A 57671-nucleotide genomic window follows, 5' to 3' on the forward strand; every position below is an offset into this window, starting at 1 on the left:
GTGGTCGTGGTGGATACCGCCGACGCGTTGCTGGTGACCACCAAGGAGCATGCGCAGAAGGTCAAGCAGACCGTGGAGGCCTTGAAGGCCGACGGTGCTACCGAGGTGCTCTAGCACAGCAGGATTGCGAACGGGGCGAGCTGGCCGGCAATAGGTCGGCGCGCCCCGTTTCCCTTGCCTGATGTTGCGCAATGCGCCCGAACATTACGGAAAACTGTCATTTTCTGCACCGTGCCGAGTATCTTCAAAAGGTGTCCACCGTGAATGAAAATGGCAATCCGGCTTCCGTCAGCGACTTCACCGAGCCGCTGATCGACCAGCTGATCGGCTTCCGCAGGGAACTGCATCGCAACCCGGAGCTGTCCTTTGCTGAGCACCAAACCACCGAGCGGATTCTCGAGACCCTGCGTGCTGCCGGGCTGGCTCCGCAGAAAATGGCCGACACCGGCGCCTTCGTGGACATTGGCGAAGGGCCCATCCGCATCGCCTTCCGTGCCGACATCGACGCGCTGCCGGTGGTGGAGGAAACCAACCTGGACTTCGCCTCGATGACCCAGGGCGTGGCGCACGCCTGCGGCCACGACATCCACACCACCGTGATGATTGGCGTGGCCTTGGCCCTGGGCAGGATCCATGCCGCCGGCAAGCTCGATGGCTGCGTGCGGGTGATCTTCCAGCCCGCCGAGGAGAAGCTTCCCGGCGGGGCGCTGTCGGTGATCGAGCAGGGCTTGCTCGATGGCGTGCCGCGGGTGCTCGCGCTGCATTGCGACCCGCGGATCGACGCCGGGCATATCGGCACCCGCATCGGCGCGATCACCTCGGCCAGCGACACCATCCGCATCGAGGTCAACGGCCGGGGCGGGCACACCTCGCGCCCGCACCTGACCGAAGACATCGTTTTCGCGATGAGCCAGATCGCCACCCAGGTCCCGGCCGTGCTCGGACGCAAGGTCGATGTGCGCTCGGCCGTCTCGGTGGTCTGGGGCCAGATCCATGCCGGCAGCGTGCCGAACGCGATCCCCGCCACCGGATACCTGGCCGGAACCATGCGCTGCCTGGACGGCGATGTCTGGTACGAGGCCGGTGAGCTGCTGGACCAGGCCGTGCGCCAGATCGCCGCTCCCTACGGAGTGGAAATCAAGCTGCAGCACACCCGTGGAGTGCCTCCGGTGGTCAACGCTCCGGCGGAGACCGCATTGATCGAGGACGCCGCGCGCCGCGAGTTCGGGGCCGAGGCCATCGAGCTGACTCCGCAGTCCATGGGCGGGGAGGACTTCGCGTGGATGACGCAGAAGGTTTCCGGTGCGATGCTGCGGCTGGGAACCCGCACCCCGGGTGGCAAAACCTATGACCTGCACCGCGGGGACTATATCCCGGACGAATCGTGCATTGGCGTGGGGGTTCGCATCATGGCGGCCGCCGCCATGCAGGCTGTGCGCGAGGCGAACGCCAAATAGGGCGTTGGCCACATCAAACCCGAAAGTTTTTAACATTTCTTTGACGCTTTAACAATTCGGTCAGTGACTTGGGCATTGGCGTTAAGCGCTTGCCGTTTTGCGGCCCGTAAGTTATCTGTTTGTAATCTTTATCGTCTTTACCTGTGACATATCTCCGATAGGCTATGGAAACGATGGGAATGCTATGACTTTTGGTGTGCTCGAGTAAGGCCTAGGCAATGAAGCCTTGCACGAGGGTCAGGTGTCTTGCCTCCCGCATTATCTCGCAAGATTCTTTGGAGGAACAGATGCGCTTCGTATCGCGCAAGACCGGTATGGCTGCAGCCATGCTCGGCATCTCGGCATTAGCTTTGAGCGCCTGCGGCGCTGCACCGGAAGAGACCAGCTCGGCTGGCCAGTTCCCGGACTACGTTGGCTGCATTGTGTCCGACTCCGGTGGATTCGACGACCAGTCCTTCAACGAATCTTCCTTCCGCGGCTTGAAGAACGCCGAGAAGGACCTGGGCATCCAGACCAAGGATGCAGAATCCAAGTCGAACGCCGACTTCGCGACCAACCTCAACGGCATGGTCAACGCAGGCTGCGACCTGACCGTCACCATCGGCTTCCTGCTGGGCGACGCAACCGCTGAGGCTGCCGCGGCCAACCCGGATAAGAACTTCGCCATCGTCGACTTCCAGTACGAGAAGCCGATCGAAAACGTCAAGCCGATCATCTACGACACGGCCCAGGCTGCCTACCTGGCAGGCTACGCAGCAGCTGCCGCTTCGAAGACCGGCACCGTTGCCACCTTCGGCGGCATCAAGATCCCTACCGTCACCATCTTCATGGACGGCTTCGCTGACGGCGTTGCCAAGTTCAACGAAGACAAGGGCAAGGACGTCAAGCTGCTGGGCTGGGACAAGAAGAAGCAGGACGGCACCTTCTCCGGCGACTTCGAGAAGCAGGATAAGGGCAAGCAGATCACCAAGAACTTCATCGCCTCCGGCGCTGACGTTGTCATGCCTGTCGCCGGCCCAGTGGGCAAGGGCGCTGGCGCTGCAGTGGTCGAGGCCAACGACGGCGGCAAGGAAGCCAAGCTCGTGTGGGTCGACTCCGACGGCTTCCTGACCGCTCCCGACTACAAGGACGTCATGCTGACCTCGGTCGTGAAGACCATGGACACCGCAGTCGAAGATGTCATCCGCACCGACGCCGAGGGCAAGTTCGACTCGACCCCGTACGTGGGCACCTTGGAGAACGAGGGCGTTGCACTGGCACCGTTCCACAACTTCGATGAGGAAATCGGCGAAGACACCAAGAAGGAGATCGATGCCCTGAAGCAGCAGATCATCTCCGGTGAGCTGGAGATCGAATCGGCCTCCAGCCCCAAGTAGGTCTAGGCAAACCAGCCATGGAGCGCGTCACCGCTCGCCGCAATACAGCGGTGGGCAGGTGACGCGCTTTATGCCTGCCTAAGGGCCAAAACAACCTGCAAGCAAGAACCTCGCTAAACGAACAATGAAGATGGTGGAATCGTGAAACTCGAACTACGAGGAATCTCGAAAGCCTTCGGTTCTTTCTACGCCAACAAAGATATCGACCTGACGGTCGATGACGCCCAGATTCACTGTCTGCTCGGCGAAAACGGTGCTGGAAAGTCCACGCTTATGAACGTGCTCTACGGGCTGTACCAGCCGACCGAGGGCCAAATTTTGCTGGACGGGAAGCCCGTCGAGTTCTCCGGACCGGGCGACGCCATGGCCTCGGGCATCGGCATGGTGCACCAGCACTTCATGCTGGTCCCGGTCTTCACCGTGGCAGAGAATATTGCCCTCGGCGCAGAAACCACCAAGGCTGGCGGCGTGCTTGACCTGCAGGTCACCCGCAAGAAGATCCGCGAGATCTCCGACCGCTACGGCTTCGACGTGGAACCGGACGCGGTCGTCGAAGACCTGCCCGTTGGCGTGCAGCAGCGTGTCGAGATCATCAAGGCCCTGGTGCGCGAGGCCAAGATCCTGATCCTCGATGAGCCGACCGCGGTGCTGACCCCGCAGGAAACCGACGAGCTGCTGGACATCATGCGCCAGCTCAAGGCCAACGGCACCTCCATCGTCTTCATCTCGCACAAGCTGCGCGAAGTGCGCGCCGTCTCCGATGTGATCACCGTGATCCGCCGCGGCCAGGTCATCGATTCGGTCTCCCCGGAATCCTCCACCACCGAGCTGGCCAACCTCATGGTCGGCCGCGCCGTGGAACTGAACCTGAACAAGGCGGCAGCCACTCCCGGGCAGGCGGTACTGCAGGTCAAGGACCTGACGGTCGTCGACCCGGCGGGCACCACCACGCTGGACTCGGTCACCTTGGATATCCATGCAGGCGAGATCCTGGCGATCGCCGGCGTGCAGGGCAACGGCCAGACCGAACTGACCGAAGCGATCCTGGGCACCCAGCCGGTGACGGGCGGCTCGGTCAAGCTCGCCGGCCAAGAGCTGGTTGGCAAGTCGGTCAAGCAGATCCTGCGCTCGGGCCTCGGCTTCGTTCCCGAAGACCGTTCGGTGCACGGCCTGGTCACCCAGTTCTCCATTGAGGAGAACCTGGTGCTGGACCTCTACGACCGCCCGCCCTTCGGCAAGGGCATCTCGATGAACCTGGAGGCGATCAAGAAGAACGCCGCGCAGCAGATCCAGGGCTTCGACGTGCGTACCGACAACCCGCTGAACCCTGCCTCCAGCCTCTCGGGCGGCAACCAGCAGAAGGTCGTCATGGCCCGCGAGTTGAGCCGCGATTTGAAGCTGTTCATCGCTTCGCAGCCGACCCGCGGCGTGGATGTGGGCTCCATCGAGTTCCTGCACCGCCGCATCGTGGCCGAACGCGACAAGGGCACCCCGGTGATGATCGTTTCCACCGAGCTGGACGAGGTCATGGAATTGGCCGACCGCATTGCCGTGCTCTACAAGGGCAGGATCAACGGCATCGTGCCGGGCGACACCTCCCGCGAGGTGCTGGGCTTGATGATGGCCGGCGTTTCGCAGGAAGAAGCCCTGGCCCAGGCCGAATTCGCGAAGGCGGAGAACGAGCCGGTTGAAGCCCAGCCAGCTAGCGAGCATGACAACCAGGAAGGAGAAGCGCAGTGAGCGAGAAAGCACCTGTGGTTCCCGGCTCCGGCAAGCCGGGCAATGACCTCTTGCGCCAAATCACCCAGGGACCAGGCCTGGTCTCGGTCCTCGGCGTCATCGTCGCACTGGTCATCGGCGGCCTGCTGATTGCGGTCACCGATGAGAAGGTGGGCGAAACGGCCGGCTACCTCTTCGCCCAGCCTTCGGCCTTCTTCGGCGAATTCTGGCGTGCGGCCACCGAAAGCTATGTGGCGCTGTTCAACGGCTCGATCTACAACTCCTCGCAGGGGTTCAAGCCGTTCCTGGAGACCCTGACCGTCTCCACCCCGCTGATCTGCGCCGGCTTGGGCGTGGCCGTGGCCTTCCGCGCCGGCCTGTTCAACATCGGTGCCCAGGGCCAGATCATCATCGGTTCGGTGCTGGCCGCCTACATCGGCTTCGCCTGGCACCTGCCAATCGGCCTGCATCTGCTGCTGGTGATCGTCTTCGGCCTGCTCGGCGGCGCAATCTGGGGCGGCCTGGTCGGCCTGCTCAAGGCCAAGACCGGCGCCCACGAAGTGATCCTCACGATCATGTTCAACTACGTGGCCGTGTACCTGATCGACTTCCTGATGAACACCCAGGCCTTCCGCCGTCCCGGCGAGACGAACCCGATCTCGCCCATCCTGGACAGCTCGGCCATCTTCCCGGCGATCCCCGGATCGCGTTTGCACCTGGGCTTCGTGATGGCGGTGCTGCTGGTGCTGGCCGTGTCCTGGATGTTCAAGCGCTCCACCGTGGGCTTCGAATTCCGCGCCGTGGGCCACAACCCGGAGGCCGCGCAGACCGCCGGCATCAACGTGGCCCGCACCACCATCATCGCGATGGCGCTGGCTGGCGCGTTGGCCGGTGCCGCAGGCGTGGCACAGGTGGCAGGCACCGAAAAGGTGCTCACCGGCGGCATCGCCGGTTCGCTGGGCTTCGACGCGATCACCGTGGCGTTGCTGGGCCGCTCCACCCCGTGGGGCACCTTCTTCGCCGGCCTGCTCTTCGGAGCGTTCCAGGCCGGTGCGGTGAACATGCAGATCACCACCGGCACCCCGATCGACATCGTTTCGGTGGTGCAGTCGCTGATCGTGCTGTTCATCGCCGCTCCGCCGCTGGTCAAGGCCATCTTCGGCATGAACCGCAAGAAGAAGCGCAGCTCCAAGCTCGAACCTACTAAGGCAGGTGCCAAGTGACCTCTTCCACCTTGCAGCCGGCAATCAACGTCCTGCCGAGCAAGAAGACCCCGATCATCCTCTCGGTGATCGCAGCGATCGTCTTCTTCAGCTTCGGCCTGCTGGGCAACGACCAAGCCGCCCACTTCACGCTGAACAGCGCCGGCGATGCCTTCGAGCTGCCCGAACTGGTCTTCCCGGGCCGCATCACCAACATCGTGTTCGGCGTGCTGCTGCTGGCCATTGCCGCCTACGCGTGGATGCAGCGCAAGCAGGGCAGGATCCTGGCCACCTGGATGGTCGCCATCGCGGCGGTCCTGTTCGTGCTGGGCTTCCTGATCTGGGTGGTTTCCGGCGCCAACATCAACAGCATTTCGCTGGCCAGCCTGCTGGCCGGTGGCGTGGTGCTGGCCGTGCCGCTGGTCTTCGGTTCGCTTTCGGGCGTGCTGTGCGAGCGTGCCGGCGTGGTCAACATCGCCATCGAGGGCCAGCTGCTGGGCGGTGCTTTCACCGCGGCACTGGTCGCCTCGCTGACCCAGAGCGCCTTCGCGGGCCTGGTTGCCGCCGGCCTGGCCGGCGCCATGGTCTCGCTGGTCCTGGCGGTCTTCTCCATCAAGTACGTGGTCAACCAGATCATCGTCGGCGTGGTCCTGAACGTGCTGGTTTCGGGCATCACCGGCTTCCTGTTCACCACCGTGATGCAGGAGGACCCGGAGCGCTTCAACTCGCCAGCGCACCTGCCGGTCATTGAAATCCCGCTGCTCTCCTCGATCCCGGTCATCGGCCCGATCCTGTTCAAGCAGTCGGTGATCGGCTACCTGATGTACCTGGCCGTCTTCCTGGTCTGGTTCGGCCTGTTCAAGACCAAGTGGGGCCTGCGCGTGCGCGCCGTGGGCGAGCATCCGAAGGCAGCCGATACCCTGGGCATCAAGGTCAACGCGATCCGCTTCTGGAATGTCACCCTCGGCGGCATCGTGGCCGGCATCGGCGGTTCCTTCTTCACCCTGGTGGCCATCGACTCCTTCACCAAGGAAATCTCCGGCGGCCGCGGCTTCATCGCGCTGGCCGCAGTCATCTTCGGCCGGTGGAACCCGATCGGCGCTTTCCTGGCCGCCCTGCTCTTCGGCTTCGCCGATAACTTGCAGGTGATCCTGACGATCATCGGCACCCCGGTACCGAGCCAGTTCATGGCCATGATGCCTTACCTGGTGACCATCTTCGCGGTGGCCGGATTGGTGGGGCGTTCGCGCGGACCGGCAGCTGCGGGCGAACCTTACGTGAAGGAATAGCGATTTCCCATGAATAGCAACAACGCGCCGTGGCCGCAGCTCGAAGCTGCGGCTGCGGCCGCGCTGTCCCAGGCCTACGCGCCCTACTCCGAGTTCCGGGTGGGTGCGGCGGCACTGACCAGCGACGGCCGCCTGATTTCCGGGTGCAACATCGAGAACGCCGCCTACGGGGTCACCCTGTGCGCTGAATGCGCCATGGTGGGCCAGCTCTTCGCCACCGGCGGGGGCACCATGGAATACTTCCTGTGCTTCGGCCAGCTGCGCGAGGGCGAGCTCGAACTGATCACCCCGTGCGGCCGGTGCCGCCAGCTGCTTTTCGAGCACCGCGGGGCGCAGCTGCTGATCAAGACAGCCCGTGGAATCGTGGGAATCGACGACCTCTTGCCTGACGCGTTCGGGCCCCAGAATCTCAACTTCTAGCGCCGGAGCACACCGGCCAACAGCAGAATGGAAGGTGCCTGATATGGCTACCGAGCAATTCAGTGCCGTCGAAGTCATCCGCGCCAAGCGCGATGGCGGCGAACTGAGCAACGAGATGATCGACTGGACCATCGACGCCTACACCCGCGGGGCCATCGCCGAAGAGCAGATGTCCGCGCTGAACATGGCCATCTACTTCCAGGGCATGAACCGCAACGAGATCTCGCGCTGGACCACCGCGATGATCAACTCCGGGGAACGCATGGACTTCTCTGCCCTCACCGACCCGTCGGGCAAGAAGCTGGCCACCACCGACAAGCACTCCACCGGCGGCGTGGGGGACAAGATCACCTTGCCGCTGGCTCCGCTGGTCGCCAGCTTCGGCGTGGCCGTCCCGCAGCTCTCGGGCCGCGGGCTGGGCCACACCGGCGGCACCCTGGACAAGCTCGAAGCCATTCCGGGCTGGAAGGCGGACCTGTCCAACGAGGCGCTGTTCTCCCAGCTGTCCAACGTCGGCGCGGTTATCTGCGCCGCCGGCACCGGACTGGCTCCAGCGGACAAGAAGCTCTACGCCCTGCGCGATGTCACCGCCACGGTGGAAGCCATCCCGCTGATCGCGTCCTCGATCATGAGCAAGAAGATCGCCGAAGGCACCGGCACCCTGGTGCTGGATGTGAAGGTCGGCTCCGGCGCGTTCATGAAGGATGAGGCCATGGCCCGCGAACTGGCCGAGACGATGGTGAACCTGGGCACCGATGCGTCGGTGAACACCGTGGCGCTGCTGACCAACATGGAAACCCCGCTGGGCCTGACCGCCGGCAACGCCATCGAGGTCGAGGAATCTGTTGAGGTCCTGGCCGGCGGCGGACCAGAGGACGTCGTGGAGCTGACCGTGGCCCTGGCCATCGAGATGCTTGCCGGGGCAGGCATCAAGGATGTGGATGTCGCCGGTGCGCTGAAGAACGGCAAGGCCATGGACATCTGGCGAAAGATGATCGTGGCCCAGGGCGGAGATCCGGATGCCAAGCTGCCGGTAGCCAAGGAATCGCACACCGTGGTGGCGCCCGCCGAGGGCGTGCTGATCAAGCTCGACGCGATGGACATCGGCCTGGCCGCCTGGACCCTGGGCGCAGGACGTGCCCGCAAGGAAGACAGCGTCCACGCCGGCGCCGGCGTGCGCATGCACGTGAAGCCAGGTGCCTTGGTTCGCCGTGGCGAGCCGATTGCCACCTTGCTGACCGACACCCCGGCCAAGATGGAGCGTGCCATCGAGCTGGTCCAGCGCGCCATCATGATCGGTTCGGCCGATGACCGTCCGGACACCCGCCTGATCCTGGACCGCATCGCTGCCAAGTAGCCGAATCCGGATGGGCGCTCAAGGAGCCGGGAAACACGTTGCCGTGTTTCCCGGCTCTTTCGCTTGCCGGCGACCGATCCGCTGGCAATCAGTGCCCCGCTCCAGAAACATCGGGAGCCTGGTCGCCCTGCGAGTGCTCTTCCCCGGCCTCGCTGCCTGCAGCAGCTGGGCTTTTCTTTTCCGGAGGGCTCTGCAGGTCCGTTCGTCTTCGAAGTCGCGGTAGCTATTACCTGGAATCCTTGTGGTTCCCAGGCCAGCTGCCGCAGTGGAAGTTCCCAGAAAGTTCCCGGGAACAATAACGGCGTAGTCAAACGTTAGTCAGTTAACTCCTACCTGGGTAGCAGATGGGAATTGTCCACAACGCAACGTAAGCAGGATGCGCGCAGGTGAGTTCTCGAGCGAAAATGGAGAGACATTCAGCGCATGGAGCGCCTTGGGAAAGTAGATGTAGGCACGCATGGAATTAGTCAATGAGGCAATCACGCAGGCCGCTAGCGCATGGTGGATCCTGCCGTTATTGTTTCTGTTCTGCATGATCGATGCGATTTTCCCCCTCGTCCCGAGTGAATCCTTTTTGGTTTCGCTGGCCGCGGTCGGCGTCCACACCGGTGTTCCCAACCTTGTCTTGATTGGCTTGCTCGGTGCCGGCGGTGCCTTGCTCGGCGACCAGATCACGTACGCCATCGGACGCAAGATCGGATCCAGGGGCTTCAAGTGGATGCGCGGGCAACGCGCGCAGCGGGTGCTGAACTATGCCGAGAAGAAACTTGAAACCTCGGGCGCTCTGCTGATTTTCACGGCCCGATACATCCCGATTGGCCGAGTGGCCGTGAACCTGACCGCGGGCGCCACCGGATTCAGCCACAAGCGCTTCACCCTCTTCGACACCATCGGCGTACTGACCTGGGCTGCCTACTCCGTCAGCATCGGTGCGCTGGCCGGCAACTGGATGCACGACAACAAGCTGCTGGGCATTGCAGTTTCCATTGTCATCGCCGTAGTGCTCGGATTCGTCATCGACCGGATCGTCAGCTGGGTGCTGGATCGCCTGCATCGGCGCGCGGCGAAGCGCGAAGGGCACCCGGTGCAACCAGCCAGGCAGACCGTCCCGCCAACCCCTGACGAGGGTTAACCTCCCGTATTGATCAGGGTCACATAGTGGCTCGCAGATCTTTACCCGTTGGAGCTGTCAGTTCCGCGAAAATGCGACTAGGCTCAGTGGTGTGACTGAAGAAATGATTCATACTGACTACGATCCCGAATTCGATTTCCGGGATCTGCCTAAAGTTTCGCTCCATGACCACCTCGACGGTGGTTTGCGCCCTCAGACGATCATCGAGCTGGCCGCCGAGATTGGACACGAGCTGCCAGAGACCGAAGCAGAAGCTTTGGGCGAATGGTTCCGTGAATCAGCCGACTCCGGCTCGCTGCCACGCTACCTGGAAACCTTCGAGCACACCGTCGCGGTCATGCAGACCCGAGATGCGCTGATCCGCGTTGCCCGCGAATTCGTAGAGGACCTCGCTGAAGACGGTGTCATCTACGGCGAAGTCCGCTATGCACCAGAGCAGCACCGCCGCGAAGGCTTGAGCCTGGACGACGTCGTCGACGCCATCCAGGAAGGCCTGGACCAGGCCTGCGAGCAGCTCAACGCCGAGGGCCATCCGATGCAGATCGGCCAGATCGTTACCGCCATGCGCCACAGCGACCAAGGCGTGGAAATCGCCAAGCTGGCCCTGCGCCACCGTGGTCGTGGCGTCGTCGGTTTCGATATCGCCGGTGCTGAAGATGGCTTCCCGCCCTCAGTGATGAAGGAAGCTTTCGACCTGCTGGCCGAGAACCTCTTCCCAACCACCGTGCACGCTGGCGAAGCAGCCGGCCTGGATTCCATCAAGGAAGCCATCCTGATCGGCCGCGCCCAGCGCCTGGGCCACGGAGTCCGCGTAGCCGAGGACATCGAGATCGAGTTCGGAGCTATCGACGAGAACGGCGAAGAACTCAGCGACGATACCGGCCTGGTATCGCTGGGCCCGGTAGCGAACTGGGTCCGCGAACGCGGCATCCCGCTGGAAGTCTGCCCGTCCTCGAACCTGCAGACCGGTGCTACCTCCAAATTCGGCGAAGGCATCGGGAACCACCCGATCGACCTGCTGGTCCAGACCGGTTTCAATGTCACCATCTCGCCGGATAACCGCCTGATGTCCGGCACCACCTTGTCCGATGAGTTCGAATTGCTGGTAGAAGCCTTCGACTACGACTTGGAAGATCTGCTGGATCTGACGCTGAACGCCGCCGAAGCTGCTTTCGTCCCGCTGGAAATGCGCGAGCTGCTCGTTGAGTACATCAACGACTACTACGACAATCTGCTGGATGACGAGGACTACGAGGAAGACGAATACGAAAACGTCGCCGAATAGTTCCAGGACCCAGCCGCCAGGCAACCAGCGAAGCCGCCCCTTGCTCAAGCAAGGGGCGGCTTCGCTGGTTCCAAGGGCAGGTGGTTCCTAGAACGGGTACTGCTTCTTGGTGGACTGCACGCCGACCCAGTGATCGGTGGTGAATTCCTCGATAGCCCACTCGCCGTTGAAACGGCCCAGACCCGAATTCTTCTCGCCGCCGAACATCACATGCGGTTCATCATTGACGGTGATGTCATTGACGTGAGTCATCCCGGCCTTGATGCCGCGGGCAAAGGCGACGCCCTTCTCCAGGTTTTGCGTGAAAACGGCCGAGGACAAGCCGAATTCGGTGTCGTTGGCCAGTTCCAGCGCATGCTCTTCGGAGTCGGCCTTGGCGATGCCCACGACCGGGCCGAAGATCTCCTCGCGGAACAGTTCCATGCCGCTGGTGACATCTGCGAAGACGTGGGGAGAGACCACCCGGCCTGTGATCGAACCTGCCAGGACTTCGCGGGCGCCCTGGCCACGTGCGGTCTTGATCTTGCCGCTCACCGACGCCAACTGCGCATCATTGATGATCGGTCCCACGAGGTTGGCTGGATCGGCGGCATCGCCATAGCCGAGCTTGCCGACCTGCTCGATGAACTTCTCGATGAAGGCCTTGTAGACCGGAGCTTGGACGATGATGCGGTTGATGGCCATGCAGATCTGCCCCTGGTGCAAGAACTTGCCCAGGGTCGCGGCCTTGGCTGCTTCGTCAAGATCAGCGTCTTCGAGCACGACGAATGGCGCGTTGCCGCCAAGCTCCAGTGCCACGCGTTTCATGTGCTCGCCGCTGACCGCGATTTTCCCGACGTTCTTGCCCACCGGAGTCGAACCGGTGAACGAAACCAGCGACGGGGTCCTATGCGCCACGAAGTAATCGCCGATTTCCGAACCGGAACCAACTACTGCGTTCAGCACGCCATCTGGCAGGCCAGCCTCGGCGAAAGCCTTGGCCAGGACCAAGGCTCCCACCAGCGGGGTATCCGAGGCGGGTTTGAGCACCACCGCATTGCCCAGGGCCAGGGCGGGCGCTACGGACCGGGCCGACAGCAGCAGCGGGAAGTTCCACGGGCTGATGACGCCCACCACGCCGACCGGTTCGCGGTAGACCCGGTTCTCCTTGCCCTCGGCATTGGAGGGCAGGATCTTGCCGTGCACGCGCGTGGGGAAGGTGGCTGCTTCGCGGATGGCAGCGATGGTGCCGCCCAGTTCGATGTTCGCCTTCAACTGCGTGGAACCGGACTCGGCGGTCAACAGCGCCAGGATGCCCGCGAAGTTCGACTGCAGGTAGTCGGCGGCCTGGTTCAGGACCTTCGAGCGCTTGCCGGGGGAGAGCGCCGCCCAGCCAGGCTGCGCAGCGGCGGCAGCGCCATAGGCGTCGTCGACGTCGTCGGTCGAGGCCTGGCGGATCTCGGCCAGGAGCGAGTCGTCGAAAGGGTTGGCAGTGCGCAGGATGCGCTCGGAGCGCCCCTCAACCCACTGGCCGCCGATGAAGAGTTTGGCTGGAAGCTGATCCAGGAATTCCAGCTGGGCGGTGTCTTGGACGGTCATTGGCAATCCTTCGCGTCGTCGGGATGAACTACGGCCATGCTAGCCCGAATGGGCAGCAATGGGGAGCTCCTTGGCCGCAGGCTGAAAGCCCGCTTCGATAGCATGTTCCTATGCCGGAGAACAGAACGCAGCTAGACCAGCTCAACGCCACCGTACGGACCCTTCGCAGCAGATGCGCCTGGACTGGCGCGCTGACTCACGAGTCGCTGCGCACCTACCTCATCGAGGAAAGCTATGAAGTGCTGGACGCTATCGCTGAACGGAACCCGGATCTGTTGAAGGAGGAGCTGGGGGACTTGTTCTTCCAGATCCTGCTGCAATCGCTGATCGCCGAGGAGCAAGACCATTTCGGCCTGGAAGATGTCGCCGAAACGCTGAATGCGAAGCTATTGCGCCGCAACCGGCATATTTTCGACGAGCAGGGCCAGGTCCGCCAGGACGTCATCACGGATGTGGATGAGATTATCCGCGTGTGGGATGCGGCGAAGCAGGCCGAACGCGCCGGCCAGCCGAAGAAGCGGAAGAACGCGGGACTGCCGGCTGGGCTGCCGTCCCTGGCGCTCGCGCAGAAATTGCTTGATCGCCATGCCAGAGCAGGATCGGCACAGCCCGCGGCCGGGCTAGTCACCGAGCAGGTTCGTGAGCGAATCGTCGACGAGTTCTCCCTGGCCAAGGAATTAATGGCCCTGTCAGCGAGGGCCGAGGAGCTGGGCCTGGATGCCGAATCGGTGCTGCGCGCGGCCCTGGGCCAGCAATACGGCGCGGAAACTGGCGCAACAACATCGCCCAAATCACCTTCGAAGCGCTAGGCTAGAGACAGGCAATGGCGCCGACGGTCTTATCAGCGACCGCTGGTTGACCTGCCCCAAGACCACCCCTTTTCTACAAGGAGTCCATACTCATGGCATTGATTGACGCCATTCACGCGCGCGAAATCCTTGATTCCCGCGGCAATCCGACCGTCGAGGTCGAGGTCCTGCTATCCGACGGCTCGCATGGCCGTGCTGCTGTTCCTTCCGGTGCATCCACCGGCGCTTTCGAAGCAGCTGAGCGTCGCGACGGCGACAAAGACCGGTATCTCGGCAAGGGCGTACTGGGTGCTGTAGAGTCCGTCATCGACGAAATCGCCGACGAGCTGGAGGGCCTTGACGCCACCGACCAGCGCGCCATCGATGCCACCATGATTGAACTGGACGGCACTGCCAACAAGTCCAAGCTGGGTGCAAACGCCATCCTCGGCGTCTCCCTGGCAGTGGCCAACGCCGCTGCAGTGAGCGCCAACCTGCCACTGTTCAAGTACCTGGGCGGCCCTAACGCGCACGTACTGCCAGTGCCACTGATGAACATCCTCAACGGCGGCTCCCACGCCGACTCCGACGTGGACATCCAGGAATTCATGATCGCCCCGCTCGGCGCGCCGACCTTCTCCGAGGGCCTGCGCTGGGGCGTCGAGGTCTACCACAACCTCAAGTCCGTGCTGAAGGAGAAGAACCTCTCCACCGGCCTGGGCGACGAGGGCGGCTTCGCTCCGAACCTGCCAAGCAACCGCGCGGCTCTGGAACTGATCACCGAAGCGATCAAGCGCGCTGGCTACACCCCGGGCGAAGACATCGCCCTGGCGCTGGATGTCGCTTCCTCCGAGTTCTACGAGAACGGCGCTTACCAGTTCGAGGGCAAGGCGCTTTCTGCCCAGGAAATGAGCGACTACTACGCTGGCCTGGTTGCCGACTTCCCATTGGTTTCGATCGAGGATCCACTGGATGAAGACGACTGGGATGGCTGGAAGACCCTGACCGACGCCATTGGCGACAAGGTGCAGCTGGTAGGCGACGACCTGTTCGTCACCAACCCGCAGCGCCTGGCCGACGGCATCGCCAAGGGCACCGCCAACTCGCTGCTGGTGAAGGTCAACCAGATTGGCACCCTGACCGAAACCATTGATGCAGTGACCATGGCGCAGCGTGCCGGGTACACCACCATCACCTCGCACCGTTCGGGTGAAACCGAAGATGTCACCATCGCTGACATCTGCGTGGCAACCAACGCCGGGCAGATCAAGACCGGTGCACCAGCTCGCTCCGAGCGCGTAGCCAAGTACAACCAGCTGCTGCGCATCGAAGAAGACCTGGGCGCCTCGGCGGTCTACGCTGGCCGTAGCGCGTTCCCGCGTTTCAACAGCTAATTTTCAGTAATAGCGAATAAGCTCGTCGGTAGTGGATACCGGCGGGCTTTTCGTTATTTAATGGAATTATCTTGCCTAGTCCACGGCAACACCGCACGAAAAGCACCACGGGAATTGGGGGAGTATGGCTCAGCGACCACCGCGAATGCCTCGCCGTAATACTCCGGATCCGGCCGAAGAAGCCGTAATAACCCCGGTTGACCAGACGAAACATGACGGCGCAGGTTCCGAAGCTGAACCGCCTACCGACGCTCTGCGCATCGTCAAGCCACAAGCGCAGGCCAGGCAAACTCCTGCAACGCCGCGCCCACCGAAGGCCGCTCCCGCTGCGCAGAAGCCCAGAAGCGTTGCAGCACAGCCGAAATCGACGGCACGCCCAGCGTCAGATGCGTCACGTGAGCCGAAAAAATTTGCAGGAAATTACGCGCCGAAGCCGAAGGTGCCGCTGCGCGAACGTGCCAAGGAAAAGCAGAACGAACGCCGACGCGATGACCGGGTGAAGTTCTCTGCTGCCGTACGCCGCAAGCCGGGGCAGAAGCCGTCTGGCCAGAACCACGTCCCCGAGGGCGAACCCGTTGCTGCGCACCGGTTTTCCGGCCGTATCGCCGCCTTGATCGTGGTCCTGGCCTTCTTCGCAGTGATGCTCGTTCCCACGGTGAATTTCTACCGCACGCAGATGGCGGAGCTGAATGAGCTGAATGCCTCGATCGAAGCGCTGGAGACGCAGCGCGATGACCTCAAGGCAGAGATCGCGCGCTGGGATGACCCGCTGTACATCAAGCAGCAAGCACGCGAGCGGATAAACTTGGTAATGCCTGGTGAAAAGCTCTACATGGTGGTGGGTGAACGCCCTAAGGATGAAGAGACGCCCGCCGACGGCAACGGAAGCACCTTCGAGGTGCGCCAGGAACTTCCATGGGTTGATGCTCTGCTCGACTCCGTTCGACGTTCTGCCACTGACTAACCACTTTAAACACGAAGAGACTTATAACCGTGACTGAACAGCCAATCCGCGAAGCCCTTGACGCCGCCGGACGAGTACCCAGCGAAGCTGACCTCGACACCCTGTCCCGCCAGCTGAACCGCCCGGTGCGCGATGTGGTGGAGATCGGTGCGCGCTGCGTTTGCGGAAACCCTCTGGTAGCCACCACGGCACCGCGCCTTTCCTCGGGTATTCCCTTCCCCACCACCTACTACCTGGCGCACCCGGTGATCACTGCGGCAGTTTCGCGGTTGGAAGCTGCCGGGTTGATGAACGAGATGAATGACCGCCTGGGTGAGGACGCGCAGCTGGCGCAGGCTTATGTAGCTGCTCACGAGTCGTACCTGGCGAACCGCGATGCGATTGGCCAGCGCTCGGGAACCGGGGCCGTTCCGGAAATCGCTGGGGTCTCCGCTGGCGGCATGCCGACCCGCGTCAAGTGCTTGCACGTGCTGGTAGGGCACTCGCTGGCTGCCGGCGAGGGCGTGAACCCGCTGGGTGATGAAGCGCTGGCTGGGATTGCCCAGTGGTGGACCAAGGACAAGTGCTACTGCGTGGGTGCTTGGGATACCGAATCCGAGGCCCCGAGCCGTGACCGCTCGCGCCACGTGAAGACCCAGGAACAGCAGGACCCAGCGGCCAAGCGCGCAGAACGCGCACGGAAGCGTGCCGTGCGTGAATCCGCACAGGGCGCTGACCAGGATGATGCCTAATGCGCGTGGCCGGTATTGACTGCGGAACCAACTCCATCCGTCTGCTGATCGCGGACATCGGGGCCGATGGCCAGCTGATCGACGTGCTGCGCACCATGCGCATCGTGCGCTTGGGCCAGGGCGTTGACGCTACCGGCGCTTTCGCTCCCGAGGCCTTGGAGCGCACCTTTGAAGCTGCTCGCGAGTACAAGAAGCTGTGCGATGAGCATGGGGTGGAAGCCATCCGTTTCGCAGCGACCTCGGCGGCCCGCGATGCATCGAATCGCGAGGTCTTCACCGAGCGGATCACCAAGATCCTGGGCGTCGCCCCGGAAGTGATCAGCGGTGAAGAAGAAGCCTCCCTGTCCTTTGCCGGTGCGGCTTCAGTTCGGGACGGGCAAAGCGGCAAGAGCCTGGTGATCGACCTCGGTGGTGGATCCACTGAATTCGTTCTCGGTGATGCCACCGGCCCGTTGGCAGCCAAGAGCCTGGACATGGGTTGTGTGCGCGTTACCGAACGGTTCCACCAAGCGGGATTGCGTTCGGACCAGGCCTTGGAATTCATGGACAGCACCTTGGAATCCTTGGCCGGATCGGTTGACGTTGCGCAGGTCGACGCGGTGATCATGGTTGCAGGCACTTTCACGACGCTCACCGCCCAGGCCCTGGGATTGAAGCAGTACGAGTCGGAAAAGATCCATGGTGCGCAGCTGAGCTTCGCCCAGATGCGCCAAGCCACCGCCAGCATGCTTTCCTACAGCCGGGAAGAGCGCGCGGCACTGGGCTTCATGCATCCGGGACGAGTTGATGTGATCCAAGCTGGCGCAGCCATTGTGCAACGCATCCTTCATTACCTTGAAAAGGCCAGTGGGAACCGCGAAATGGTTCTGATTGCTTCCGAACACGATATTCTCGACGGAATCGCGGCTTCAGCTGCCGCCGCCTGAACCTGTCACCCAGTCACCGACCCAAGGAGATGTCTTGAGCTCAGCTTTGCGTGCCAGGAAAAGAATGGGCTTCCTCAAGCTCGGCTCTCTGCTTGTCGCAGCGCTGTTGGCCTTCACCCTGCTCAGCCTGGGCGTACCTGCCCGCGCTGACAACATGCGTGAGTCCGAATACTGGCTCAAGTCGTTGGGCGTGGCCGAAGCGCACAAGACGACAAAGGGCGAAGGCGTCAAAGTCGCGATCATTGATACCGGCATTGATACCGCGCATCCAGACTTGAAGGGTGCCGTGGTTGGCGGTGCTGATATGTCCGGCTCAGGCGGAGACAAGGGCAACAAGCCCATAGGCGTCATGAGCGAGCACGGCACCTTGGTGGCTACCTTGCTCGGCGGGCGCGGCAACAACAAGGGCGAAATCAAGCGGGTTAAATCCGAGAACGAGCGCTTGAAGGCCGCGTGGGAAAAGGCCAAGAAGACCGCCGAAGACGAAGACGAGGACATTCCCCAGGAACCTGAGTACGAAAAGGTGCCAAAGCTGAAGAGCGGCAAGGACGGCGTGCTCGGCGTCGCTCCGGCAGCAGACCTGCTGTCTGTGTCGCTGTGGATGGGCGAAGGCAACCCGGCGAAGATTCCAGTGGAAACCCAGATCCCCCGTGCCGTGAAATGGGCCGTGGATTCCGGGGCCAAGGTCATCAACATGTCTCTCGGTTCAACCAGCCCGGCATGGCCGGAAAGCTGGGATGACGCCTTCAAGTACGCAGAAGACCATGACGTGGTTATTGTTGCCGCTGCAGGCAACCGTTCGGGCGGCATGAGCCAGGTGGGCGCCCCGGCCACCATTCCGGGAGTGCTGACCGTGGCCGGCGTTGATGCCAGCGGCAAGGCTTCGCAGGATTCCTCGACCGAAGGCATTTCCATCGGCGTTGCAGCCCCTGCCGAGCAGTTGGTCGGCGGCTTGCCAGATGACGGCTACGCGCGCTGGTCCGGTACCTCCGGCGCGGCTCCTTTGGTGGCGGGCGTGGCCGCATTGATTCGTTCGGAATACCCGAACATGAAAGCTCCTGAGGTCATCAACCGCATCCTGAAGACCGCCAAGGACACCGGCACAGCCGGCGTGGACAACCTCTACGGCTACGGAATCATCGATGCGCAGGCGGCAGTGACGGCGAGCGTCCCCTCGGTATCCGAGAACCCGCTGGGCACGATCAGCGAGTGGATTCGCGTGCACCGCCGCGACACCCAGAAGACTGCTGATACCCCAGCTCCGGGCGTCTCGATGGAGAAATCGGACCTCAAGCAGGTCGCGGCGCCAGATCCGGTTCTTCCCGATGACTCGGCACCGGCGCTTCAGCCGTTGCTGATCGTCGGCGGGGGAGTGCTCTTGCTGCTGGTGATCATTGCAGGCATCGCCCAGACCCTGGTGCGTCGTCGACGCGAGAAGGCTGCGGCGCGGCTTGGTTCGGCTTCCTTGAGTTCATTGAAAGTCCCGGATCAAGCTGGCGGCCGGGATCTGTTCGACGAGATTCCCGAAGAAGAGAAGTAAATAGCGGACAAAGCGGGGTGGAAACTGAAGATCCACCCCGCTTTTTCGCGCCTTCCGATGCTTAATTCGACAGGTTGGTGCGAACCTCGGCAGTCGGAAACGCCCATGCCTGGCGACGACGTGACACACCGAACGGAAATAGTTAGTGAATGTTTTCACTAACTCGAAAAATCCGCGTAGAATCAACAGTATGTCGATCATCGAAACCTCCCAGAAGCGTCCGCGCATTCTTATCGTCGGCGGTGGCTACGTAGGCCTGTACGTCGCGATGAAGTTGCAGAAGAAGGTCAAGGCACACGGCGGCATCGTCACCGTTGTCGACCCGAACCCGTACATGACTTACCAGCCATTCCTGCCAGAAGTTGCCGGTGGCCAGATTGAACCACGCCACGTTGTGGTCTCGCACCGTCAGCACCTGAAGCACTCCGAGCTGGTCAACGGCCGCGTGCTGAGCATCGACCATGCCAACAAGAAGGCTGTCATTGCTCCGGTCAACGGCGAGCAGTTCGAGCTGGAATACACCGATGTCGTGATGTCCGCTGGTGCGGTCACCCGTACCTTCCCCATCGCTGGCCTGGCTGAAACCGGCATTGGCCTGAAGACCATCGAAGAGGCCGTCGCCCTGCGCAACAAGGTTGCCGAGCGCATCGAGTCCGCTTCGAACATGACTGATCCAGTTGCACGCAAGCGCGCCCTGACCTTCGTGGTTGTCGGCGGCGGCTTCGCCGGCATCGAGACCATCGCCGAGCTGGAAGACATGGCCCGTCACTTGATCGGCCTCAACGACCGCATCGATGCGAAGGAAGCACGCTTCGTCCTGATCGAGGCCATGGGCCGCATCATGCCAGAAGTCACCGCCGAGCAGGCGGAGTGGGTTGTCGATCACCTGCGCAGCCGCGGCATCGAGGTCTTGCTGAACACTTCGCTGAACAATGCCGAAGAAGGCAACCTGGAACTGATCAACATGGCCGACAAGTCCCCAGCGGGCGAGTTCGGTTCCGACACCTTGATCTGGACTGCTGGCGTCATGGCCAACCCGATGGTTCGCTCCACCGATTTCCCAATCGAGCAGCGCGGCCGCATCGAGACCCGCACGGACCTTCGTATCAAGGATGCCAACGGCGAACCTCTGGAAGGCGCCTGGGCAGCCGGCGATATCTCGGCAGTCAAGGACGTCACCGGCGGCCTGCCGGACGGCACCTGCGTTCCCAACGCACAGCACGCAGTGCGCCAGGCCAAGCTCTTGGCCAAGAACCTGTACGCTGCGCGCTACGGTGTTGGCACCATCAAGGAATACAAGCACTCCAACCTGGGCGCAGTTGCCGGCTTCGGCCGCAACAAGGGCGTTGCCAAGGTTGTTGGCATCAAGCTCAAGGGCTGGCCAGCATGGATGGCACACCGCGGCTACCACGGCATGGCCATGCCGACCTTCGAGCGCAAGTTCCGCGTCGTTGGCGACTGGCTGGTTGCACTGGTCTTCAAGCGCGACGCCCTGCAGCTGAACAACCTCGAAGCACCACGCACTGCTTTCGAAGAGTCGGCCAAGCCGAAGAAGTAGGCTTGAGCCGTAGTTGATCGACGATGATGCGAGGGGCCAAGCAATTGGCCCCTCGCGTACGTCAGCAAAGAAGGATTTTCTATTTGCTTTGCCGATCACGTAAAATTTGAGAGTCTTGCCCCTATGGTGGAATTGGCATACACGGCTGACTTAAAATCAGCTGCCGAAAGGCTTGTGGGTTCGAGTCCCACTGGGGGTACAGAATAAGGCCGTTGCTGTTCCGGTTTTTCCGGTCAGCAGCGGCCTTTTCTTTTGCCAAAAGTGGGAGCGCATCCATCGTTCAACCTCAGGCATCGTGCATTCCACCAAAATCGGCTGCCAAGGCAACCTTGATGGTAGAACTTTCAAGAATATCGCTGACAGAGTAGTTTTTCTTCGGAAAAATGCCCTATATCATCCTTCCGACTGAGTGATTTCACAGCAATGCTCAATAGGATTAAGCAAAAGATCTTCAGCTAGCCACGTGCCGGCGCAATCGCAATCTATGGGGGAATGACATTGGGCAATCCAATTTTTGGTTCCAGCAGCCGCTCTGATGCTTGGGGAACCAAGCCTGGAAGTGCTGTTGGATTCCGTGACACCGCAAATATGAGCGCAGACCAGCTGCAGCAGATGTACCAGCAGCCTGCTGCAACCAGCGCCGACACCGGCCGCATGACCATCGGAACCACGATCAACAAGACCGTGCTCTGCCTGGCCTTGGTTGTTGTTGGCGCCGCGATTGGCTGGGGCATGCCGGCCCTCATGTTGCCAGGTGCCTTGGTTGGCTTTGTCCTCGGTCTGGTTAACGCTTTCAAGAAGCGCCCATCGCCTGTGCTCATCCTGCTGTATGCCGCGGCCCAGGGCCTGTTCCTTGGTGGTCTCTCCGGCTTCCTTGAAAGCCGGCCGGGCCTTGAGGGAATCGCTATCCAGGCTGTGCTGGCTACCCTGTGTGTTGCCGGCGTAACCTTGGCGCTGTACCGCTCGGGCAAGTACCGCATGACTCCCAAGCTGAACAAGATGTTCATGATCGGCATGGTCGGCCTGATCGTCTTCTCGCTGCTCAACATGGTTCTGATGCTCACCGGCGTCATCGATGGCATGTTCGGCATGCGCGGCGGAGTGCTCGGCTTGGTTATCGGTGTAGTTGCCGTTCTGCTGGCAACCTACGCACTGGTTGCCGACTTCACCATGATCGAGGAATTGTCCGACCAGGGTGCTCCAGCCATCATGGCATGGCGCGGCGCCTTCGGCCTGACCATGACCCTGATCTGGCTGTACACCGAGATCCTGCGTATTCTAGCGATCCTGCGTGGCGACGACTAGCCGCAATAGCATAGCTCGCAAGGACCAGTGCCCATTTCGGGCACTGGTCCTTGTGCGTTAATTGCCTGTCCAAATATGAATTTTTATGATCGGCTGCACCGCGGTTGCCGTGGAAAATGACAGCTGATTGGGCAGTCATGCGAAACTTTGGTTAGATTCTCCTGTAGCGATTCAGTTACTCAACTCACAACAAGTTTGGCAGGAAGAACGCAATGAGAGTCGATCAAACATCAGGAAAGCCGCCGGGCTTGGTGAAATCCCTGGGCAACTTGGATGCCCTGGCCCTAGGGTTCGGTGCCATGATCGGCTTCGGCTGGGTAGTGCTCACCGGTGGGTGGCTGGATAACGCGGGCACCATGGGGGCGGTCCTGGCCATGCTCGTTGGTGGTGGCATCATGGCCGTCGTTGGCCTGACCTATGCCGAACTGACCGCGGCCATGCCAAAAGCCGGTGGCGAGCACAACTTCATCCTGCGCGCCTTGGGAGCCCGGCCTTCGTTTATTGGATCCTGGGCAATTACCGGCGGCTATGTGACTATCGTGGCTTTCGAAGCGGTCGCTTTGCCGCGGACCGTGGAATACATCTTCCCGGGCATGAGCCAGATTCCCCTGTGGACTGTTGCCGGTTTTGAAGTAAACCTGACCTGGGCGTTGGTAGGCGTGCTTTCAGCGGTGGTGATCACCTGGATCAACATCCGCGGCGTGAAGCAAGCTGGCGTATTGCAGACCTTCGTGGTGCTCTTCCTGATGGTTATCGGCGCCCTGATGATTGCCGGCGCCTTTGCCGGCGGCGAAGCCAAGAACATGGAACCGTTCTTCACCCCAGGAACCAGCGGCTTCTTCGCCGTGCTGGTGGCGGTGCCATTCCTGTTCATCGGTTTCGACGTGATTCCGCAGTCCGCGGAAGAAGTGAATATTCCGGCCAAGCAAATTGGCAAGCTCGTAGTCGTCTCCGTAGTCTTGGCCACCATTTGGTACGTCATGGTTGTCCTGACCACATCGTCGGCCATGCCATCTGCTCAACTGGCCGGAGCTGACATTGCAACGGCGGATGCCTTCGGGGCCATGTTCGGTTCGGAGCTGATGGCCAAGGTGCTGATTGCTGGTGGCATCGCCGGCATCTTGACCTCATGGAACTCTCTATTGCTGGGAGCTTCGCGATTGGTCTACTCGCTGGCTCGAAGCGGCATGCTTCCTTCCTGGTTTGGCACATTGCATCCCAAATACCGCACTCCAGCCAACGCCCTGGTCTTCATCGGCGGAATCTCCATGCTGGCCCCATTCTTCGGCGCTGAAATGCTGGGGTGGCTCGTGGATTCGGGAGCGCCAAGCATCATCGTGGCATACTTCCTGGTCTCGGTCACCTTCCTCGTGCTGCGCAAGCGCGAACCCATGATGGATCGGCCGCTGCGCGTTGGCGGCAACGGAATTGCTGGGACTATCATCGGCTGGACTTCAGTCCTTCTCACCGCTGCGCTCTTCAGCCTCTACATGCCCGGCATGCCGGCCTCGCTGAGCTGGGAACCGTGGGCCATCTTCGCCATTTGGTGGGCACTGGGGGCAATTTTCTTCTTCAAGGTACCCGCGGGCATCAAGCCCGGTGAAGACGCTGAGGAGAGGGTCCTTGAAGCGGTCATGCGCCGCCGGAGATAGCATGTGCGAAGCGCCTGATGAGCCGTGTTTTCAAGTTGGCGTGAGCAATAAGAGGCAGCCTGTGCAATCTGGTTACCCTCGGCAAGGGCAAATAAACATATTGAATTAGATTTCTAGGACCAGTGCCCATATCGGGCACTGGTCCTTGGTTTTTGTCACAATTGAGACATGGATCAAGAAGCTGTCTGGCAAACGCGATAGCGTGGTTCCATGAAGAAGAGCCGGTTGGAACGTCTACGCCGTTTTCGTGTTTCACTTCCGAGTCAGCCGGCGGAAACTCCTGCCACACCAGGGCCAGATCTGACGGATTTCAAAAGCGCCGAGGATATGCCGTATGCCATGCGCATGGCAGCAGCGTGGGCTTGGCGTTTCCTGATCATCGTCGTAGCCTTGGGCGTGCTGGTGTGGGCGCTGTCAAAAGTCTCCTTGCTGGTCATCCCGGTTTTCATCGCAGCGCTGCTAGCAGGGCTGCTCTCACCGGTTGTGAATACGATGAACTCCAAGCTTGCTGTACCTCGCGGGTTGGCCGTCGGCATTACTCTCATCGGCTTCCTTGCGCTGGTCACCGCAGGGCTATCGGTAGCAGGGCAAAAACTTTCGGCCGGTTTTACCGCCCTGTGGACCCAAGCGCTTTCGGGTATCGAGCAGGTCCAGGACTGGCTGTTCAATGGCCCGCTCAAGCTGACCAACGACGACCTGCAGAAGGTGCTGGACGATACCCTCGTCCAGCTTCGCGGCAATGCCACCAACATCCTAAGTGAAGCAATCAGCTGGACTTCCGCGATCGGGCAGATCCTGACAGGCACATTGCTGGCCGTCTTCGCCTTGATTTTCCTGCTGCTTGACGGGCGCAAGATCGGTTTGTTCCTGGTGAACCTCTTGCCGCGCCGCGCCCGCCCGGCGATGGACGGCGCCTTGACCCGGGGCTGGGCCTCGCTGGTCACCTACGTGCGAGTCCAGATGATCGTTGCGCTGATCGACGCCATCGGCATCGGATTCGGTGCATTCTTCCTGGGCGTGCCACTTGCCATGCCACTGGGCGTCCTGGTCTTCATCGGCTCCTTCATCCCGATCGTCGGTGCACTGTTTACCGGTGCCCTGGCAGTTTTGCTCGCGTTGGTAGCCAATGGCTGGGTCAACGCATTGATCATGCTGGCCGTAGTGCTGCTGGTCCAGCAGGCGGAGTCCAACATCCTGCAGCCACTGATTATGGGCAAGGCAGTGAGCCTGCACCCGCTGGCAGTGGTCTTGTCAGTAGCCGGCGGCACCATGCTTGCAGGCATTCCGGGTGCGCTATTCGCCGTACCGCTGCTGGCGGTGGTCAACGCGGTCGTGAAATACCTGTCGGGCCGAACCTGGGAAACCGACCAATTCGTGATTGAGCACTACGGAAACCAAGTAGTGGCGCAGAGCCCTAAGGCGAGCGACCCAGCGAAGGCCGACCCGCCGGCTGCAGCTGCAGGACCTGCCGCCGCACCAACAGCTTCGCCGGAAACCCGGCACCCTGAGTCCACAGCAGATGAGGAATAATCCATGAGCACCGAACCTACTTTGCCGGTTACGCTGGCTGATATCGAAGCCGCCGCTGAAGTACTCAAACCGGTTATTGCCCGCACCCCGGTGGAGCATTCCCGTGTTTTGTCCCAGCATGTTGGCGCCGAAGTTTTCCTCAAATGCGAGAATATGCAGCGCGCTGGATCCTTCAAGGTCCGCGGTGCCTATGTACGCATGTCCAAGCTCAGCGACGACGAGAAGGCCCGAGGCGTGGTCGCCGCGTCGGCAGGCAACCACGCGCAGGGCGTTGCCCAGGCCGCCAGCCACCTCGGAATCAAGGCGCGCATCTACATGCCCCGGGGCGTCGCCTTGCCGAAACTGACCGCGACGCGTGATCATGGTGCAGAAGTCGTGCTTTTCGGTGACACCGTGGATGAAGCGCTGGCCGAGGCGCAGCGTTTTGCCGACGAGTCCGGGGCAGTCTTCGTGCATCCTTTCGACCACCCGGACATCATTGCCGGCCAAGGCACCATCGGCTTGGAACTGCTCGAACAGCTTCCTGAGGTGGACACCGTGCTGATGGGTGTTGGCGGCGGTGGACTGCTGGCCGGCGTCGCCATCGCGCTGAAGGCCAAAGCCCGCGAACTGGGCCGCGAGATCAAGGTGGTGGGTGTCCAGGCGGAGAACGCCGCGGCCTACCCGCCATCCCTGGCCGCTGACGCGTTGGTCCCGCTGGATAACGTGCACACCATTGCCGACGGCATCGCTGTAGGCAAGCCAGGGCAGCTGCCTTTCGCGATCATCAAGGAATTAGTTGATGACGTGGTGACGGTATCGGAAGATACGCTCGCACGAGCTCTGGTGGTGCTCCTGGAGCGCAACAAGCTCGTGGTGGAACCAGCCGGTGCGGTGGGCGTCGCGGCACTGCTGGAGAACAAGCTGGAAGCGCACGGGATCAATCCGGCAACCACCGCGGTAATCCTTTCTGGCGGCAACATCGATCCGCTGCTGATGCTCAAGGTGATCCAGCGTGGCCTGTCAGCGGCCGGCCGCTTCTTGACCATACGCATGATGCTCCCAGACCGCCCCGGCTCGCTCGCGCAGATCTCCAACATCATCGCCGAATCGGATGCGAATGTCACCCGTCTGGACCACACCCGTATCGGTGGTTCGCTGTCCATGGGCGATGTCGCGATCACCATCGACCTGGAAACCAAGGGCCATGAGCATTCCAAGACGGTGCTCAATAACCTGCGCGCCGAAGGCTTCGACCCGCAGATCACCAATACTGCCGGCGGTTCAGTCGCCTAGCGCATAAGCAGCAAAGTCCGAAGGCCGCCAACCCAGATGGGTTGGCGGCCTTCGGACTTTGCATTGCAGCCTAGTTGCTAGGACTGGTAAGGCTTTGCAGAGATGATCTCAACCTTGATGTCGCGGCCGTTTGGAGCCAAGTACGACAGCTTGTCGCCGACCTTTGCGCCGTGCACGGCAACGCCAATAGGGGACTGCTCGGAGTAGACCTCGAGGTCGGTGTCGCCGGCAACTTCGCGGGAGCCGAACAGGAAGGTGGTCTCGTCGCCAGCGATATTGGCGACAACCAGCATGCCTGGCTCAACAACACCGTCATCGGCAGGAGCATCGCCTACATCGGCGCGGCGCAGCAGATCCTTCAGGTAGAGGATGCGCGCTTCGGCCTTGCCCTGCTCTTCACGGGCGGCGTGGTAACCGCCGTTCTCCTTCAGGTCACCTTCCGAACGTGCCTGCTCGATACGGGCAACGATCTCGGCACGTCCCGGGCCTGAGAGGAAAGTCAGTTCGTCCTGGAGCCGATCGTAGGCTTCCTGAGTCAGCCAAACGACAGGTTCGTTGCTGTTGGTGCTCACGTTGTACTTCCTTTGGTCAGTTAGGACTTCGCTTGTCCTTGGGACCGATAAGTGGTCCTAAAGCCGAAAGCCACCGAAACGGTGGCGTCGACGAAGTCGGATTCGGTACGGATCTGAGGGCTCACACGTTATGGGCGATGCAAGCAAAGACCCCGCCAGGCTCATGTCCTAGTACTCAGCTAGAACCATGCGCCGATGCGGGGCGAAACGTATCTTTTCAACGATAGTAGTCGCCAAAACGATTTAAGCCCAATAGATTCAGCTATTAGGGGATGAAGAAGCTGAAATATTAACCCTTGTATTCCTGCGGAACCTCGTAGCAGGACTCCACGCCAGCGGTGGTCGCCAGGTTGTCGGTGTGCAGGTCAATCTCCAGGCGTTGGGTGATGTGCCCGGTAGCTTCTCCAGGATCAAGCAAAATGGTGTCGTATCCGACGATGGCCTTGGATTCGTTCATCGCACGAATATCGCACTGCACGCGGTGCTTGGTGTTGTATTCGACTGCGACAATGGCCTTGGCCTTCGTTGCGGAAATGACCTCGAACTCGATGTCCTGCGCGCTGATGGCGCTGTAGTTGTTGAAGCCGACATAGGCGGCCCCCGCAATGCCGACGGAGAGCGCGGCAGCAATTAGCCAGTTACGCGTTTTCCTGGGAAGACTGCGTTTCTTGGGGTTGTTGTAGCGAGCCGTTAAGCTTGGATCAGACATTATTTGCCTTGCACCACTCTCTTGCCTGGCGGCATTTGAACTGGGAATGCCGTACGTTGGTTCCTTACTCAAGTTTACCGTCTTTCAGCATGGGGGAATAACCGGTGGTCGGCTGTGAGTTGTTATGGATGACGGACAGATTCGAAGCTTCGGGCCGTCCAAAAACGTGGCATAAGGAAAGAAGATAAGTGGAGATTCACGACGTGAAGAAAATTGCTCCTTCGCAGGGTCTGCGGCTCATGGCTATTCACGCGCACCCGGACGACGAATCTTCAAAGGGTGCTGCAACGATGGCTGCCTATGTTGATGCTGGCGCCGAAGTGATGGTCGTTTCCTGCACCGGCGGTGAGCGCGGGGATATTCTCAACGCCGCCGCTGGCGAACTCGCCCATGCGCACCGCGACCTGGCAGGCGTCCGGCGGACCGAGATGGCCGAGGCCGCTGCAGTGCTGGGCGTCAAGCACCGCTGGCTGGGCTATGTTGACTCCGGCTTGCCGGAAGGGGATCCGCTGCCGGAGCTGCCCTTTGGCGCCTTCGCCTTGCAGCCAGTAGAAATCGCTGCTGCCGGCATCATCAAGCTGATCCGTGAATTCCGTCCCCACGTCATCACGACCTATGACGAAAACGGCGGGTACCCCCACCCGGACCACATCCACTGCCATAAGGTTTCAACCTTTGCCTTTGAGCACGCGGCTAATCCGCAGATGTACCCGGAACTGGGTGCGCCGTGGTCGGTGAGCAAGTTGTACTACGACCGTGCTTTCGCACCGGATCGTTTCCGCACCTTGCACTACGCGATGCTGGAAGCAGGTTACGAGTCCCCCTACACCGAGCGCGTTGCGCTGTGGGAAGCGGACGAGGAAAACCAGATGTTCAAGTGGGTTTCCCCACACACCACGACCACCCAGATCAACTGCGCGGATTTCTTCTCGCAGCGCGATCAGGCGTTGCTGGCCCACAGAACCCAGATCGACCCGGAAGGTTTCTTCTTCGCCGTACCGGAACACGTCTACGCGGAGCACTGGCCGTGGGAAGACTACACGCTGATTTCCTCCAAGGTAGCTACCGAGTTGCCCGAGACCGACCTGTTTGCCGGACTAAGATAGTACTAAGCGCTTTCCAGTACTAGAAAAGAGTTGTCTTTACATCGTGAATACGATCTTCGAATCCCTGGCTCTGACTTCCTCGACCCTCGGTGTCGGTACGGAGACCAGCAGCGAATACGGTCCAGGATTCCTTGGGTTCATTTTCACCGCAGCCTTGGTGGTTGCCGTGATCTTCCTGATTCGCGACATGGTCCGTCGAGTGCGCCGCGTGCGCTACACCTCGGAAGCCGAGGCAAAGCAGCAGGAAATGGTGGCCAAGGGGGAAGAACGCAAGCTTCAGGAATCCGAAGAGCCGCACGACCCGAAGACCGACGAACAGCAGTAGGCGCTTTGTGAGCTGCGCGATAGCATGATTGCGTGGCTCAACGACTCGCTGGCTCATCCAGCCAATACCTCAGACAGCATTCGCACCAACTTGTCGACTGGTTCCCCTATGGGGACGAAGCCTTCGAACAGGCCCGGTTGCGCGACGTACCGGTCATGCTTTCCATCGGCTACGCTGCCTGCCATTGGTGCCACGTGATGAGCCACGAGTCTTTCGACGATCCTGAAATCGCGGCGCTGCTGAACGAAAACCTCGTAGCTATCAAAGTGGACCGCGAAGAGCATCCGCTCGTGGACGACACCTACATGCTGGCTACCCAGGCGCTCACCGGTGCCGGTGGTTGGCCGATGACGATTTTTGCCCTTCCTGACGGGCGTACCGTGCATGCCGGCACGTACTATCCGAAGACGCCCCGTGGCAAGACTCCGAGCTTCCGCCAAGTGCTCAACGCCGTCCACGAGGCCTGGGAAACCAAGCGCGATTCGCTGGAAGAGCAGGCCCAGATGCTCGCCGCGCATTTGGCAGAACTCGGAAGCCGCCAGAGCTCGCTGTTGTCGCTGCAGTCGCAGCAGCCAGCAGAGCAGGCCTTCGGCGCAGCACTTGATCGATGGGTTGCCGCCACCAAACCAGAAGGCGGCTTCACCCCGGCGCCTAAATTCCCGCCGACCTGGGCTCTGAAGACACTGTGGCGTGCAGTGGTCACCACCCCGAACCGCGCCACCGAGGCCTTCGCCGCAGCGGCCACCCATCTCGAAGCGATGTTCCTTGGCGGCCTGCAGGATCATATTGATGGCGGTTTCGCCCGTTACTGCGTTGATGAGTACTGGTCGGTCCCGCACTTCGAGAAGATGCTCTACGACAATGCCGGCCTGCTTTCACTGGCGGCTCGCACCAGTGTCCTGGCGGCGGAATTCGCCCGCAAGTCCGAAGGGGAGATAGCCCAGCGCGCGCAGAATCTCGCCGGGCTCGCCCAGCGCAGCGCCCAAGGCATTATCGACTTCCTCAGCGAGGAACTGCTCACCGCATCTTCGGCCGCTCCAGCTTTCGCGGCTTCCCTTGATGCCGATTCATCCCGTGATGGCCAGCAGATCGAGGGCGCGTACTACACCTTTAGCCGCGAGGAAATCGCACTGGTCACCGACCCTTTGATTCAGCGGCTGCCCAAGGGGCTGTTGCGTTTCGCGCCGGTGGCCGAGGACCCGCAGAACTTCTGCTTCTCGCTGTTGAGGGTTCCTGAAACGAACGAAATCGGTGTTCTCCATGAACTGCGGGATGCAATGCGCACGCTGCGCCGCTCGCGAATTATGCCGGTCCGCGATGAGAAGGTGATCGCCGGTTGGAACGGGCTGGCCATCGAAGCCTTGTCTGAAGCCGCGCTGCTCCTGGACCAGCCAGAAGCCTTGGCGCTCGCCGAGAAGGCAGCAACCTCGGTGTGGACGATGCAGTGGGACGAAAAAGCCGGACGGCTGGCCCGCGTGAGCTTCGCCAATCATGCTGAGCACGGCAATGAAGGCACCTTGCAGGACTATGCCGCCCTGGCCCTGGGATTCTTGGCGTTGGGCCAGGCCACCGGGCACAAGCAGTGGGCCGAGCGTGCCAGCGACTTGCTGGGACGCGCTGCCGACTTCGTAGACCCGGAAACCGGGGTGCCGCGTGACGCGGTCCAAGCCGATGCGCGCATCGCAACCCAGCGCAGCAACATTGCTGCCGTCACGGTGCTTGATGATGCGCTGCCGGCCTCGGGTGCGCTCTACGCCAAGGCGCTGGCGATGCATGCCCTGCAGTCCATGGCGGCGGGAGACTACACCGAAGCAGATGCGGCGGACTTGGAAAGCGCCCGCGTACTTTCTGCCCACGCCCTGGCTTTGGCCAGCGACGCGCCAACACAGGTAGCGACCGCCTTGGAAGTGCAGTGCATAGTTTCCAGCCCGGTCCAGTATCTTGCGCTGTCGCAGTGGGATTCGGCAGAAGCCAAGCGCGTGCGTTCGGTGGCGATGAGCCTCGGATTGAATGTGCGCCACGATCCGTCGCTACCTGGTGCGGCCCAGACCGTCCAGATCCAGCCTTGCCGCGAAGAGCTTTGCCAGATGCCTGTAGCCGGGATGGACGGATTGTTCTCGCTGTTCGCTTCCGGAAAGGGTGCCTGAGCCCGGGAGAATGTGTCCATCGTGGACGCGGTGAAGCGGGCAGATACCCATGCTGGGCGATAAATAGCGGTAGATTTAGAACCTAGAGTTTTTGGAATCTATCGAAAGGCAGGGACAAGGTGCAGCTTCCGAACCTTGCGTACCGTTACTACGAACGGCGCTTGGCGAAGTCCCTCCCTGCCGACAAGCTTCCGCACCATATTGGCGTGATGGTCGATGGCAACCGCCGGTGGGCCAAGCTGGCCGGCACCCCGACCATGGCAGGCCACCAGGCCGGTGCGGACAAGATCCTGGAGTTCCTCGATTGGTGCGAGGACCTGGACATCCAGATGGTTACCTTGTACATGCTCTCCACCGACAACCTCAATCGAGAAGCCAGCGAGTTGCGCGACCTCTTGGAAGTTATCGGCACGACCCTGGACCGTCTGGGAGAGACCAACCGGGTCAAGGTCCAGCAGGTGGGAGCCAAGGACCTGCTGCCTGAAGACCTGGGGCAGAAGCTTGCCGCGCTGGAAACCGTTACCGCCAACCGCACCGGCGTTCATGTGAATGTGGCCATCGGCTACGGCGGACGCCGTGAAATCCTTGATGCTTTCAAGTCACTGCTTTGCAAGGCCGCCGAGGATGGACGCACGGTCGAGGAACTTGCCGCCGGACTGTCCACTGAAGACATCGAATCGGCACTGTACACCAAGGGCCAGCCAGACCCGGATTTGGTGATCCGCACCAGCGGGGAACAGCGTCTCTCCGGCTTCTTGACCTGGCAAAGCGCCTACTCGGAGTTCTACTTCTGCGAGGCATTGTGGCCGGATTTCCGCCGCGTGGATTTCCTGCGTGCGTTGCGCGACTTTGCTGATCGCCAGCGCCGCTTCGGCACCTGAGCCCCGAATCGTGCACCCGGCTCAGCTGTTCAGCTAATCGTTACCTGAACGTAGTCCCCCGGTAGCGCTTCAAGGTCTATGGTGATCATAAGGCCGGGGCAACAAGACCCAGCTGATCGAAGGGTTCCTCACTAGATGACCAAATGCAGCGCCAGCCGGAGCAATTGCCGGAATCGCCTTGGACATCCGGTGTCGGGATTCCCCACTTACGCGTGGGGAGAGTCCCCACGCCGGATTCGAGAATGGGTGCGCTGCCATGACACGAACAGCCGAACAGGGTGTACGAACCTACGTCATTGATACTTCGGTTTTGCTTTCTGACCCGAAAGCCATGTTCCACTTCGATGAGCACCATGTCGTGATCCCGCTGACTGTCGTCACCGAGCTGGAACATAAGCGCAAGGATCCTGATCTGGGCTTCTTCGCACGCCATGCCTTGCGTGTGCTGGACGAGCTGATTGCCAGCCATGGGGGATTAGCCCAAGCGGTGCCCGTGTCCAAAACTGGTGGAACGCTGCGCATTGAACTGAACAACATCGCCCCGGAAGTCCTGCCGGTGGGCATGCGCTCAGGCGATAACGATTCACGCATCCTGGCTGTCGCCAAGCACCTGCTGGATGCTGGCCTCGACGTTGCGCTGGTCACCAAGGACCTGCCGATGCGCATCAAGGCCTCTGCCATGGGCATCCATGCCGAGGTGTACCGCAATGAGCTGATCGCCTCGACCGGGTGGACCGGCATACAGCAGCTGGAACTGGGCGAAGAGACCATGGCCAAGCTCTACGAACATGAACAGCTTCTGAACCACCCTGCGGTCGCCGATGAACCGATCAACACCGGGTTCGTCATCACATCCCCGCGCGGAAGCGCCCTGGGCCGCAAGGTTGATGCGAACACCTTGAAGCTGGTGCGCGGCGACCAGCAGGCCTTCGGATTGCATGGACGCAGTGCAGAGCAGCGCATCGCCTTGGACCTGCTGATGGATCCATCCGTGGGCATCGTCTCCCTGGGCGGCAACGCCGGAACCGGTAAATCGGCGTTGGCCCTGTGCGCCGGAATGGAAGCAGTGCTTGAACGCAGGGAACACCGCAAGATCACCGTGTTCCGTCCGCTCTATGCCGTTGGCGGCCAGGAACTAGGCTACCTGCCGGGCTCCGAGGGCGAAAAGATGGGACCTTGGGCCCAAGCGGTCTTCGATACCCTCGGCTCGATCGTGTCGAAGAATGCCATTGATGAAGTGGTCGAACGCGGGATGCTTGAAGTCCTGCCGCTGACCCACATCCGCGGGCGTTCGCTGCATGATTCCTTCGTCATTGTTGATGAAGCCCAGTCGCTGGAACGCAATGTTCTGCTCACGGTGCTATCGCGCATCGGGCAGAATTCCAAGGTGGTGCTCACCCATGACGTGGCACAGCGCGATAACTTGCATGTAGGCCGCTACGACGGTGTCGCCGCGGTCGTGGAACAGCTCAAGGGACATGCCCTCTTCGGGCATGTGACCCTGACCCGTTCCGAGCGCTCTGCTATCGCCGCGCTAGTCACCAACCTGCTTGATTCGCCCACCTTGTCCTAGGATTGGCGCTCGCTGCGCAGCTCCCACGGAATCGGCGCCCGCACGTCGGTAAGCGTGGGAGCTGGGGCGGTGAACAAGGAATCGATGTAGTACTCGTTCTGGGCCAGGACCTGAAGCGACAGCTCCGGGGCCACAGGCATCCCGGCCTGGGCGGAGAGCACCCGGCGGCTCAGGCAGACGCCTGTTGCCAGATCCAGTACCACGAGGGTTCGTGTCCCGGCGGGAACGAGAGGACAGTTGGCCAGTGCGGGCTGGTAGTTGTGTCCCGCAGTGAGAACGGCGGCTAGAGCAGGCCGGTTGCCATGGGTGATCTCTGCGAGCTCGTGAATGTAGGTGGGGTGGTCGAAAGCGAGATCATGGGCGGCAGGCTCGGTGCCGGCAAGTTCCACCGGATCGAGCATTGGTTCCCAATGCTCCAAGGGCAGCAACCCATTGAAGCCAGAAATTTGTGGACGGCGCAAGATCAGGTGGTCTGAGGTATAAACCGGGGAGGTCAGCGAGGCCGGCAGCTTCCATGAGGAATTGGTGGCTGCGACGTAGCCTCGGCTCCGATCTGCGGTGAACTTCTCCTTTTGGTACACCAGTTGCCCCTCGGCCGAGCGCACGGCTATGGCTTCTCGCTGGCGGAGGATGGCGGTCAGCTGGCCTTCCAGGCCTTCGCCCGGTTGGGCGTAATGCTCCGGGACCTGGACCTGGAACTGCAAGGAGGTGCTCAGCCATGGGGCGGACCGGGCCAAGGCACGGAAACGACGACGGGCCGCCGACTCAGGGGCGGAGTGCCCGGGGAAAAGAACTGGAACTGCTGGAACGTCCATACTCCAATTGTAGAAGCGGCTGAATTATTCACAAGAGGAAGACCCCTCTGCCGAAGATCCAATGAGGTGCCTATGCTCTATGCATGTCAGAAATTTGGAACGTGGCACAGGAAAGCCCGACCGCCGCAGCACTGGTTCTCCTCCAGCTAGCCTGCTTTCTTGGTTTCGGGTTCCTCCTGTCCAAGGAAGACATGGCGACGCATCGTTTGCCCAACCGGCTACTGGCTTACTGGTTGGCGGCCAGCATCGTGGTGATCGCGCTGCTGGGGATCTTCCGTTCTGATGGGCATGGGCTGCTGATGAGCCTTTTGGGGTTGCTGCTGCTTGGCGGAGGCTATCTGCTCCTCGCGCTGATTTCCGCTGGGGCAATGGGCATGGGCGATGTGAAGCTGGCCGGCGTGCTGGGCATGAATCTCGGATACTATTCCTTGCCCAGCTTGTTCTTCGCGACCTTGCTTGCCTTCCTGCTGGCCACCGGCTGGGTTATCGGGGGCGTGGCCGTGCGGAAATTGACGCTGAAATCAGCGGTCCCTTTCGGCCCCTTCATGCTCATTGGGTCTTTAGCAGTGCTGCTTATGGCACGATGAAATCATGGCAACTCCAGAATTCGTAACCCATCTTCGAGAACGCATCGGTCATGAACTGCTATGGCTCTCCGGGGTGAAAATAGTTGTCCTCCACGACAGCCGGGTGCTGTTGGTGCGACGTGCCGACAATGGCAAATGGACCCTGCCAGCAGGAATTATTGATCCAGGCGAAGAGCCTTCGCATACAGCACACCGCGAAGTGCTGGAAGAAACCGGCGTTGAATGCGAAATCACGGACCTGTTGGGGGTCGGGGTGACAGCTCCCACGGTGTATCCCAATGGGGATCACGCGCAGTACCTGGATGTAGTTTTCAAGGCTCGGCACCTTTCCGGCACCGCGAAGGTCAACGATGACGAGAATTTGGAAGTGGGGTACTTCGAACTGGCTGACCGGCCAGAACTCCCGCCGCTGCACGAACGGGCGCTGCAATGGGCGATGGACCCTCGGCCCGGTGGCTATTTCGCCAGTTGACGCTTCCTGCCTTCAACTCCGCGGTGGCATGCGTGAATGCCACCGGCATGAGCTTAGACTTGCTCCATGACCGGGATTGGACTGATTGAACCTTCTGCCGCACTGCATGCTTCCTTCATGCGGAGCACAACCGAATGGGCGGGGGCGGAGCAGGACGGGGCCTCGGTCTTCTACGCTGCCAAATACGGTTGGGATCTGCGCAATGCAGAAGACTTCGCGCAGTGGGTCCAGCTGCTCAAGGATCTGGAAAAGCCGCACTTCACGCCACCGGAAGGCTTCGTTGCGCAAAGCACCCTGTGGCTAGCGCACGACGATGAGTACTTGGGCGCGGTCAGCTTGCGTCACGAGCTGGGCAATGATTTCCTTCGCGAAGTCGGCGGGCACATCGGCTACGGCATACGCCCGAGCGCCCGTGGCAATCGCCTGGCCAGAACCGCGCTCGCCGGATCCCTCGAACAAGCCCGCAGCCTTGGCCTGCCGCGGGTCCTGCTTACCTGCAACGACTCCAATACTGCTTCGGCGCGAACCATCGAAGCTTGCGGCGGAGTCCTCGAACGCGTCGTTTCGGTCGCCGAAATCGGGCCCCGCTTCGGCTCCACCGAGGACCTGCGACGCTATTGGATTGAACTGAGCTAGTTCGCTGGAAGCACCTCGCGGAATACGCGCAACGTATTTCCGCCCATGATGGCCGCGATTTCCGTATCCGAATAGCCGCGATTCATCAGTTCCTGGGTGATGACAGCAATCTGGCTGGCATCCCATGCGACGGTAGTTGCTCCGTCGAAGTCGCTGCCCAAACCGACGTGTTCGATTCCTGCGACCTTGATGACGTGCTCCATCGCGTCCACCACCGAATCCACATCCAGGGTGCAGACCGCAGCGTCCCAGTAGCCAATTCCGATAACGCCGCCGGTCCGGCTATGGCCTGGATCTGATCGTCAGTGAGGTTCCGGTTCACATCGCAGGTGGCTTGGACACCGCCGTGGCTGAATACCACGGGTTCAGTAGCCAGGGAGAGGACTTCATTGAAAGCCGCGTCGCTGGAATGCGCCAGGTCGACGATGACCCCCAGCTCTTCCATGCGCTTGAGTGCAGCACGGCCAAGGTCGGTGAGCCCTGATTTCTCGACCCCGTGTTTGGAGCCGGCCACCGAGTTGTCGAAGAAGTGCGTGAACCCGGCCATGCGCATGCCATCGTTGAACAGGACATCAACGTTCCTGACGTCGCCCTCAAGATTATGCAGGCCCTCTACCGAGAAGAGGCCTCCGGTGACCTGCTGGCCGCTCTTGCGGTCCTTGAACAGCTGGTCGAGCTCGGCGGTGGTGGTGATGGTGCGCAGGGTGCCTTGAGAGTCGGCGGCGTCGTCGCGCAGTTTCTTGGCCTGGTAGCGCGAACGCTCCAGGAGCGAGAACCAGGTCTGAGGCGGTTGCAGCTGGACAATGCCCAGCAGCGTGATGTTATCCGATTCGGCGCTGGTGGAGTCGTAATTCTGTCCGACGGGCGACTTGGAAACCGATGAGAAGACCTGCAGGGCGACATTGCCTTCTTCCATGCGCGGCAGGTCGACATGGCCGCGGTCCGAGCGCTTGAGCAGCGAACGGTCCCACATCAGGGTGTCGGCATGCATGTCGGCAATCTGCAAGCGCGAATGCAGTTCCGAGGCGTCGTCGCCGACCGCTGGCAGATCCGCGGCCTCGATCTTATTGCGGGTGTTTTCCACGATGCCGGGAGCAAAAGCGAAGAATGCGGCCAAGAGGACTACGAGCGTGCCGGAAATCCAGAGGCCAAGACGTTTAAAAGTGCGAGATGTGGTGCGGGTCAGAAGTGGAGGCTAGCGGATGTTACCGGTAAGTAGGAGTCTGTTTTTCCGGGTTAAAGTACGCTACCGCGACCCGATGCCGAGCATCGAGCCGCGGTAGCAGCAGGGGGGAGCGCCAGGGGATTAGTGCTTGCCCACCATGGTGGAAACATCCAGAAGCTGGTCGAGCTGTTCCTCAGTGACTTCACCGCGTTCAACGAAGCCCAAAGCGATGGTTGCTTCGCGTACGGTCAACCCCTCGGCGACAGCCTTCTTGGCGATCTTGGCTGCGTTTTCATAGCCGATCAGCTTATTCAGCGGGGTGACAATCGATGGGGAAGCCTCGGCCAGGAAGCGCGCGCGTTCCACATTGGCCTTGATGCCGTCGATCATCTTTTCGGCCATCACCGTTGAGGTGCTGGACAGCAGGCGAATGGATTCGAGCAGGTTGGAGGCCATGACCGGGATGCCCACGTTCAGCTCGAAGGCGCCGTTGGTTCCGGCCCAAGCGATGGCGGTGTCGTTGCCGATGACCTGGGCTGCTACCTGGATGGTTGCCTCCGAAATGACCGGGTTGACCTTGCCGGGCATGATGGAGGATCCTGGCTGCAGATCAGGGATCGCAATTTCTCCCAAGCCGGTGTTGGGGCCGGAGCCCATCCACCGTAGGTCATTGGCGATCTTTATCAACGAGATAGCGATGGTGCGCAAAGCTGCGGAGGCCTCGACCAGTCCGTCGCGGTTGGCCTGTGCTTCGAAATGGTTGCGCGCCTCGGTGATGGGCAGGCCGGTGTCTTCGCGCAGGAACTCGATGACCTGCTGCGGGAAGCCGTCTGGGGTGTTGATGCCGGTGCCTACCGCGGTGCCGCCCAGGGGAACTTCGGCAACGCGTGGCAGGGCCGCTTCGATGCGTTCAATGCCGTAGCGTACCTGTGCTGCGTAGCCGCCAAATTCCTGGCCAAGGGTGACTGGGGTGGCATCCATCAGGTGGGTGCGGCCGGATTTGACCACATCCTTGAACTCGGCGGACTTCGCCTCCAGCGAGGAAGCCAAGGTTCCGAGGGCCGGGACCAGGTCATTGAGCAGAGCTCCGGTGGCGGCAACATGCACGGACGTCGGGAAGACGTCGTTGGAAGATTGCGAGGCGTTCACGTGGTCGTTCGGGTGGACCTCGGTGCCGCTGTCCCGGGCCTTCAAGGCACGGGTGGCCAATTCGGCGAGAACTTCGTTGGTGTTCATATTCGAGCTGGTTCCGGAACCGGTCTGGAATACGTCGATGGGGAAGTGCTCGTCGTATTGCCCGGTAGCGACCTGATCGGCTGCGGCCACAATGGCCTCAGCGCGTTCTTCGTCGAGAACGCCGAGCGCCAGGTTGGCTCGTGCGGCGGCCTTCTTGACCTGGGCCAGGGCCTTGATATGCGAGGATTCCAAGGTCTTGCCCGAGATCGGGAAATTATCGACGGCACGCTGGGTTTGCGCGCGGTACAGGGCCTGAGCCGGAACTCGGACTTCGCCCATGGTGTCATGTTCGATACGGAAATCGTCACTGTTAGTCATGAGCCCAGAGTACGCCCGAACCGTCATCGAATGACAGGTCTCTGACGTAAACATCACAACCAACAGTGACGCTTCACCGAATTGGGAATAAAAGCCGTTTTACAAGGCTTTTCCTGAAGCTTGGAGCTTCTAGTCGAGGCCCAGGCTGGAGACCAGCTGGGCACGGCCATCGTGCAGGTGGTAGGCAACGCCGGCGACCGCGGTGCGGCCCTCTTCGATGGCCAGCGCGATGATGCTGGACAGGTCGACGAGGCGGTCGGTGGTCTGCTTGACGTGCTCGACAACGGTGCCGTTCACGTCGGTGATGCCCTTGCGTTCGGCGGCATGGACTGAAGGGGTGATGTGCTCGACCAGGTCGCGAACGAAGCCCTTGGGCATGTTGCCAGTTTCCTTGGCCTGGATGGCGCTGGTAATCGCACCGCAGGAGTTATGCCCGAGGATGACGATCAACGGCACGTTCAGGGCGTCAACGGCGAATTCCAATGAACCGAGGCTTGCCGGATCCAGGACGTGGCCTGCGGTACGCACCACGAACATGTCGCCCAAACCCACATCGAAAATGATCTCTGCCGCAAGGCGGGAATCAGAGCAGCCGAAGATGACAGCGAAAGGTTCCTGGCCGGAGATCAACTTCTGCCGTCGAGCACTGTCCTGGTTGGGGTGCTGGGTATCTTCGTTGACGAAACGGAAATTGCCGGCGCTGAGCTTTTCCCAAGCCTCTTTAGGCGTCAGGGTCAGTTGTGTTGATTCAGAGAGCATGACTCAGATTCTACGGGATGCTGTTCGAATATCGAATATATGACTGGCTTTTCCCGTGAACGTGACTTAATCCAGCTCGCTAGCGACCTGTTCGGCAACACTGTTCAGCTGTTCGGCCGAGGTGTCACTGGAAAGTACGACGGTGGAGTCCTTGAACTCGGAGATCAGGTACGTGCTCTGGTCCTTGGTGCGCACTTCCCACTGCGCTCCGCCGATGGTGCGAGTTTCGGTTGGTGTCGCCGCATCGGTGATCAGGGCTATCCAGGTCGGGTTGGCGTCAGCAGCTTGGCGAACCCACACGAAGTTCTTGTCTTCGAAGACGAGGCCGCATTCCCAATAGGGCACTCCCTGTGCAGTGTTAGCCTGCCAGCGAGCGAAGTTCGCATATGCCTTGTCGCCCAGTTCCGGGGCGAAGATCTCAAAGCCAGAAATCTGTTCCGTCTGTTCCGCGGTGGCCTGCAGGTTGACGTCGCTTTCAAACGCGTCGTCCTTGGGCGGCGGGTTGAGCATGAGCACTGGAATGAGTATGGCAACCGTGAAGCCGATGGACAGCACCATGCCCTTGAAGGTCTGGTTCGCGCGCTTGGCCTGCTTCTCGGTGAGCTGCGGCTTGTACGGCAGATCCTCGAAGGTGGCATTCGGATCGTCGAGGCTTCGAGGGGACGCAGCAGGCGTCTGGGTACCGTTGGCCGTGTTGCCGGTAGCCGGGACGCTGTTCTCGGTGTTCTTCTCAGGTTGCACGCCTTCCATTCTCCCCGAAGATTCTGTGGAATTCGAACCAGAGTGCCCAAACGCACGTCGAACTATGAGCAGGCACTCCCGACACGAACTGTAAAGCGAAAACTCTAGAGGATAGAATGTCCTTGTTTGCATAGGCGCAATGACTACGACTCAGTGATGGGATCTTTCGTGACCGAAAAGAACAATTATGCCCACCTTTCTCCGCGACTGTCGGTTTCCGACGCGGAGCCGGACCGCAACCTAGCACTGGAGCTGGTGCGTGCAACCGAAGCGGCAGCCATCGCTTCCTCGCCGTGGGTCGGATTCGGTGACAAGAATGCCGCAGACGGTGCCGCAGTCGACGCCATGCGCGGCTTGCTGTCCACCGTGAACTTCAACGGCGTTGTCGTGATTGGCGAAGGTGAAAAAGACGAAGCTCCAATGCTGTTCAACGGAGAACAGGTTGGCAGCGGCACCGGCGCCGAATGCGACGTCGCAGTCGACCCGATTGACGGAACCCGTCTGACCGCACTGGGCCTGAACAACGCCCTGTCCGTGTTGGCCGTAGCCGACCGCGGTTCGATGTTCGACCCCTCCGCCGTGTTCTACATGGAGAAGCTGGTCACCGGGCCAGAGGCAGCCGAGCTCGTTGACCTCCGCCTGCCAGTGAAGCAGAACCTGCACCTGATCGCCAAGGCCAAGGGCAAGAAGGTCAGCCAGGTGACTGTGACCATCCTGGACCGCCCACGCCACGCTGGCCTGATCGAGGAGATCCGCGCGGCTGGTGCCCGCACCAAGCTGATTATGGACGGTGACGTTGCCGGCGCCATCGCCGCAACCCGCGAAGGCACCGGCGTTGACGCGCTGATGGGTGTCGGCGGCACCCCTGAAGGCATCGTGACCGCCTGCGCTATCAAGGCGCTGGGCGGCGTGATCCAGGGCCGCCTGTGGCCAACTGATGACGACGAGAAGCAGAAAGCCATCGACGCCGGCCACGAATTGGGCCGCGTGCTGACCACTAACGACTTGGTGACCTCGGATAACTGCTACTTCGCAGCGACCGGCATCACCGACGGCGACCTGCTGCGCGGTGTCCGCTACAAGGATAACCGCATCCACACCCAGTCGATCGTCATGCGTGCCAAGTCCGGCACCATCCGCTTCGTCGAGGGTGAGCACCACCAGGATAAGTGGGAAGCCTACACCCGCTAATCCGCATCTGGTTGCAAAACTGCGAGCCATGGACTTGATTCAAGTCCATGGCTCGCAGTTTTGCGTTTGGCCCCCGATGGCGCCACGAAGGGCCTCAGGGCAGTGCAGCTAGTCGATCTGGGCGCTGGCTGCGAAGAGCTGGCCCGGAACGGTGCCCTGCAAGATGGCGGTGGCTGGCAATTCGGCCGCGGTGAGGAACAACGACTGCCCGCGGCTGATGCTGCGTTCGCCTTCACGCGTGGCTACCAGGAACTCACCGGCGGTGCACAGCAGCACAGCGGCACCGTGCAGCTGCAGATCAGCGGCAAGGCCCGGCTCTATGGGATCGAGTACCTGCAGCTGGAACTCTTCGAAGTCGGGCTTGTACAAGCGGTCATGGGTATCAAGGGCCACCGGCTCCAGGATCGGGGCAGGGGAGGGGGCGGCAATGGTGACGTCCAGCAGTTCGGGAACATCGATATGCTTGCTGGTCAGACCTCCACGCAGCACATTATCCGAATTGGCCATGACCTCGATTCCCAAACCGCGCAGGTAGGCGTGGACGTTGCCGGCACCCAGGCTGATGGCCTGGCCAGGTTCCAGGAAGATCAGATTCAGCAGCAGGGCGACCAAGACCCCCGGATCGCCAGGATAGATCTTGTTGATCGAGGCTAGCTCGGCGAAATGGGCATTGCCGTGCAATTCGGGGCTGCCTGCCACTGCTTCGCTGATCTGCGCTACCAGCTGGGAAATTTCCTCCCCCGCGGTCAGCACATGCTTGAAAGTCCGGGCCAGCGGATCGGTGCCCTGCAGCAGATCGAGCAGCTGGCCTATCGGGGCATGCGCCGAGTCCGGCAGGTGCGCGGCCAGGATCTGCAGGTCTTCAACAATCTGCGCTGGTTGGCGGAAGCCCGATAGCGCCACGAAGTCGGTGAGGGCAAAGAGCATCTCCGGCTTGTGGTTGTCATCGCGGTAGTTGCGGTCAGCAGCATCCAAAGGCTTGCCGTCCGCGTTTTCCTGGGCGAAACGCTCTTGGGCCTGCTTCAGCGTGGGGTGCGTCTGGATCGACAGCGGCTGGGTCGCCGAGAGCACCTTGAACAGGTAGGGCAGACGTCCGTAGCGCTGGGCGACTGCTGAACCCAGTATGTGCTCTGGATCCTCGGCGATGAAATCATTGAGCGCTGTCCCGCTATCGGAGATCCGGCTCGGGCACCCGGGATGGGCACCGAGCCACATCTCGGCCTGCGGGGTGGTTTCCGCGGGCAGATCGAGCAGATCGGAAATCTGCGAAGCAGATCCCCAGTGGTAGTCCCTAATCGCGTTTTTCAACTCGAACACGTCTTTTGACCATAGCCTTTCAGGAGCGGTAGTTGGGTCGCATGGCGGTCGGGGGGTCTTAACCGTTTACGGAACCGAGCATTCGTCGTTATTGGCCGCGATCTCTGAAATCAACGTGCGGTAGCCGGCCATTTCCAATTGCACCAAGTACTCTTCGGTGATCGGGCTGCCATCTGGCTGGGTGAATTCAGGGCTGTCCTCTTTCGACAGCTTCGGAGCATTGTTCACGTCAGTGGTTTCCGGCGCTTCTTCGGAAGCCTGGGTTGTTTCTTCCGGAGCCGAGGACTTGGAGGTGTCCCCGCTCTTTTCAGGACTGTCCTTCTTCTTTTCCTTCTTCTTCTCCGGCTCGTTCTGCTTTGCGATCAACGTCTGGATACGCTCTTGCAGCTTGTCGAAGTCGGGGTAGGTGGAGAAGCTGCGTTCGAAGTCCGGCGCACCGAGGGTCAAGCGGGCCATTGGCTCCTTGGAGACCTTCTCGGCCAGGGATACGAAGGAACCGAGCTGACCTGCTGGAATGTCGGTTTCAACCAGCTGTTCACCGGCGGACATGATCGAAGTGAAATTGCTCAGGATCGTTTGCGGCTTGAACTGCTTGATGATTCCCTGCTGCAAGCACTGCTGGCGCTTGATGCGGTGGTAGTCATCGGTGAAGTCGCGTGAGCGAGCAAACCACAATGCCTGCTTGCCGGTGAATTCGTGGGTGCCCGGTGCGAACCAGTGCGTGCGCACGGTGCTGTTCTCGTGGTATTTCCCGTTGTAGGGAACCCATCCGCCGGAGTCGATGGTGACCCCGCCCAATGCGTCGACAAACTGCTCGAACCCGGCCATGTTGATCATGACGTAGCCCTGGACAGGTAGCCCTGTGGTGCCTTCCAGCGCGTCCATGGCAGCTTGCGCGCCGACGTTCTTCACGGACTCGGGGAACGCATCGGCGTGCTCGGTTTCGGCATTGCGGTAGATGGCGTTGAAGATGCATTCGTCGCCGCAGTTGTAGCCTTCGGGCCAGATCTTCTCCATGGGCGAGCCCGGGGCGAAGCGTGCGCTCTGGAAGTTGCGCGGCACCGAGATCAGCAGGCTTTTGCCGGTTTTGGCATCAACAGAAAGCAGAGCCGCAACGTCGGTGCGGACGCCTTCGCGGTTGGCACCGGAGTCGGCACCGAACACTGCGATGTTGTAGCGCCCGTCGACTGGCTCGAAGGCGGGTCCTTCATCGAATACGGCCACAATGGTTTCGCGTCCGGTATTCAGCAGCGAGGCGCCGTAGATGAAGACACCGCTGGTGGCCACCACGGCTGCCAGGGTGAAAATGGTAACGATGGCACGCATGCCAGGGGCCAGCAGCTTGGGCCGGATAATCACCAAGGTGTTGGTGAACATGATCAGCCAGCCCAGGGCCAGCGTGCCGAGCACGATGATCAGGAACAGCTGGAAGTTCGGGTGGGCAGCCCAGCCGAGAATGATCGAACGATCAATGAAGTACAGGGCAACCAGCGCAAGAATGGCCAGCCAGCAGGCCATGGTGATGGACACTGCGATCCGTCCAAGCTTGCGATTTCCCGCGACCAGCTGAGCGCCGCCGGGGAAGAAGATGGTCAGCAGGACCAGGATCAGAGCCCGCTTGCTGCGCTGCGGAGAGCTGATGGTCTCTGGCTGGCGCAACGGACTTGGTGCGCGGTGACTGGCAGAACCCATGTACTTTTGGACTTTCCCTAGGAAGCGAAATTCTCGTTGGCAACTTCAGCGCGCAAAGCCGAACCCTTGGCATGGGCTTGCTCGCGCAGTGAATCTGCAAACTGAAGCAACTTTACCTGTAACGATTCGGCTAGCTCATCGGTTCCCGCTGCGAGCATGCGCACAGCCAGCAGGCCGGCATTGCGTGCTCCGCCAATGGAAACAGTTGCTACGGGGACTCCTGCAGGCATCTGGACGATGGAGAGCAGGGAGTCCATTCCATCTAGTTTAGCCAGTGGAACTGGAACTCCGATCACCGGCAGCGGTGTAACAGCTGCAAGCATGCCCGGAAGATGCGCTGCACCGCCTGCGCCGGCGATGATTGCGCGCAGTCCGCGTTCGTGGGCTTTCTTGCCGTAATCGATCATTTCTTCTGGCATGCGGTGCGCCGAAACGACGTCCGCTTCAAAAGGGATTCCGAATTCGGCCAGTGCCTGTGCGGCCAGGCGCATGACCGGCCAATCGGAATCAGAACCCATTACGAGGCCGACCAGTGGTGCTTCAGACATGAGATATTTCCTTGCGGTGTTCTAGTAAGAGCCGCTGCCCGGTACGCGGCAGCGGCTCTTGATCAAAATAAAGTCTAGACGGCGGCTTCGATGCCGTCGCGGATGAGCGCGGCAACCTTCTTGGCCTGCGAACGAAGTTCATCTACGCTTTGCCCGGCGTTAGCCACAACGTTGACGTGGCCGATCTTGCGGCCCGGGCGCACGGACTTGCCGTAGGCATGAACTTTGACTTCTGGCGCGGCGGCCAAGGCGGCTTGGAAAGCCGAGTAGAGGTCCTGGTTGGCGCCGCCGAGATAGTTCTTCATCACAGTCACGCCCAGCTCGCGGGTTTCGCCCAGCGGCAGATCCAGGACCGCACGCAGGTGCTGCTCGAATTGGCTGGTGACCGAACCGTTCATGGTCCAGTGGCCGGTGTTGTGCGGGCGCATGGCCAATTCGTTGATCACGAAACCGGCTCCTGAACCCGGGGTTTCAAAGAGCTCTGCGGCCATGACTCCGGTGACGCCGAATTCTTCGGCGATGCGCAAGGCCGCATCGGCTGCGGTGGCTACGGTGGCTTCGTCAATATCCTGGGCAGGCGCGATCACTTCATCGCAGACTCCATCAACCTGGATGGTGTGGACCACGGGCCAAGCCTTGGCCTCGCCTGAAGGGGTGCGGGCTACCAACGCGGAAAGTTCGCGGGAGAACTCGACCTTGTCCTCGGCCAGCAGCGGGCCATGGGCGAACCAGTCGGCGGAATCCTTGGCGTCTTGGGCATTGTCCAGCATGCGCACGCCCTTGCCGTCGTAGCCGCCGCGCGGGGTCTTGAGCACAATGGGCCAGCCGGTCTGCTCACCGAAAGCGATCAGGGCATCGACATCGTCAACCTTGGCCCACGCAGGGTTCGGTAGTCCGAGGCGTTCGATGGCCTCGCGCATGACCAGCTTGTCCTGGGCATGGATCAGCGCAGCCGGACGGGGCTGGATGTTGACGCCCTCATTGATCAGGGTGGTCAAGAATTCGTTGGGCACGTGCTCGTGGTCAAAGGTGACAACGTCCTTGCCCTTGGCGAATTCACGCAGGGTTTCGAGGTCTTTGTAGTCGCCTACAGGAGCGTCGGGAACGCTTCGCGCAGCCGAAACATCAGGACCTTCGGCAAGAACATGCAGTTCGAAACCTAGGTTCAGGGCCTCGGGGGCCATCATTCGGGCTAGCTGCCCGCCACCAATCACACCAATTTTTGGAAAGCTCACGATTACAAGGGTATCGAAAGCGACGTTGAGAATCGCATGCGCGTTGTCTGATTACTCTCACAATTCGGTCAATTTCCAGAAAGTGCCGATAAAATAGCAAGATCGCGCGCTTCTCGTAGTGCTTAGCGCGCCTTGTTACTGCTAGCCAGACGGGAACAATATTCCCTGGAGGACAATTGCTCGAGCGCATCAAACTCAAAATAGCCGGACTCATCTCGTTGCTGTGGCGCGAGGTGGCGAAGTTCGGCGTCGTCGGTGGCGTTGCGTTCATCATCGACTCGGGGATCTACGTCTGGCTCCTGCACGGTTCCATGAGCGATTCCCAGGTTAAAGCGAAAATCATTGCTGGCGTCGTCGCGACGATGTTCTCTTGGGTGGCCAACCGCTACTGGACTTTCCGCCACCGCCGCCAAGCCAATGTGGTGCGCGAACTCGTGATGTTCATCATCATGAATGCCATCGGATTGGGCATTGCCGCGGCCTGCGTATGGGTCACCAAATACTGGTTGGGCTTGACCGATCCGACTTCGGTGTTCATCGCCGGTTCGGTAGTCGGCTTGGTGCTCGGCACCATCTTCCGTTTCTTCGCCTACCGTTTCTGGGTCTTCGGCAGCGCGATGGATGCGGAGGAAGAATTCGCCCACGACCACGAAGTTCTGGGCAATCACAAGGCCGATACCGGCGCTGACGCAGCGCATTCCGCTGGCCAGGCCGATACCGGCACGGTACCGACGGTGGCTCGCTAATCCGCTGGTCGGTAGTCGAAGTTAATGCGTTCGCCGTCGCGCAGGCGCTGGGTCACTTCCATCCCGTCTTCTACTAGCACAATTCCGTCACCCGCTGCCCACTGGCCAATGGCGAAGGGCAGCAAGGAGAGCACGGGTTGCTGCGCACGCACTAGAATTGTTCCTTGCGCCTTAGCTTCGGTATCGAATAACGCAGCAAGGCTGACCGGGGCGTCACCATTGGTTGCGATGGCTGAGGCATCACCAGTTACTGGCGAGGGATAGAACTGATCCCCGTAGGTACGCACGGAGGCATTGAAGTCTTCTGCGACGGGGCCGAGATCCGAGCCGAAGGACAGCGCGAGAGCTGCCGGGTTCACGGCAAGGATTTCAGAGCTGCTGGGTATGCGCTCATCATCCGGTTGGGCTGTCACCCACACCGATGCCTGCTGTGCATCATCATGCCCAGCATCGACCAGCGTGGCGCCATGGTGCAGCGCGGCCAGGGCCACGACCAGGGACTTCCAATGCGCCGGCAAATCGAGCACCACGATCGAGTCTTCATCGAGGTCGAAAACCTCGCCCAAGAGATTGGCGCTTTTAGCGACCCAATTGTCAAATACCCGTCCGGACAGCTCGATGCGTTCCCCGCCGACGGAGTACCAGGTGAGCCATGGGGAGGCTGAACTGCGTCGCGGCGCGAGAAGATTCTCGACAAATGTTCGTGATTGTAGGCTATTGCTCACTGGATGTCCTTAAATTTAATTACTGAGAATTCACCGAGAATTCAGCCAAGACGGGACTCGCCCACCTCATGTGCTTCTTTTGACGGCGTGTTGTGCCGGGAGTTTCCTGAGAACTCTTCTTAGAATGACCTCCCCGCTTGACTCTAGCGGAGTTACACGGCTGTAATTAGATGGTGAGTCCGGGCAGGTTCATCACTTTTCGCTAGTTCGATGGAATAAATGTTGCCGGATGGATCGGGAGCAATGACGGCCCGATCTCCTCAAACCAATCGAAAGGTCAACATCACCATGGCGAATCTGGAGCAGGGGTACTCCGAATTTTCGACCTCGGCTGTTGCGTCGGCTCAATATGGGCTGGAGGACGCACCATCCGACTGGTTTGTCGATCCTCAAGCCGGTGAGTCCGCACGGGTTGCAGTTGCAGCCGATCTGGAGACCGCAGCCGACAGCTTCCTGAAAGAGCACGACACGTTATCCGACACCGAAGAAATCTCCTCGGTTGGCTCGTGGGCTCCTGAGCTCGACGAGGATGACGAAGTGCGCGAAACCATCAAGGCAGTTTGGCTTGGTGTTGGCGGCGAAGTTGACGAGGGCGAGCTGGGCTGGCAGGCCCGTGCTCTGTGCGCACAGACTGACCCCGAAGCGTTCTTCCCTGAAAAGGGCGGATCGACTCGCGACGCGAAACGTGTCTGCGGCGCATGTGTTGTCCGTTCGGAATGTCTAGAATATGCCTTGAGCAATGACGAGCGCTTCGGAATCTGGGGAGGGCTCTCAGAGCGCGAACGTCGCCGTCTACGGAAACGAGCAATCTAATTCGTCCGCCAATTCATGTCACCGCCATCGTTGCTTCGCACGATGGCGCTGACTTTTTACCACGCACTTTGGCCGCACTGCGAAACCAGTCCCGGCCTATCGAACGCTTCGTCGGAGTTGACGCTTCGTCCTCTGACGCATCGCTAGAGGTCCTGCGGGCGAACTTGCCGTCCAACTCCGCCTTGCTGGTGGCCGATGAAGGATCCCTGGGGCTGTCGCTGGAAGTAGCGGTGTCGCAACTTCCCGAAGCGCGTTCGGACCGTGATGAATGGCTATGGATTATCCACGATGACTCCATGCCTGCTCCCGACGCGCTGGAACAGCTGACTCGGACCGTTGAGGCCTCCGAATCGGTATCCATTGCCGGTTGCAAGCTGCTGGACATCGATAACCCGCGCCATCTGGTCGAGGTGGGGTTGAGCGTGGACCGCAAGGCCCAGCGCCTGACCATGATCGATATCGACGAAGTCGACCAGGGCCAGTACGACGGACGAAGCGATTACTTTGCCGTGTCCTCGGCCGGCATGTTTATCCGGCGCGAGGTCTTTGAGCAGCTGGGCGGATTCGACCCGGCTATTCCGGGCCGTGGCGACGACGTAGACCTATGCTGGCGCAACCGCCTGGCCGGCCACCGCGTGGTCGTGGTGCCAAGTGCCAAGATGTACCACCAGGTCGAGGTTGTCGACTCGCTGGCAGGCCCGCGCGAAGCCAAGCGCTCGGAAGTCTTCCAGCGCTTGAAGTTCGCTTCGCCTTTGGAACTGCCGTTCTTGTGGATTGGATTGCTGCTCGGCGGCATCGGCCACTTCCTCGTAGCATTGCTGGCCAAGGACCCGGGGCATGGCTTCAGCCACCTGGCTTCGGTCCTGCGCGGACTGTTCTCCCCGGGCAAGCTGGCCGCTTCACGTCGCAACGTCGCCCAGATCCGCGAAATTCCACGCCGCCAGGTCCGCAAGCTGATGGTCTCCGGCGCACAGGTGCGCGAATACCGCCGCAATGTGAACACCGGGCGTGCCGATGGCGAGGTCTACGGGGATGGCAGTGGCGCCGACGCGATGGTTGAACCTAGCGGTGACAACTTCTCCGACTTCGTGCGAATCGCCCGTCCGCCGCGCACCACCGCAGTACTCTCGCTGATTCTGGCACTCTTGCTCTCCGGGGCCGCTTCACTGGTTGCTTGGCGCAGCCTGCTTGGATCCACTGCTTTGTCCGGCGGCGCGCTGCGCCCGCTGTCCAACAGCAACCAGGAAATCGGCGCCAACGCCCTATCGTGGTGGCAGAACATCACCACCGGATTGAGCGCTCCGCCGGATAACTCCGATGTGCTGTTCTGGCTTTTCTCGCTGGTGACTTTCAACCATGCCAACGAAGCTTCGATCTATCTCTTCTTCGCCGCGATGCCGTTGGCCGCCCTGACCGCGTGGTGGGGCATTGGCGCGGTGAGCCGTTCGCGTGCTGTCCGGTTCTTCGCCGCATTGATCTGGGCCCTATTGCCTTCGCTGGTCTCTTCGCTGGCCTCGGGACGAGTCGGCTCAGTATTGATCCACATCTTGCTGCCGCTGTTCTTCCTGGCAATTATCCGTGCCATGAATGCCCATGTGGCCATCGAAGGCGCGAAGCCCAAGAACCCGAAGCAGCAATCCGTATCCGCATGGACCGCTTCGGCTAGCGCCGCCTTGCTGCTCTGGTTGATCTCCGCCGGTTCCGTTTCATTCTTCCTGACCGCCAGCATCCTGATTTACGTTTTGGCCATCTTCTCGGTGCGCCGCGCACGCAGCCTGTGGTGGATCCCGCTGCCTGCAATCGTGTGGAATCTTCCGTTGCTGTTTGCCGGCCTAGGCGATCTGCGGCTGCTGTTCACCGAGCCCGGCGCGGCGCGCGCGTTCTCGCCAGCTGCCCCATGGCAGATGCTGCTGGGCTTCCCGGAATCCTTCGACGCCAACGCCTCGCTGGTGGGTTGGGACTTCCTGCCCGCCGGTCCGTGGGCTTTGGTCGCCGCACTGCTGGTCGGGGCTCCAATCATCTTGCTGGCTGCTTTCGGGACCTTGAGTTCTTCGCTCAGCCACAGTTCCAGCATGCGCCGGAACTCCCGCCGCCTGCTGTGGGGCGCAGTCCTGTCGCTGGCAGCGGGATGGGCCGTCGGTTTTGTCCCGTTCACCTTGGACTCGCACACCGCGGTGAGCGCCTACACCGGTCCGTTCGTCTCCTTTGCCATGTTTGCATTGCTTGCAGCTGCCGCCAACGCGCTAGCTGCCCTGCGCCATGAAGATCAGCCGCGCTCGATGCGGACGCAGGGTTCTCGTCCGGCGATGAGCCTGATGGCCGCATTCAGCGTGATCGCGGTTCTCGCTTCCGGCGCCGTGCTGCTTGGTGCCCAGCTGAATCCTGCCGCGGAGTCCGAAACGCTGACTTCCCTGAATTCGGCTCAGCAGGTGCACAGCTCCCAGCCTCGCACCCTGCCTGCCACGGCAGCCGATGCGGGACGCTCCGAATTCCAGAAGCGCACCTTGGTGCTCAGCCCGCGTTCCTCCGGTGAAATCGACAGCCAGTTGGTTTCGGGCTCCGGTGAAACCCTGGACAGCATCAGCCGCTACTCGCAGGTCAAGCAGCTAACCGGACCGCTGCTGGATCCTGAACGCAATGAAGCTTCTGCCACCGCGCAGGTTCAGAGCAAAGCAGTAGCGATGCTGCTCTCCGAGTCTGCATTGGATTCGCGCGAATCGCTGCGCGACTTGGGCGTGGGCTTTGTCGTGCTCAACGAGACTGGTGAATCTGTCCCAGCGACCGTGCGCATCCTGGATGCGGCCACTGGGCTGGCTTCGGTCGGCCAGACCGACAGCGGCTGGTTGTGGCGAGTGGATTTTGAAGCCAATGAAGAGAATCAGGGCGCTGGATTTGCCCGCGTTGTCGCTGCAAACGGAGACGTGAGCGTATTGCCGACCCAGCGTGGCAAGATCGCCAATCTGGAAATTCCGGCTTCTGATGCCAAGCGGACCCTGGTCCTTGCAACAGCGTCGGATCCGAAGCTGCGGGCCAGCGTTGATGGCGAATCCCTGCGTTCGGTGTCCTATCCCGAGGATTCGGAAACTCGATGGGCCCAGGCTTACGAGCTTCCTGCCGAGGGCGGCAAGCTGACGTTGTCGCACAAGGACTCCACGGCCATACCGGTTCTGGTGCTCAGCGCGATAGTTCTGCTGATTACCGTCCTCTTGGCCATTCCGGTGCCAAGCTCGCGGCGATTCGCCAACTACCGCAACAACGAATACCGCTTCCGTGAACCACGCGACGAAAATGAAGAACTCGCCGACGGCTCGGCCGTTTTGGCGGCCGCCGAAGTCCAGAGCCCGGCTACCGGCACCATGCCACTGAGCCGACGCGAGGCACGCGAACGCGCCAGCGAGATGCGTGAGAACTTGACCCCGAAGCTCAGCGACCGGATTTCGGACGCCGATGCCGAGCAGGAGAAGAAGTAGTGAGCGACGAGAAGAACGTGAACTCAGCGGATTCTGCTGACAAGCCAACTGAACAGACCCCGGCCCCGAAACCGGCCTCCGCGCAACCAGAAGCCAAGGACACCACCCCAGTGTCGGCGACACTATCGCGTGCTGAGACAAAGGCTGCCAAGGCCCGGGCCAAGGTCGATGCCAAATTGGACAAGGCCCGCGCCAAGGAAGCCCAGGCCCGCGCCAAGGAAGCCCAGGCCCGGTCCAAGGCCGAAGCGAAGAACGCCGAGAAAGCGGCGAAGGCTGAAGCCAAGGCCGCTCAGCGGGAAGAACCAAAGGCAAAGCCGCAGCCCGAGGCGAAGTCAGGGAACAAGGACGCCAAGGAAACGGCGCCCACCGCGCAGGCTGCCGGGGCAAAGTCTCAAGGCGAATCGGCGGAACAGAAGCCGGCTCCCAAGCCGGACTCCGTTCAAGCAGGATCGGAGCAGCCCGAGGCTGCACCCGCCAAGCTGCCTGCAACTGATGCAGGCGCCGCGGGCACCCCTGATGCAGCTGCGCAGCCGGAACACGCCCAGGGCGCCGAGCCTGCCAAGAACACCGGCCCAGCCGCGGCTGGAAGCAAGACGGGACCTGGTGCCGCCCAGGACGCTGGACCGAAGAAGCCTGCAGCCCAGGACCCGGTAGTTGTTCCCGAACCAGTCCAGCCGCCGGCTGCAGAAGCGCCTGGGGCTTCCGGGAAGCAGAACGATGCCGGGGACTCTTCGGGGCAGCAAGGCGCAGCTGCGCAAGTTGCCGGCGTGGCAGCCACTGGTGCCGCAGCTGGCGCTGGTTCCACCGAGGCTGAGAAGAACCAGCCGGCCGGCCCGAAGCCTGGAGAAGAAGCCGCGAAGGCATCAGAACCGGAAGATCCGAAGGCTGCCAAGCGCCGCGATCGGCTGGAGAAGGTTCGCGCGCGGAACGCCGCGAAGGAAGAACTTGCCGCTGCCAGTGCGCTGGCTGCGCCTGCAGCCGGGCCGCAGGCGGAATCGGTGGACGGCAACGTCTCGAAGCGTCGCCAGAAGCTGGACAAGGCCCGCGCCGCGGCCTCCAAGGATGCGGCAGCCGCGCCGACGCGCAAGAAGACCGGAGCGGTTCTGCTCAGCCTGGTTGCCGTTGCGGCTGCCGGCGCTGCAGTGGGTGCCGGATCAATTTTTGCCCCGGCACCGGCCGAAAAGTCGTTGCCAGCTGCCGTGACGAATCTGCCCGCAGGTGACTCCGGCAGCGTTTGCTCGGCAACCCCGCAGCTGCTCAAGGGCGTGGAAGGCACCGATGCGCAGTTCGCCCCAGGTGCCAAGGACATTTCCAGCAACCTGCGCAGCATTGCCGTTTCGGATCTGGCCAAGCGCATTCCGGGCTCATCCTTCACCAAGCTCGACGGCAGCGGCGCGCATGAGCTGACTGGACGCATCGCTGAGGATGAAGCTGCCGAGGCCCGTGGCGCTGATGATGAGGGCCTGACCGGCCGCGCCAGCAAGATTTCAACCGCCAACGATTTCGATGACGCCCAGGTCTACACCTTGCAGCCACTGGGCGAACTCGCTTCGAAGGGCAGCGCCGTGCGCAGCTACCAAGCCAAGGATGGCGACCTGGCAGGGCTTGCTGCCGCAACGTGCCAGGCCCCGGCGTCCAACTGGCGATTCACCGGCCTGCAGACAAGTACCGGATCCACCAGCGTGATGCATTTGGCCAACCCAACGCATACCACTGCCCAGGTATCCCTGCGGCTTCGAGGTCCAGACGGCTTGATCGACACCTCGACGCTGCAGAACATTGTCCTGGCAGCGGGGGAGAGCCGGGCCATCGTGCTCGGCGGCTACGCGCAGAACCTGAATTCTGTTTCGGCTGAAATCACGAGTGTTGGCGGAAAAATCACTGCATCGGTCCAACAGGCCGCCCTGCGCGGTTTGACCCCGTCGGGTGTTGAACTGGTCAGCGCCAACGCGACGGCTTCCAATAGCCAGGTGATTCCGGGAGTGTGGATCGAGAACAAGGAGAATATTTCCAAGCTCAGCAAGGACAACAAGTCGTTGGTTCCACAGCTGCACGTTGCGGCAACAGGCTCCTCGGGCGCTGGATTCAAGGTGAAGGTCCTGGGCGAAGACGGCGAAGTCGCCGCCAGCTTCGACGATAACCTCGCCGTCGACTCCGACGCGACGAAGATTGTGGATCTGATCCAGCTGGCTGGTGGCTATTACACGGTAGTTGTCGAGTCCGATGCTCCGGTCACCGCAGCGGTGAAGATGGTTCGCGGTGCGGACCCGAAGGACTCCTCGGACACTGCCTGGGCGGTGAGCTCCAACGCGCTAGCCGGTACGCAGGCCATGCCGCTGTCGGCTAATGGCACTGGGAAATTCGCCATCGCCGCCGTAGCTGCAGACTCAGCGGTGGAAGCAGTGGTGGTTAATAAGGACGGCAAGCTGGAGGAACCGAAGAAACTCCAGATCAAGGCCGGGCAGAATGTTGTTTTTGATCCGAAATCTGTCTCCGAAGATGCCCAAGCAGTCATCTTCTCGACAGATGCCAACGCTTACCTGGCCCAGCTGGTGCTCGGTTCCGAACGTTCCATCGCTTGGGCTGCCATGCCACAGGCGAATGCCGGACGCGACGGCATTGTGGTGAACATCGGCGGCTAGGAATCCGCCATTAAGGAACTGGATAATTGAAGACTCCTTTCGCATGGCTGGCTGAGCGGATCACACTGGAACGTAGTTCGCTCAAGGCAGCTTCGCTATCGGCAATGATCGCAGCGATTCTGATTATTGTCGGCGGCGGTGTCGTTCGAGTCACCGGGTCAGGACTAGGCTGCCCCGACTGGCCAACCTGCACCGGCGGTTCCATCGCGCCAACCGCTGAAATGGGGATTCACGCGACCATCGAGTTCGTCAATCGGCTACTCACCTTTGTCCTGTGCGCAGCGGTTGGTTGGGTCATCATTGCCGCCCGACTGCAACGCGAACCAGTTCCGGGCATCACCCGATGGGCGTGGTTCCAATTCTGGCTTGTTGTGCTCAATGCGGTCATTGGCGGGATCACCGTCTGGGTGAAACTGAACCCCTACGTAGTTGCCGCCCATTTCCTGGCTGCGACCTTGCTGCTCACTGCCGCTGCGGCCACCTGGGACAAGGTGCAGAATCTGGGAAACGCCGGCTCAAAAGCCAGTACGGATTCGCTGCAGTCGCTGGGAACCTGGTTAGTTGTTCTCAGCGCCCTGCTCGTCATCATTGGCACCGGGGTGACCGGCTCAGGTCCGCATGCCGGAGACTCGGCCGAGGTCCCGCGGATGGGCTTCGACTGGCTGCAGATCACTCTCGTGCATGCCGCAGCAGCCGTGGGCGCACTGGTTGTTGCTTTGGTGATGTGGCGTCAAGCAAGAAAAGAACAAGTACCGGACGTGGTGCACAAAGCCAAGCTCTACCTCTGGGTATTGGCCGGACAGGGGCTGCTCGGAGCGATCCAGGCCATGACCAGCCTGCCAGAGCTGCTTGTGGTCGCCCACCTGGTTGGTGCTGCGCTGGTATGGATCGGTGCCGTGCGCGTTGGCCTGGCCTCCCATGCGCCGGGACGTGAAAGCCGGATCCAGGCCAGCTAGAGAAGATGGCCCTAGTAGTCCGGATCCTCAGGGAAATATGCGGGGTCCACTTCCGAGATGGGTTTCATCCAAAGCTGCGCGACCTCGTGCACCACGCACTGATGGACCAGATCCAAGAGTTCGCCGGTGTTTTCCGCAATCTGCTCAATGGGCAAGCGATAAATGATGATGCGCGCTGGGCGGCTAGCCGAAGCTGATTTTGATGATGCAAGCGGCACCCGCTCGCCCAGTGCAGCAGCCTGTTCCAGCAGCTTGTCACTGGGCACCGGATCAATCAGGAAATCGATCTTTTCAATTTCTCCGGGCCAGCGTTCCGAGAGCCTTTGCGCACTGGCCATCACGGCATCATCAAATCGTTCCGGCCGTGAACGGTAAGCAGGAAGATGCATGGGCATCAGCGGGCCACGCCGCCCGCGTCCGTGGCGGTGGCGACGGGAACCGCTTGGCGGATCAGGCAACTTGGAGTTCATTAACTCAGCCTAGCGCTTGCGACACTGTGCCGGTGCCCATCAGCCCGCAAATGGGCGAAGATCCCAAGGATGTGCTGACCAGCCGAGTAGAATGGCAAACGTGGAAGGTCTTCGTCTTTGTTCTCGCCCAGCCTGCCGTGAAACGGCCCGCGCTACTCTTACCTACGTATACGCAGATTCAACTGCTGTTCTTGGTCCTTTGGCGACGTACCCGGAACCGCACTGCTATGACCTGTGCGCCCGCCATGCGAACCGTCTGACAGTTCCCAGCGGGTGGAGCCTGATCCGTGGCGCCATCCCAGATGTGCTTGAACCAGAAGATGAGCTGAACGCGTTGGTGAATGCCGTCCGCGATCGAGAACCAAAGGTTCGCGAACCTCGCCACGCATCGGATTCGCCCATTGATTCAGTCCGTCCCCGCGATATCCGTGCACAGCGCTTTGACACTCGCGTCCGCTTGGCTGTGCTCCCAGCTGGCGACGAAGAAGCCTAGACCTTCTTCTCGAAGAATTCTTGAACCTGCATCGGCACTTTGGCGGCATCTGCAGCGCCTCTTTGTGTCCTAGCTGAAATCCAATTGTGGTGTGGTAATCCGTCAGATGACTCGACTCGCTGGATATGCTAAAGGCGCATGGGCCGTACTCGGCCCGTGAAGCAACCCCAAAACAGCACACCATCGCGCGAATTGCAGGAGGACTCCTCATGGCTGAGGCGGCGAAAAACCCCACTGGAGGGCAAGGAACTACGGGCCAGCCGGCACCGGCTGCCACTGGCAACATGCCAGGCCCACAGACCAGCCTGAGCCAAAAAGCTGAAGAGCTTACTGCGCGCCTGGAAAAGCACAAGAACCAGGCCCAGGCAAACGCCGCTGCCCAAAAGGAAGAAGCCCGCAAAGAGGCCATCCGCCGCGCGATGTCCGGCAAAACCGACGCCGAGACCAAGAACCCAACTGCAGCTCCTACAGCCAAGGCGCAGCCTGCCCCCGTGAAGCCAGCGGCAGACAAGCCTGCCGCGACCCCTGCGGCCAAGTCAGCTGAGGCCAAGCCTGCTGCGGCCAAAGCCCCGGCAACCAAGCAGCCGGTCAAGCCAGCGCCCGGCAAGCCCGCGGCGTCCAAGCAGGCAGCCGCCAAGCCAGTTGCGGCCAAACCTGCGGCCGCGAAGCCTGCCGCCAAGGCGCCCGCTGCGAAGCCTGCCGCTAAAGAGCCAGTAGAAGATGTCATTCGCGCCATCAAGCTGCCGCACGAAATCGAAGCTGAGAAGCAGGTGCAAAGCGAAGCCGCCGCCGGTGCTGGAAAGTCCGCTGAGCCGCAAGCCAGCGAGAAGGCAACCACCGCGCAAAGCGTGCC

Annotated in this window: 49 protein-coding genes, 1 tRNA gene and 2 pseudogenes (1 of these 52 running past the window's edge); 38 read left to right on the forward strand and 14 right to left on the reverse strand. The window is 61.2% G+C overall.

Annotation, left to right across the window (positions count from 1 at the left end; all coding sequences use genetic code 11):
- From ACIP6G_RS11160 to ACIP6G_RS11205, 10 genes and pseudogenes are all read left to right on the forward strand, one after another.
- Positions 1 to 114 (forward strand): annotated as a pseudogene (locus ACIP6G_RS11160) (mannose-1-phosphate guanylyltransferase); the annotation flags it as partial.
- Between the two features lie 146 nt (positions 115 to 260).
- A complete protein-coding gene (locus tag ACIP6G_RS11165; RefSeq protein WP_105657427.1) occupies positions 261 to 1457 on the forward strand; it encodes an amidohydrolase in 1197 nt (398 codons plus the stop codon).
- 287 nt (positions 1458 to 1744) lie between these two features.
- Positions 1745 to 2833: a BMP family protein gene (locus ACIP6G_RS11170; RefSeq protein ID WP_105657428.1), complete on the forward strand. Its 1089-nt coding sequence runs from the start codon at positions 1745 to 1747 to the stop codon at positions 2831 to 2833.
- Positions 2834 to 2974: 141 nt separating this feature from the next.
- Positions 2975 to 4573 (forward strand): ABC transporter ATP-binding protein, encoded by a 1599-nt coding sequence (locus ACIP6G_RS11175; protein WP_400290100.1) that lies wholly within the window; start codon positions 2975 to 2977, stop codon positions 4571 to 4573.
- Positions 4570 to 5775: an ABC transporter permease gene (locus ACIP6G_RS11180; RefSeq protein WP_332489200.1), complete on the forward strand. Its 1206-nt coding sequence runs from the start codon at positions 4570 to 4572 to the stop codon at positions 5773 to 5775. The genes ACIP6G_RS11175 and ACIP6G_RS11180 overlap by 4 nt, the downstream gene beginning before the upstream one ends.
- Positions 5772 to 7043: an ABC transporter permease gene (locus ACIP6G_RS11185; protein WP_400290101.1), complete on the forward strand. Its 1272-nt coding sequence runs from the start codon at positions 5772 to 5774 to the stop codon at positions 7041 to 7043. Before ACIP6G_RS11180 ends, ACIP6G_RS11185 begins: the two co-directional genes overlap by 4 nt.
- Positions 7044 to 7052: 9 nt before the next feature.
- Positions 7053 to 7463: a cytidine deaminase gene (locus ACIP6G_RS11190; protein WP_105657432.1), complete on the forward strand. Its 411-nt coding sequence runs from the start codon at positions 7053 to 7055 to the stop codon at positions 7461 to 7463.
- 43 nt (positions 7464 to 7506) lie between these two features.
- Positions 7507 to 8820: a thymidine phosphorylase gene (locus ACIP6G_RS11195; protein WP_400290103.1), complete on the forward strand. Its 1314-nt coding sequence runs from the start codon at positions 7507 to 7509 to the stop codon at positions 8818 to 8820.
- 457 nt (positions 8821 to 9277) lie between these two features.
- A complete protein-coding gene (locus ACIP6G_RS11200) occupies positions 9278 to 9952 on the forward strand; it encodes a DedA family protein (RefSeq protein ID WP_105657434.1) in 675 nt (224 codons plus the stop codon).
- Positions 9953 to 10055: 103 nt separating this feature from the next.
- Positions 10056 to 11237: an adenosine deaminase gene (locus ACIP6G_RS11205; RefSeq protein WP_400290559.1), complete on the forward strand. Its 1182-nt coding sequence runs from the start codon at positions 10056 to 10058 to the stop codon at positions 11235 to 11237.
- 87 nt (positions 11238 to 11324) lie between these two features.
- Here ACIP6G_RS11205 and ACIP6G_RS11210 read toward each other — a convergent pair whose 3' ends face one another.
- Positions 11325 to 12815 carry an aldehyde dehydrogenase family protein gene (locus tag ACIP6G_RS11210; protein WP_400290107.1) on the reverse strand — a complete coding sequence of 497 codons (1491 nt, stop codon included), beginning with the start codon at positions 12813 to 12815 and terminating at the stop codon, positions 11325 to 11327.
- A 110-nt stretch (positions 12816 to 12925) separates the two neighbouring features.
- Here ACIP6G_RS11210 and ACIP6G_RS11215 point away from each other — a divergent pair, with 110 nt between their 5' ends.
- From ACIP6G_RS11215 to ilvA, 12 genes are all read left to right on the forward strand, one after another.
- A complete protein-coding gene (locus ACIP6G_RS11215) occupies positions 12926 to 13624 on the forward strand; it encodes a MazG nucleotide pyrophosphohydrolase domain-containing protein (RefSeq protein WP_332489196.1) in 699 nt (232 codons plus the stop codon).
- Positions 13625 to 13716: 92 nt separating this feature from the next.
- Positions 13717 to 14997 carry a phosphopyruvate hydratase gene (gene eno / locus ACIP6G_RS11220; RefSeq protein WP_105661703.1) on the forward strand — a complete coding sequence of 427 codons (1281 nt, stop codon included), beginning with the start codon at positions 13717 to 13719 and terminating at the stop codon, positions 14995 to 14997.
- Positions 14998 to 15121: 124 nt separating this feature from the next.
- The gene (locus ACIP6G_RS11225) at positions 15122 to 15961 is read left to right on the forward strand and encodes a septum formation initiator family protein (RefSeq protein ID WP_400290110.1); all 840 of its coding nucleotides are present in this window, start codon (positions 15122 to 15124) and stop codon (positions 15959 to 15961) included.
- A gap of 29 nt (positions 15962 to 15990) precedes the next feature.
- A complete protein-coding gene (locus ACIP6G_RS11230; protein WP_105657439.1) occupies positions 15991 to 16692 on the forward strand; it encodes a DUF501 domain-containing protein in 702 nt (233 codons plus the stop codon).
- Positions 16692 to 17618: an exopolyphosphatase gene (locus ACIP6G_RS11235; protein ID WP_400290112.1), complete on the forward strand. Its 927-nt coding sequence runs from the start codon at positions 16692 to 16694 to the stop codon at positions 17616 to 17618. The genes ACIP6G_RS11230 and ACIP6G_RS11235 overlap by 1 nt, the downstream gene beginning before the upstream one ends.
- A 64-nt stretch (positions 17619 to 17682) precedes the next feature.
- A complete protein-coding gene (locus tag ACIP6G_RS11240) occupies positions 17683 to 19158 on the forward strand; it encodes a S8 family serine peptidase (RefSeq protein WP_400290562.1) in 1476 nt (491 codons plus the stop codon).
- Positions 19159 to 19348: 190 nt separating this feature from the next.
- Positions 19349 to 20716: an NAD(P)/FAD-dependent oxidoreductase gene (locus ACIP6G_RS11245; protein WP_105657442.1), complete on the forward strand. Its 1368-nt coding sequence runs from the start codon at positions 19349 to 19351 to the stop codon at positions 20714 to 20716.
- A gap of 117 nt (positions 20717 to 20833) precedes the next feature.
- Positions 20834 to 20915, forward strand: a tRNA-Leu gene (locus ACIP6G_RS11250).
- A 389-nt stretch (positions 20916 to 21304) separates the two neighbouring features.
- Complete coding sequence (locus ACIP6G_RS11255; RefSeq protein WP_332489193.1) at positions 21305 to 22021, forward strand: Bax inhibitor-1/YccA family protein; 717 nt, start codon at positions 21305 to 21307, stop codon at positions 22019 to 22021.
- 212 nt (positions 22022 to 22233) lie between these two features.
- Entirely contained in the window at positions 22234 to 23673 is a 1440-nt protein-coding gene (locus ACIP6G_RS11260; RefSeq protein ID WP_400290114.1) for an APC family permease, read from the forward strand.
- A gap of 345 nt (positions 23674 to 24018) precedes the next feature.
- Complete coding sequence (locus ACIP6G_RS11265) at positions 24019 to 25203, forward strand: AI-2E family transporter (protein ID WP_400290116.1); 1185 nt, start codon at positions 24019 to 24021, stop codon at positions 25201 to 25203.
- Positions 25204 to 25206: 3 nt separating this feature from the next.
- Positions 25207 to 26478 (forward strand): threonine ammonia-lyase, encoded by a 1272-nt coding sequence (gene ilvA, locus ACIP6G_RS11270; protein WP_105657446.1) that lies wholly within the window; start codon positions 25207 to 25209, stop codon positions 26476 to 26478.
- Between the two features lie 77 nt (positions 26479 to 26555).
- On the opposite strand, the gene greA is transcribed toward ilvA, so the two are convergent.
- Together greA and ACIP6G_RS11280 are read right to left on the reverse strand one after the other, a co-directional pair.
- Positions 26556 to 27050 (reverse strand): transcription elongation factor GreA, encoded by a 495-nt coding sequence (greA, locus tag ACIP6G_RS11275; RefSeq protein WP_105657447.1) that lies wholly within the window; start codon positions 27048 to 27050, stop codon positions 26556 to 26558.
- A gap of 289 nt (positions 27051 to 27339) precedes the next feature.
- Entirely contained in the window at positions 27340 to 27759 is a 420-nt protein-coding gene (locus ACIP6G_RS11280; protein ID WP_400290118.1) for a DUF4307 domain-containing protein, read from the reverse strand.
- A gap of 239 nt (positions 27760 to 27998) precedes the next feature.
- Here ACIP6G_RS11280 and mca point away from each other — a divergent pair, with 239 nt between their 5' ends.
- The 5 genes from mca to ACIP6G_RS11305 all read left to right on the forward strand — a co-directional run bounded on the left by mca (position 27999) and on the right by ACIP6G_RS11305 (position 33791).
- Complete coding sequence (gene mca / locus ACIP6G_RS11285) at positions 27999 to 28865, forward strand: mycothiol conjugate amidase Mca (RefSeq protein WP_105657493.1); 867 nt, start codon at positions 27999 to 28001, stop codon at positions 28863 to 28865.
- A 43-nt stretch (positions 28866 to 28908) separates the two neighbouring features.
- A complete protein-coding gene (locus tag ACIP6G_RS11290) occupies positions 28909 to 29190 on the forward strand; it encodes a hypothetical protein (protein WP_105657449.1) in 282 nt (93 codons plus the stop codon).
- A 32-nt stretch (positions 29191 to 29222) separates the two neighbouring features.
- Positions 29223 to 31337, forward strand: a complete 2115-nt coding sequence (locus ACIP6G_RS11295) for a thioredoxin domain-containing protein (protein ID WP_400290120.1) — start codon at positions 29223 to 29225, stop codon at positions 31335 to 31337.
- 119 nt (positions 31338 to 31456) lie between these two features.
- A complete protein-coding gene (locus ACIP6G_RS11300; protein WP_400290122.1) occupies positions 31457 to 32218 on the forward strand; it encodes an isoprenyl transferase in 762 nt (253 codons plus the stop codon).
- Between the two features lie 256 nt (positions 32219 to 32474).
- Entirely contained in the window at positions 32475 to 33791 is a 1317-nt protein-coding gene (locus ACIP6G_RS11305) for a PhoH family protein (protein WP_105657452.1), read from the forward strand.
- On the opposite strand, the gene ACIP6G_RS11310 is transcribed toward ACIP6G_RS11305, so the two are convergent.
- A complete protein-coding gene (locus ACIP6G_RS11310) occupies positions 33788 to 34606 on the reverse strand; it encodes a hypothetical protein (RefSeq protein ID WP_400290124.1) in 819 nt (272 codons plus the stop codon). The two genes, ACIP6G_RS11305 and ACIP6G_RS11310, sit on opposite strands and share 4 nt — an antisense overlap.
- Positions 34607 to 34689: 83 nt before the next feature.
- Here ACIP6G_RS11310 and ACIP6G_RS11315 point away from each other — a divergent pair, with 83 nt between their 5' ends.
- The 3 genes from ACIP6G_RS11315 (at position 34690) to ACIP6G_RS11325 (ending at position 36301) form a co-directional block, all read left to right on the forward strand.
- Complete coding sequence (locus tag ACIP6G_RS11315) at positions 34690 to 35193, forward strand: prepilin peptidase (protein WP_400290126.1); 504 nt, start codon at positions 34690 to 34692, stop codon at positions 35191 to 35193.
- 4 nt (positions 35194 to 35197) lie between these two features.
- On the forward strand, positions 35198 to 35665 hold the full coding sequence (locus tag ACIP6G_RS11320) for an NUDIX hydrolase (protein ID WP_400290128.1): 468 nt from the start codon (positions 35198 to 35200) through the stop codon (positions 35663 to 35665).
- A gap of 66 nt (positions 35666 to 35731) precedes the next feature.
- A complete protein-coding gene (locus tag ACIP6G_RS11325; protein ID WP_400290130.1) occupies positions 35732 to 36301 on the forward strand; it encodes a GNAT family N-acetyltransferase in 570 nt (189 codons plus the stop codon).
- Here ACIP6G_RS11325 and ACIP6G_RS11330 read toward each other — a convergent pair.
- The 4 genes and pseudogenes from ACIP6G_RS11330 to ACIP6G_RS11345 all read right to left on the reverse strand — a co-directional run bounded on the left by ACIP6G_RS11330 (position 36298) and on the right by ACIP6G_RS11345 (position 40520).
- Positions 36298 to 37292, reverse strand: a pseudogene (locus ACIP6G_RS11330) (dipeptidase). The gene ACIP6G_RS11325 and the pseudogene ACIP6G_RS11330 overlap by 4 nt on opposite strands.
- Positions 37293 to 37607: 315 nt before the next feature.
- Positions 37608 to 39020 carry a class II fumarate hydratase gene (locus ACIP6G_RS11335; RefSeq protein WP_105657458.1) on the reverse strand — a complete coding sequence of 471 codons (1413 nt, stop codon included), beginning with the start codon at positions 39018 to 39020 and terminating at the stop codon, positions 37608 to 37610.
- A 129-nt stretch (positions 39021 to 39149) separates the two neighbouring features.
- Positions 39150 to 39779 carry a carbonic anhydrase gene (locus ACIP6G_RS11340; protein WP_400290132.1) on the reverse strand — a complete coding sequence of 210 codons (630 nt, stop codon included), beginning with the start codon at positions 39777 to 39779 and terminating at the stop codon, positions 39150 to 39152.
- Between the two features lie 66 nt (positions 39780 to 39845).
- Complete coding sequence (locus ACIP6G_RS11345; RefSeq protein ID WP_181148839.1) at positions 39846 to 40520, reverse strand: DUF4245 domain-containing protein; 675 nt, start codon at positions 40518 to 40520, stop codon at positions 39846 to 39848.
- Positions 40521 to 40676: 156 nt separating this feature from the next.
- On the opposite strand from ACIP6G_RS11345, the gene glpX reads away from it, so the two are divergent.
- Complete coding sequence (gene glpX / locus ACIP6G_RS11350) at positions 40677 to 41711, forward strand: class II fructose-bisphosphatase (protein ID WP_105657461.1); 1035 nt, start codon at positions 40677 to 40679, stop codon at positions 41709 to 41711.
- A 108-nt stretch (positions 41712 to 41819) separates the two neighbouring features.
- On the opposite strand, the gene manA is transcribed toward glpX, so the two are convergent.
- The 4 genes from manA to ACIP6G_RS11370 form a co-directional block, all read right to left on the reverse strand.
- Positions 41820 to 43028 carry a mannose-6-phosphate isomerase, class I gene (gene manA / locus ACIP6G_RS11355; protein WP_400290134.1) on the reverse strand — a complete coding sequence of 403 codons (1209 nt, stop codon included), beginning with the start codon at positions 43026 to 43028 and terminating at the stop codon, positions 41820 to 41822.
- 66 nt (positions 43029 to 43094) lie between these two features.
- Positions 43095 to 44720, reverse strand: a complete 1626-nt coding sequence (locus ACIP6G_RS11360) for an LCP family protein (protein WP_400290136.1) — start codon at positions 44718 to 44720, stop codon at positions 43095 to 43097.
- Between the two features lie 17 nt (positions 44721 to 44737).
- On the reverse strand, positions 44738 to 45268 hold the full coding sequence (gene purE / locus ACIP6G_RS11365; protein ID WP_105657464.1) for a 5-(carboxyamino)imidazole ribonucleotide mutase: 531 nt from the start codon (positions 45266 to 45268) through the stop codon (positions 44738 to 44740).
- Between the two features lie 74 nt (positions 45269 to 45342).
- A complete protein-coding gene (locus tag ACIP6G_RS11370; protein WP_400290138.1) occupies positions 45343 to 46503 on the reverse strand; it encodes a 5-(carboxyamino)imidazole ribonucleotide synthase in 1161 nt (386 codons plus the stop codon).
- A gap of 176 nt (positions 46504 to 46679) precedes the next feature.
- Here ACIP6G_RS11370 and ACIP6G_RS11375 point away from each other — a divergent pair, with 176 nt between their 5' ends.
- On the forward strand, positions 46680 to 47249 hold the full coding sequence (locus ACIP6G_RS11375) for a GtrA family protein (protein ID WP_105657466.1): 570 nt from the start codon (positions 46680 to 46682) through the stop codon (positions 47247 to 47249).
- Here the strand turns inward: ACIP6G_RS11375 and ACIP6G_RS11380 are convergent.
- Positions 47246 to 47974: a TIGR03089 family protein gene (locus ACIP6G_RS11380; RefSeq protein WP_400290141.1), complete on the reverse strand. Its 729-nt coding sequence runs from the start codon at positions 47972 to 47974 to the stop codon at positions 47246 to 47248. The two genes, ACIP6G_RS11375 and ACIP6G_RS11380, sit on opposite strands and share 4 nt — an antisense overlap.
- A gap of 288 nt (positions 47975 to 48262) precedes the next feature.
- On the opposite strand from ACIP6G_RS11380, the gene ACIP6G_RS11385 reads away from it, so the two are divergent.
- The 4 genes from ACIP6G_RS11385 to ACIP6G_RS11400 are packed head-to-tail and all read left to right on the forward strand — an operon-like array spanning position 48263 to position 55855.
- Positions 48263 to 48787, forward strand: a complete 525-nt coding sequence (locus ACIP6G_RS11385) for a WhiB family transcriptional regulator (protein WP_105657494.1) — start codon at positions 48263 to 48265, stop codon at positions 48785 to 48787.
- Between the two features lie 11 nt (positions 48788 to 48798).
- Complete coding sequence (locus ACIP6G_RS11390; protein WP_400290564.1) at positions 48799 to 52257, forward strand: glycosyltransferase family 2 protein; 3459 nt, start codon at positions 48799 to 48801, stop codon at positions 52255 to 52257.
- Positions 52257 to 54899: a DUF5719 family protein gene (locus ACIP6G_RS11395; protein WP_400290143.1), complete on the forward strand. Its 2643-nt coding sequence runs from the start codon at positions 52257 to 52259 to the stop codon at positions 54897 to 54899. The genes ACIP6G_RS11390 and ACIP6G_RS11395 overlap by 1 nt, the downstream gene beginning before the upstream one ends.
- A gap of 26 nt (positions 54900 to 54925) precedes the next feature.
- Complete coding sequence (locus tag ACIP6G_RS11400; RefSeq protein ID WP_400290145.1) at positions 54926 to 55855, forward strand: heme A synthase; 930 nt, start codon at positions 54926 to 54928, stop codon at positions 55853 to 55855.
- An 11-nt stretch (positions 55856 to 55866) separates the two neighbouring features.
- On the opposite strand, the gene ACIP6G_RS11405 is transcribed toward ACIP6G_RS11400, so the two are convergent.
- Positions 55867 to 56325 (reverse strand): metallopeptidase family protein, encoded by a 459-nt coding sequence (locus ACIP6G_RS11405; RefSeq protein WP_105657471.1) that lies wholly within the window; start codon positions 56323 to 56325, stop codon positions 55867 to 55869.
- Between the two features lie 91 nt (positions 56326 to 56416).
- Here ACIP6G_RS11405 and ACIP6G_RS11410 point away from each other — a divergent pair, with 91 nt between their 5' ends.
- A complete protein-coding gene (locus tag ACIP6G_RS11410; protein WP_208294212.1) occupies positions 56417 to 56818 on the forward strand; it encodes a DUF3499 domain-containing protein in 402 nt (133 codons plus the stop codon).
- A 209-nt stretch (positions 56819 to 57027) separates the two neighbouring features.
- A protein-coding gene (locus ACIP6G_RS11415) for a TIGR01906 family membrane protein (protein WP_400290146.1) crosses the window boundary here: on the forward strand, positions 57028 to 57671 show its start. The gene runs 868 nt beyond the window's last position; 644 of the gene's 1512 nt are visible here — the first part of the coding sequence; its start codon is at positions 57028 to 57030; the stop codon falls past the right edge of the window.

The sequence above is a fragment of the Glutamicibacter sp. NPDC088483 genome (assembly GCF_044753145.1).
Classification (GTDB): domain Bacteria; phylum Actinomycetota; class Actinomycetes; order Actinomycetales; family Micrococcaceae; genus Glutamicibacter.

Excerpts from the sequence above, each read along its gene's own strand:
- purE (WP_105657464.1), bottom strand. The coding sequence starts at position 45,268 with ATGTCTGAAGCACCACTGGTCGGCCTCGTAATGGGTTCTGATTCCGAT.
- ACIP6G_RS11320 (WP_400290128.1), top strand. The coding sequence starts at position 35,198 with ATGGCAACTCCAGAATTCGTAACCCATCTTCGAGAACGCATCGGTCAT.
- ACIP6G_RS11190 (WP_105657432.1), top strand. The coding sequence starts at position 7,053 with ATGAATAGCAACAACGCGCCGTGGCCGCAGCTCGAAGCTGCGGCTGCG.
- eno (WP_105661703.1), top strand. The coding sequence starts at position 13,717 with ATGGCATTGATTGACGCCATTCACGCGCGCGAAATCCTTGATTCCCGC.
- ACIP6G_RS11340 (WP_400290132.1), bottom strand. The coding sequence starts at position 39,779 with ATGCTCTCTGAATCAACACAACTGACCCTGACGCCTAAAGAGGCTTGG.
- ACIP6G_RS11245 (WP_105657442.1), top strand. The coding sequence starts at position 19,349 with ATGTCGATCATCGAAACCTCCCAGAAGCGTCCGCGCATTCTTATCGTC.
- ACIP6G_RS11385 (WP_105657494.1), top strand. The coding sequence starts at position 48,263 with ATGGCGAATCTGGAGCAGGGGTACTCCGAATTTTCGACCTCGGCTGTT.
- ACIP6G_RS11410 (WP_208294212.1), top strand. The coding sequence starts at position 56,417 with ATGGCAAACGTGGAAGGTCTTCGTCTTTGTTCTCGCCCAGCCTGCCGT.
- ACIP6G_RS11360 (WP_400290136.1), bottom strand. The coding sequence starts at position 44,720 with ATGGGTTCTGCCAGTCACCGCGCACCAAGTCCGTTGCGCCAGCCAGAG.
- mca (WP_105657493.1), top strand. The coding sequence starts at position 27,999 with ATGGCTATTCACGCGCACCCGGACGACGAATCTTCAAAGGGTGCTGCA.
- ACIP6G_RS11310 (WP_400290124.1), bottom strand. The coding sequence starts at position 34,606 with ATGGACGTTCCAGCAGTTCCAGTTCTTTTCCCCGGGCACTCCGCCCCT.
- glpX (WP_105657461.1), top strand. The coding sequence starts at position 40,677 with ATGGGATCTTTCGTGACCGAAAAGAACAATTATGCCCACCTTTCTCCG.
- ACIP6G_RS11205 (WP_400290559.1), top strand. The coding sequence starts at position 10,056 with ATGATTCATACTGACTACGATCCCGAATTCGATTTCCGGGATCTGCCT.
- ilvA (WP_105657446.1), top strand. The coding sequence starts at position 25,207 with ATGAGCACCGAACCTACTTTGCCGGTTACGCTGGCTGATATCGAAGCC.
- ACIP6G_RS11255 (WP_332489193.1), top strand. The coding sequence starts at position 21,305 with ATGAGCGCAGACCAGCTGCAGCAGATGTACCAGCAGCCTGCTGCAACC.
- ACIP6G_RS11240 (WP_400290562.1), top strand. The coding sequence starts at position 17,683 with ATGGGCTTCCTCAAGCTCGGCTCTCTGCTTGTCGCAGCGCTGTTGGCC.
- ACIP6G_RS11260 (WP_400290114.1), top strand. The coding sequence starts at position 22,234 with ATGAGAGTCGATCAAACATCAGGAAAGCCGCCGGGCTTGGTGAAATCC.
- ACIP6G_RS11200 (WP_105657434.1), top strand. The coding sequence starts at position 9,278 with ATGGAATTAGTCAATGAGGCAATCACGCAGGCCGCTAGCGCATGGTGG.
- ACIP6G_RS11235 (WP_400290112.1), top strand. The coding sequence starts at position 16,692 with ATGCGCGTGGCCGGTATTGACTGCGGAACCAACTCCATCCGTCTGCTG.
- ACIP6G_RS11335 (WP_105657458.1), bottom strand. The coding sequence starts at position 39,020 with ATGACTAACAGTGACGATTTCCGTATCGAACATGACACCATGGGCGAA.
- ACIP6G_RS11305 (WP_105657452.1), top strand. The coding sequence starts at position 32,475 with ATGACACGAACAGCCGAACAGGGTGTACGAACCTACGTCATTGATACT.
- ACIP6G_RS11210 (WP_400290107.1), bottom strand. The coding sequence starts at position 12,815 with ATGACCGTCCAAGACACCGCCCAGCTGGAATTCCTGGATCAGCTTCCA.
- ACIP6G_RS11405 (WP_105657471.1), bottom strand. The coding sequence starts at position 56,325 with ATGAACTCCAAGTTGCCTGATCCGCCAAGCGGTTCCCGTCGCCACCGC.
- ACIP6G_RS11215 (WP_332489196.1), top strand. The coding sequence starts at position 12,926 with ATGCCGGAGAACAGAACGCAGCTAGACCAGCTCAACGCCACCGTACGG.
- ACIP6G_RS11170 (WP_105657428.1), top strand. The coding sequence starts at position 1,745 with ATGCGCTTCGTATCGCGCAAGACCGGTATGGCTGCAGCCATGCTCGGC.
- ACIP6G_RS11325 (WP_400290130.1), top strand. The coding sequence starts at position 35,732 with ATGACCGGGATTGGACTGATTGAACCTTCTGCCGCACTGCATGCTTCC.
- ACIP6G_RS11195 (WP_400290103.1), top strand. The coding sequence starts at position 7,507 with ATGGCTACCGAGCAATTCAGTGCCGTCGAAGTCATCCGCGCCAAGCGC.
- ACIP6G_RS11225 (WP_400290110.1), top strand. The coding sequence starts at position 15,122 with ATGGCTCAGCGACCACCGCGAATGCCTCGCCGTAATACTCCGGATCCG.
- ACIP6G_RS11280 (WP_400290118.1), bottom strand. The coding sequence starts at position 27,759 with ATGTCTGATCCAAGCTTAACGGCTCGCTACAACAACCCCAAGAAACGC.
- ACIP6G_RS11265 (WP_400290116.1), top strand. The coding sequence starts at position 24,019 with ATGGCAGCAGCGTGGGCTTGGCGTTTCCTGATCATCGTCGTAGCCTTG.
- ACIP6G_RS11315 (WP_400290126.1), top strand. The coding sequence starts at position 34,690 with ATGTCAGAAATTTGGAACGTGGCACAGGAAAGCCCGACCGCCGCAGCA.